This is a genomic window from Streptomyces sp. NPDC029014, from assembly GCF_055564695.1.
In genome coordinates this window covers 1-57295 of the sequence record NZ_JBVHVT010000001.1, presented here as the reverse complement: position 1 = coordinate 57295, position 57295 = coordinate 1, and the positions used below count along the sequence as shown (strand labels likewise).

The following is a 57295-nucleotide window of genomic DNA, read 5'->3' as shown; positions in this document are numbered from 1 at the left end:
ACCACAGGGCGTGAGCTATGTTGGAGAAAGAGTGACATGAGAGGGAGGCCCACCGGTGTCATCGGGGCAGCAGGCACGCGCACAGGCAGCTGCGATCACGCCGAGCGGGCAGTCGCCCGACCAGGAACGGGCTCCGGGCGACCGGGTCCGCGGGCTGTTCGACGGCCACCGCCTCTCGCCGGGCCAACGGCGCATCGCCCAGTACCTCATCGACCACCTGACCGAGGCCGCGTTCCTGTCGATCACCGAGCTGGCGGAGCGGGTGGGGGTGAGCCAGCCGTCGGTGACGCGTTTCGCCACCGCCCTCGGGTTCAGCGGCTACCCGGCCCTGCGCGACGTCCTGCAGCCGATGGCGCTGAGCGCGGTCGCGGGCTCGCCGGAGAGCCGTGAGCAGTACCGCCGCAACGAGCTGCAGGCGGCCGTGGACGCCGAGATCGAGAACCTGGAGAACGTGCGGCGGCTCCTCGCCGACACCAACCAGCTGCTGGACGTCGGCCGCGAGCTGGCCCGCTCGGTGCCGCTGACGGTGCTCGGCCTGAGGATCTCCGTGTCGCTGGCGGAGTACTTCGCGTACGCGGCGCGCCGCATCCACCCCGACGTCCGGTTGGTCACGCGGGGCGGCAGCGTGGCGTACGACGCCCTGCTGCAGTCCCGGGAGGCCGGCGGGACCTGGGCGCTGGCGTTCGCGATGCCGCGGCACGCGAAGGAGACGCTGTCGGCGCTGCGGGCGGCCCGGACCGCCGGGCTGAAGATCGCGCTGATCACGGACACCACGCTGGGGCCGCTGGTCGACGAGGCGGACGTGGCGCTGACCGCCGGTACCGGGGCGCGGCTGGTGTTCGACTCGTACGCGGCGCCCGGCGTGCTGTCGGCGGCGCTGCTCCAGGCGATGGCGGACGCGGACCCGGAGCGGACGCAGGCACGTCTGGAAGGTTACGAACAGGTGGCCGACCAACACGGCTTCTTCCTTTAGGGCGGATTTCGTCCGTTTTGGTCGTTCATTTTCATGCCGTCGAGCCGTATGTAATTTTTCATTCTCTTGTTTACTCGACGGTATATATGTTTACTGAGCAGCGCGCCGGATCCGTCAGACGCGCCAAGGAGAGCGACCCCTAACGCTCTCCCGGAACGGATACCCGGGCGGGACGACTCCTCCTCACGCCCCGCTCGGGTGCCGATCCCGGCAGCGGATCCACCAGAGCGCTTGTGGCGGCCCCCGGTCAACCCCTGGGCCGGGGCCGCCGCCCACCTACGTCTCGATCAGCTCCACACCCTTCGGAAGCGACGTATGCGCCAGACGCTCTCCCCCGCTCTCAGCCCGGACTGGCCGTGCCAGGTCAAGGCTCCCGGGACGCACGACTGGGAACGCACGGCCATGCGCTGGCTGCGGGACCTGCTCCCGGCCCGCTACGGCGCCTACTCGACGCTCACCCGCAGCCCCGTCCTGCTCTCCCGGCACGCGCAGCTCCAGTTGCAGCACGAGATGCGCGCCGTCCGGGTCGCCCTGGAGACCAGCCGCGCCGAGCTTCCCTCGATGGGCGTGCCCGAGATCCACATCGAGAGCTCCATCCGGATGTACGCCGTCGAACTCCAGCAGCTGGGCCGGCTGTCCCGGGCCGTCCGGCTGGTCGGCGACGCCCTGCGCGTCACACCCAGTTGACCTGCGCGCGGGTCAGCAGCGGGTCGTCCACCATCTCCCACAGCGGGACCGCCCAGTTGCCGAAGCCGTAGCGGCCTCCGTAGTGCAGGCCGAGGACGCGGTGGTCGGCCAGGTCGAAGACCGGGGAGCCGCTGTTCCCGCCGAGGGTGGAACAGTCGTGGTTCACCGTCAGCCGCTCGCGGACCAGTTTGGTCGTGGTGCCGGGCTGGAGCCGTTTGACGTTGTACACGTCCATGAAAATCCGGCGCATGGCCTCCGGCTCGTTGCGCCGGCTGTCCTCCGCCGGGTAGCCCACGACGTACACCGGCCGGCCGGGGATGTCGGCGGGCGGATCGGCGGCCACCGCCAGCGGGGTGGCCGGCGCCCGGTCGTCGCCGTCGGTGTCCACGCGCAGCAGCGCCAGGTCCACGTCGGGGTGGATCCCGATGACCTCGGTGACCTCGAACTCCAGCGAGGCGTCCCCCGGGACTGCGGCCAGTTCCTCGGCCAGGTCGAGGCGGGCGGCCATCCCCGGGCGGAAGGACCACGCGGCGCCGTCCTCGCGGGCGAACTCGTCGGCCACGTGGCGGTTGGTCATCACCACGTCGGGGCCGACGAGGAAGGCGGTGCCCACCCACTCCAGGCGCGGGTGCCCGACGACGTCCACCCGGCCCACCCGGGCGATCGAGTTGCGGATGCCGTCCCGGTGGCCGTCGAGCACCGCCCAGTCGCCCGGCTGCGACGGGAAGTCCTGCCCCTGGACGAGGATGGCGGGCCGGCCTTCGAGGAGGACGATCGCCTCCACGCCGAAGTACTCGTCCTCGTCGATCTCGTCGGCGCGGCCCGCGGCGAGCTTCTCCAGCCCCCGGGCACCGGCCTCCAGCACCCTCGCCCGCTCCCGCAGCGCGCAACCGCCGATCTCCGCGGCCGGCGCCCGCCCCGCGGGCACGTCCTCGGCGGACTCCAGGACCTCCGCCTCCGCCTCCCGGGCCGCCGCCAGGCCCTGGCGGACCCGCTCGGCCACCGCGCGCAGGTCCCCGAAGACCTGCTCGGCACCGGTCGCCACCGGTGACCGTCCGCTCATCTCACACCTCCGGTCCGCTCTGCCCCGCCGAGTGCCGCCTGCGCCGCCGCGATCTCGGCGTGGACCGCCGGGCTGTGCTCCGCCAGGTGGCGCAGGACGCTGCTCATCTGGGTTCCGACGTTGACGAACGCCGTGCTCTTGCCCTGGTAGACGACGTCGTCGACGCGCCGGGCCCCGCGGTGCAGCGCGACGACCTTCCAGTCGTCGGTGAGGACCGGGGAGCCGGAGGAGCCGCCGCGGGTGTCGGTGAAGTAGCGGACGTCCTCGTCGTTCGTCTCGAAGACCAGGTTGTTGCGCAGGGCGATCCGCTTCGGCTGGCCTCCGGGGTGCTGGATGATGTTGACCGCGACGGGCTCCCCCGGTACGACCACCAGCGGCTCGGTGGCCACCCGCAGGGCGGGCCGCTCCGTCTCGCCGGCGAGCCGCAGGACCGCGTAGTCCAGGCCCGCGTCCGAGGCGAGCAGGGCTTGTGCGGCCACCTCCTCGGTCTCCGTCTCGTCGGCACCGTAGTCGAAGCGGGACCGGGAGTTCCTGGCCTGGAGCTCCAGGTCCGCCGGGTCCACGGGGGCCTGGCCGGCGGCCGTGCGGGTGCGGGCGGTCACCACGTGGTGGTTGGTGACCAGCAGGCCGGGGGCGATCAGCCAGCCCGTTCCCGAGTGCGGGTAGCCGTTCGGCTGGAGCGGGGCGCCGCCCTGGAACGGGGACACCTTGATGCGGGCCACCGAGAGGGCCGCGAGGACACCGCCGGGGAGGAACTCGTAGGGCAGGGTGTCGTCCGTGGAGACGACCTCCTCCTTGGTCTCCGCGGCCTGCGGGGGCGCCGGCACGTCGGGTTCACCCGACGAGTCGCGCACCACCTCGTCGAGGGCGCGCTGGAACACGGCCCGGGGGCCCGCCTGGACGGTCTGGGCGACGGCGTTGCGCAGCCATGTCTCCAGGGGGACGGTTCCGTCCACCAACCGCTCCACCTGGTTCATCTGGTCCAGGTCCGACTGCACCTGCATGGCGGGGGCCGCCAGCATCGGCAGCACCGCCCGGTACCGGGGCATGATGCCGCTGAAGAGCAGGGGCCGGACCGTCGGATCGGCCAAGCCCGCTTCCAGGGCGGCCTCTGACAGCTTGAAGACCTCGTCCGAGGTGAGGTAGGCGTCGCTCATACCGGCTCAGGCCGCTCGGGGGCCGTTCCTTTCCGCTGAGGTCGGCGGGGTGTCGGGCGGACCGGGGGTCACGGGCACGGGGGCCGTCGGACCGGAGTCGCCGTCCTCCCCGGAACCACCGTCCCCGGAATCACCGTCCCCGGAACCGCCGTCTTCGCCGGATGTGCCGGCGGCCATCGCGGCCGCCACCGCGCGGGCGAGTTCACCGCTGGGGTCCCGCAGCACCAGCAGGCGCCGGGCGACCTCGTCGAGGGAGCCGCGCGCGCGGGCCTCGCGCAGGCTCCCGGCCGTGCTCAGGTGCGCGGCGCCCTCGGGGTCGGCGGCGTTGCGGAGGATCTCCCTCACCGCCGGGCCCAGCTCGGGGTGCCGGGACACCGCCCCGCCGATCCCCTCCGCGAGAACGTCCACGACGCCGTCGGCGTCCGGCAGGCCCACGACCCGCAGGACCCGGTCCAAAGCCGCCGGGTGCCGCCCGCCCACCGTGGCGGCGACGGTCCGGACCACGACGGGCCGGCCGGCCAGCGCCCTGTCGGTCGGCTCCTGCAACCGCAGCACCAGCCCGTCCTCGATCTGGGCGGTGCGCCCGGGGGAAGGGGCGACCCTGGCCCGGTCGCACTGGGCGCTCATCGCGTCGAACTCCTTGCCGAGTGCGGCCGCGATGGCCTCCGCCTCGGCGTAGTCGTGTTCGGCCTCCTGCAGGTCCCCGTCCTCCTCGGCGAGGCGCCCGGAGGCCTGCAGCAGTTCGAGCTGGGCGTCGGCGTCGCGGGCCTCCTCGGCGAGGTCGGCGGCGTCCTCGGCGACGGCCCTCGCCTCCTTGAGCCGCCCGCTGCGCTCCAGGGTGGTGACGAGGAGCGGGTACAGGCGGCTGCCCGGGGTCCAGGGGCGGTGCTCCGCGAGCCTGGCCGCGGCCTGCTCGGTCAGGCCCTGCGTGAGCAGGTCCTCGACCTCCTGGGCGGTGATCCCCTCCCAGTCCTCCGGGTCCGCGCCGCGCAGCACCCCCTCGGGGGTGTGGCCGCCGAGGTGCCGGCTCAGGAACGCGGCCGAGCGCGGCGCCATGTCCTCGACCGCATCGTCGAGGTGGCGTTCGACGCCGTCCTCCCACCGCTCTTCCACGGCACGCGGGTCCTCGCCCAGGCGCAGCCGGTGGTAGATCTCCTCGGCGCGCGCCGCCGGCCCCTCGCGGGCCGCGTAGTACGCCACGGCGCGCTGCCCGACCCTGCGCATGAGGTCGGTGCGGGCGCTGTCCGTCTGCCGCAGCATGATGGTGCGCAGGTCGGAGCGGTGCCGCAGGGCGCCGGCGCCGGCCGGCTCCATCAGGTCGAGCCGGGCCAGCCCGCCGTACAGGCGGCGTGCCTCCGCGGCGGAGTCCACCGTGAGCCCGCAGGGCTCGGCGAGGACCTCCCGGATCAGTTCGGGGGTGACCGTCCGCAGGGCCAGGCCCGCCTGCGCGAGGGCGCGCACGTCGGCCTTGGGGATGCGGTTCAGGATGCGTCCGTACAGCGCGCCCTGGACGATCGTCCGGTCGACGTTGCGGTAGAAGCCCCGGCGCGCGGCGGGCAGGCCCTCCAGGTCGTCCAGGCTGTGCATCAGGTCGCCCAGCGAGCCGGACTGCTGCTCCGCGACGGCCGCGTGCGCCGCCAGTTTCAGGCTGAGCGGGTGCCCGCCGACCCGCTCGGCCAGGGCGCGGGCCATCGCCGGGTCGGCGATGCCGCAGGACGTCAGGAGTTCCACCGCGGCCTCCGGTTCGAGCTCGCCGAGGGCGATGACGCGCGGTTCGGCGGCGCGTGCCGGGTGGTTGACGGAGGCCCGGCCCGCGACGATCCAGCGCAGCCGCGGGTACGCCTGTTGCAGGGCCGCCCACATGGCCCAGAGCCGGCCGAGGACCGGGTTCGCCCGGTACTGGGCCGCCTCGAAGGAGTCGACGGCGATCACCAGGGGCGGGCCGGGGGTGCCTGCCGGGGCGCCGACGGCCTGTTGGACGAGCTCGGCGCCCTTGCGGATCAGGGCGGTCTCGCGTTCCCTCGCCAGTGTGTTGAACCGCTCGGCCGAGGCGCGCCCGGCTCCCGAGCGGGTGGTGGACAGCTGGTTCAGCTCGTCGACGGTGTTCTGCTCCTCCCGCTGGGTGCGGGCCGTCTTCTCGCACTCTCCGGCCAGCGCGTCGAACGCGGCGCGGTGGTCGGGGTACTGGATGCCCAGCTGCCGGGCCGCCTCCGCGATCAGGGAGGCCGGCTCGTGGACCGAGAGGGTGGGCCGTTCGAAGTCGATGTAGGCGAAGGGGAAACCGCCCGGGACGTCGTCGCGGATGTCCAGGAGGAACGTGGCGAGCAGGGTGCTCTTGCCGATGCCGGCGAGCCCGTGGATCAGCAGCGGGGGCTGCTCGACGGGCCCGCCCGTGTCGTCGAGTGCGTACGCCCGCAGTTCCTCCAGCTCGGCGGCCCGGCCGCAGAACGGGTTCTGCACGAGGTACCGGAGCGGCTGGAGCAGGCGGGCCCGTTCCAGCCGCAGCTGCACCTGCCCGGGGTCCGGGACGCCGGCCGCGTCCGGGACCAGCGACAGCCACAGGGCGGCCTGGAGGATGTCGGCGAGCACGTCGGCGTCCTCGGTGGCCGCGCCGTCCCCGGTGGCCGCGCCGTCCCCAGGGTCCCCGCCGTCCCCGGTGTCCGGCGACGGCCGCGCCGACGGGTCGCCCGACAGGTGGGCGAGGGCGATCCGTTCCGGTCCGGGCCCCTCGGGGACCTGGTCCAGGTTGGCCTCCAGGGCGCGGCGGGCCGCCTCGGGGCCGGCCAGGCCCCGCAGCGCCGTCTCGCGGACCTCCTCCTTCAGGGCCCAACGGGGTTCGGGGTGCGGGGTCAGGACCATGCAGTCCTGCACGAGCGCCAGGCCCGCCCCGCCGGTCGACGCCTCCTCGCCCGGCAGCCGCAGCTTCGCCGGGTCGAAGCCGGTGAGCAGGCAGGCGGCCTCCCGGTAGGCGCGCCTGGTGTCCGTCACGGGCGCCGGCTGCTGCGGGCCCGGCCCCGGGAGCAGTCGTTGGTGCAGCAGGGCGGCGAAGTCCTCGCCGGGCCTCAGGGAGCGGTGGGTGCGGACGGTGGTCTCGGCTGCCTCGCACAGTCGGCGCATGTAGCTGTTCTCCCCGGGCGCTTTCGCGGCCTCGAGGACCGCCGCGACGGACAACTGCACCAGGGCGTCGAGCTCGCCTTCGTCGCCCGATACGGGCGGGTCCGCGTAGAACTGCCGGAAGAACGCCTCGACCTCGCTGGGGCCGGCGGTGCGCGCCGTGTCCTGACACACGTTCTTGCGGACGTCGTACGGCAGCTGGGGCATCGTCGGCCCGTAGCCGAGCAGCACGACGCGGGGAACGGTTTCGTCGGCCCCGGGGGCGGAGTCGAAGATGGCCTGGGCCAACCGGCCGATGCAGTCCCAGACGTCGGAGTTGGCGTCGAGCCGGTCGCAGTCGTCGAGGACGAACCACAGCCGCTCCGGCACCACCGTGGCGCGGGCGACGACCTCGTGGACCGCTTCCTCCATCCAGGACTGTGGATCGTTCAACTGTGGCGTGTTCAACGGCGGTACGGGATACCGGCGGTCCACGACGAACCCGGCGAGCCGCCGGATCACCTGTTCGGCGGTCGACGTCTGCGACAGGGTGATGCGCACGGGGCGGAAACCGCAGTGCTGGCCGAGGTACCGGATGAGGTTGTACGTGTACGAGCGGCCGCTGTCGGGCTCCCCGTCGACGGCCAGCACGGTCATGTCGGGGTCGGCGAGGAACTCCCTCAGCCGTTCCCGCAGGTCCTCGCGGTCGACGAACACCTCGGCGCCGCTCCTGAGCAGGACGGCGAGGAAGGGGTCCTGGTCCGAGACGTGGACCCGCCGGTCCTCCTCCAGCCTCGCCAGGAACTCCTCGACCTTCTCGACGGCCGGGAGGGGGACCATTTCGGCGCGTGTGAGCAGGACTCCCAGCAGGAAGACCTGCGAATCGATGGTCGCCCGCGAGGCGCGGACGAGGTTCTCCGCGTTCACCTGGGCCACCGGGGTCAGTTCCAGGGAGCCGACGAACTTCTCGGAGAACCCGCACCCGGTCAGCCGGTTGTGGGGGTCCGTGGTGTCGAGGAGGTGGTCCCGCACCCAGTCGGTGACCAGGGTCCAATCCGTGTCCCTGAGCGGCATACCGCACCTACCAGGCTGCCCGCAGGGGGCAGCAGACGGATCGACTGGTTCTGGTGATACCTGTCATGTTTTCACCCCGTCTGTTACGTGGCAAGGCCGCCGAACAGCGCACGGACGGGCTCCCGGACCGGACCGGTCGCGAGGTACTCGCGGGCTCCGTGGTGGTTGCCGCTGGTGTTGAGGACCAGGTGGTCCGAGACGAGGTGCACCGGGGCGTACTCGGGGCGCAGCGTGTGGTCCAGCGCCACCAGGTCCCGCAGGTCCGAGGCGTTGCGCCACAGGGCGACCCCGTCGGGGACCGCGGGCGGCCCGGCCAGCACGTCCTGGACCTCAGTGATCGCGAGCGGCGAGCCGATGGTCACGAACAGGTCGACGCCGCGCGGTGCCTCGGTGAGGACCTCGTACGCGGCGATGCTGCCGAGGCTGTGCCCGACGACGACCAGCTGGCCGCCGGCTCCGGCGCCCTCGCGCGCCTGGTCGAGGGCCTGCCGGACCACGTCGCGGATGGCCGGTCCGGCGCCGCCGAAGAAGTAGGCGTGGACGTCCTTGAAGGTGTGCTCGACCAGCAGCCGGAACAGTCGGGTGCGGGCGGACGCGGGCAGCGGGAACGCCTCCTGCCCACCCGCGGCTCCGACGGGCGGGCCGCCGTCCTCGGCGAGCGCCTCGGCGAGGTAGCCCATGTCCCGCAGCCAGCCGGCCAGCGGCTCGTCCGGGCCCACCGCGGCCCCGGCACCTGCCCCGGCGGCCGTCCCTGCCCCGGCTCCGGCTCCGGTGGCCGCTGCGCCCTCTTCGGTAGCGCCGGCCCGCACCACGGTGCCGGCGCGCACCTCGGCGAGGGTCCGCGCCACGAACTCCTCGGTCGGTTCCACGGCCGGGGCCGCCGGCCCCCGGGTCTCCTCGACGGGTACGGCGCCGCCGTCCAGGGGGTCGGCCCGCCCGTCGGGCAGCGGGTCCGGATGGAGCAGCGGCGCCCAGTAGGCCATGCGCGAGGCACTGCCCATGTCGACGCCGAAGAGCGCCCTGTCCCACTGGGACTTGAGCAGCTCCTCGCGCGGTTTGTTCCCGTTGCCGTGGACGTAGACGATCCGGGGTTCCATTGCGCCTCCCGCGCCGCAGCACGGATGCCGGTCACCGCCAGTATTGGCCGGTCAACGGCAGGCCGCCAGTCGGTCCCGGCCGTTGCTCCGCTTGACAACCGGCCGGTCAACTCACACGGCGGCAGGCCCCGGTGCCATCGGGCGCGGTCGCGGCCCCGGCGGGTCACGCATTCGGCCGCCGGGGGCCGCCCGCCCGGGTCAGCCCCGATCGGGCGTCGCTGCGGGCCGCGGGGTTCGGTCGCCGCCCTGCCGCGGAACGCATCCCCGAGGAATCCCCATCCCCGCCCCGAGGAGGACCTCATGGCCACCGGTCTGTCCATCCACGTCGGACTCAACCAGGTCGACCCCGCCAAGTACAACGGCTGGGACGGACAGCTCACGGCGTGCGAGAACGACGCCCGCGACATGGCGGAGCTGGCCCGCGCGGCCGGCTTCCAGGACACGGTGCTGCTCACCGAGCAGGGCACCGTCGGGAACATCACCACCGAGCTGCGCAAGGCCGCCCGGAAGCTCCAGGACGGCGACATCCTGCTGTTCACCTACTCCGGGCACGGTGGCCAGATGCCCGACACCGAGGGCGACGAAGCGGACGAGCTCGACGAGACCCTGGTGTTCTACGACCGCGAGTTCCTCGACGACGAGCTGAAGCGCGAGTTCCGCCGCTTCTCCCCCGGGGTCCGCATCTTCTCCCTGCTCGACTGCTGCCACAGCGGCACCGCCACGGAGGTCCCGGGCGCCGCCAACGGGAACGGCGGGGCGGCGCCCCGGGTCATGCCCGTACTGCGCCAGCAGCAGGTGTTCGAGCAGAACAAGGAGTTCTACCAGAACCTCCAGCGCGAGTTGCGGAAGGAGGGCAACGGGGCGGCACACGGCAGCGTGCTCATCTCCGCCTGCCAGGACGACCAGGTCGCGATGGACGGCAGCGCGAACGGCGCGTTCACCGGGGCCCTGCTGCGCGTGTGGGACGAGGGCGCCTTCAACGGGGCCTACCAGGACTTCCACCACAGCATCAAGGACCGGCTGCCGCGCTCGCAGGTGCCCAACTTCCACACGACCGGCAGCCCGGGGGCCGATTTCCTCGCACAGAAGCCCTTCACCGTCTGAGCCGGCCGACCGTACGGGCGCCGTCCCCGTGGGGCGAGGAGCACCGGCCCGCTCCGGGCGGGCCGCGCCGGCACTACCCTGCACACGGACGCGGCCCTGCGCCGACCGCACCGGCTCCTGACGCCGCCCCTGACGAAAGGCTCCCCTGACGAAAGGCTCCCCGCATGAGAATCCTCACCGTCGGCGCCGGCGCCGTGGGCGGCTGGTTCGGCGCCCGACTCGACCGGGCCGGACACGACGTCACCTTCCTCGTGCGGCCACCGCGGGCCGCGGTCCTGCGCGCCCGCGGGCTGCGGGTGACCGGGCTCGGCGAGGAGATAACCCTGGAACCGCGGTTGGTGACCGCCGACGAGCTGGCGCAGACGTACGACCTCGTCCTGCTGTCGGTGAAGTCCACGGCCCTCGACCGGGCGGCCAAGGACCTCGCCCCGGCGGTCGGCCCGCGGACCACGGTCCTGCCCCTGCTCAACGGCATGGCCCATCTCGACCGGCTCGGGGACCTCTTCGGCCGCAGGGCGGTCCTCGGCGGCGTCGCCAAGGTGGTCACCACCCTCGGCGAGCACGGCGACGTCGTCCGCCTGGCGCCGCCGAGCGCGATCCTGACCGGCGAGCTCGACGGCGCCCCCTCGGGCCGGGTGGACGCCGTACGCGCCCTGCTGACCGGGGCGGGCATCGACAGCCCCGACACCCCTGACATCACCGCCGCCATGTGGCACAAGTGGGTCTTCATCACCACCCTCGGCGCCTCCACCTGTCTGATGCGCGCAGCCGTCGGCGAGTTCACCGCCGTCCCCGGCGGGCCCGAGCTGGCCGGGGCCCTGCTCGCCGAGGCCGCGGCCGTGTCGGCGGCGGCCGGGTACCCCGTACCGGCCGCCGAACTCGACTTCACCACGCAGACGGTGACCACGCCCGGGTCGCGGCTCACCCCGTCCATGTACCGGGACGTGCTCGCCGGCCGGCCCACCGAGGTCGAGCACGTCCTCGGCGACCTGGTGGCCCGCGCACGGACCCTGGGCGTGCCCACCCCGCTGCTGGACCTGGCCACCCTCAACCTGCGGGTGCACCAGCACCGCACGGCCCGGCCGGCACGGCAGGAGACCGGCGGGTGACCTTCCGTCCGGCCCGTCGTTGAACAGGGCGGTCAAGCGAAGTGCACCCGCGCAGTCCCGGGCCCCCGCGGGGGTCCGGGACTTCGTGCTGTCCGGGGCAGCGGTGCGGATCCGCAGGTCCGTGCGGGCCGTGCGCTCGGCCACTCGGGTGACAAGGGATAACCCCGGGGCCGGTCGACAGTTGATCAGCTCGTCCCGCCGGGGGCACCCACCATGTGACAGTGCGACAGAAGGATCCTCCCCATGCTCAAGAAGCTCATGGCCACCACCGCGGTCACCGCCTCCGTGCTGGCCGCCGGCGCCGCGGTAGCCTCCCCGGCGATGGCGATCGGCAACGACAACGGCATCAACACCGTCAACGGCAACGACTCGCAGCAGATCTACGGCAACCAGAAGACCGAGGGCGCTTTGAGCCCGCAGCTCGGCCTGGTCCAGGGCACCCTGAACAAGCCCTGCATCGGCCTGCCGGTCAAGGTCAACGCCCAGTCGCTGCTGGCGCTCCTCGCCAACGTCGGCGTCCAGGACATCAACGTCGCGTCCAACCCGATGAACCAGCAGTGCACCGAGAACTCCACCCAGGCCAAGGGCGACGAGACCCTCTCGCACGTCCTGGACAACATCCCGGTCCTCTCCGGCAACCTCTCCGCCGGCAGCTGATCCCCGCGGCGCGACCGCGGACACCCCGCACCGCAACCGCGCCGCACCACAGCGCCGAGCAACGCGCCACGACAGGGCCCGTACGCCACCCCCGCGTACGGGCCCTGTCCGCAGCCCGGCAAAGCTTCTGGTCTAGACCTTGACAGGTTCAGACCATTTCGCTTGAGTGACGGAACGCGCCGCCCCACCGGCGCGATTCCCCCCACTCAAGGAGCAGTTGCGTGATACGTCGCCTTCGCCGCCGCACCCTCGCCCTGGCCTCGGCGGCCGCCGCCGCCCTCGGCCTCGCGGCCGCCCTCCCCGCCGCCCCCGCCAGCGCCTCCCCCGCCGCCGCGACCGCCGCGGCCTGCGCCGCTCCGTGGTCCTCCTCGACCGTCTACACCGGCGGAACGAACACTTCCCATGCGGGCCGCAACTGGCGGGCCAAGTGGTGGACCCAGGGCGAGACCCCGGGCAGCACCGGCGAGTGGGGCGTCTGGTCCGACCTCGGCGCCTGCGGCACCGACGGCGGCACCGACCCGGGCAACCCGTCCGGATTCGTGGTCTCCGAAGGCCAGTTCCAGCAGATGTTCCCGAACCGGAACCCCTTCTACACGTACGGCGGGTTGGTGGCGGCGCTGTCCGCGTACCCCGCCTTCGCCGGTACCGGGGACGACAGCACCCGCAAGCGCGAGGCGGCCGCCTTCCTCGCCAACGTCTCGCACGAGACGGGCGGCCTCGTCCACATCGTCGAGCAGAACACCGCCAACTACCCCCACTACTGCGACGCGAGCCGGCCGTACGGCTGCCCGGCCGGACAGGCCGCCTACTACGGACGCGGCCCCATCCAGCTGAGCTGGAACTTCAACTACAAGGCCGCCGGCGACGCCCTCGGCATCAACCTGCTCGCCAACCCCTACCTGGTGGAGCAGGATCCGGCCGTCGCCATGAAGACGGCGCTGTGGTACTGGAACACCCAGAACGGCCCCGGCACGATGACCGCCCACGCGGCGATGGTGAACGGCGCCGGCTTCGGCGAGACGATCCGCTCCATCAACGGGGCCCTGGAGTGCAACGGCGGCAACCCCGCCCAGGTCCAGAGCCGGGTGAACGCCTACCGGAGCTTCACCGCACTGCTGGGCGTCACCCCGGGCGAGCGCCTGACCTGCTGACGGTCGGACTCAGCGGATCCGCAGGGCGGTCGCCAGCTGGGCCCGGGAGCGCACCTCCAGCTTCTGGTAGATCCGGGTCAGCCGGGCCTCGACGGTCTTGACGCTGACGAACAGCTTGGCGGCCGCCTCCTGGTTGCTGGCCCCCTCGGCCACCAGCAGCGCCAGCCGGGCCTCCGCCCCGGTCAGCGCGGCCAGCGCCACGGCCGGCCCCGCCTCGGCGGGCACCGGCTCCCGCCCCTCGCCGGCCAGCTCCGCCCACGGCTTCGCCCCGGCCCGCGCGAACACCTCGGCGGCCGTACGGAGCGCGGTGCGGGCGGGGGCCCGGCGCCGGCGACGGCGCTCCACCCGGGCGAGGGCGAGCAGCGTACGGCCGTGCTCCACGGGCAGCCCGAGGCCGTCGAAGCGGGCGGCGGTGTCCCGGAGCAGTTCCACCGCCGCGGCGGCGTCGCCGTGCGCGGACAGGACGAGCCCGCGGGCCCGGTCGAGGGCGGCGAGCACCGGGGCGCGGTCGAGGGCGGCGGCGACCGCCCGGACCTCGTCGATCAGCTCCGCGGCCGCGTCGGGCGCGTCGGCGGCGACGAGGGCCTCGGCCAGTTCCCCGTGCCAGCGCAGGACGGACGGGTCGACGACCTGCTGGGCGGCTTCGAGTTCGGCGACCCGGCGCAGGGTGGCGACGGCCTTCGCGGCCTCTCCCGTCGCGAGCTCGACCAGGCCGAGCGCGTACAGGCTGCGCGAGAGGAACACCTGGTCGTGCTCCTCCTCCGAGGCCTGGATGCCGCGGCGGGCGTATCCGGCCGCGCGGGCGAAACCGCCGCCCAGGGCCTCGGCCATCGCGGCCACGTACCAGGCGGGGCCGGGCGAGAGGCCCGCCTCGATGGTGAGCTCCAGAGCGCGGCGGGCGTGCGCGGAGGCGACCCTGCAGCGGCCGCGGCGCTGTTCGACCTCGGTGAGGCTGCGCAGCACCTCGAAGACATCCTCGGCGGAGCCGGTCCGTTGGACGGCGGGCAGCAGGACGAGCAGCTGGCGGCGGGCGTCGTCGAGCCGGTCGTCGAACAGGGCGTGCCGGACGGCCAGGTACTGCGGCGCGTTGCGCATGCCGAGGGGCACCTCGGGCGCCGGCAGGGCGAGGGCTTCGGCCAGGATGTCCTCGGCGTCCTGGTCGCCGAGGATGCGGCCCATGCGGGCCCGGACGGTGAGGGCCATGGCCTCGGCGGTGGTGTCGCCGCCCAGGGCGGCCAGCCGACCGGCCTCGGCGGCGGCGTCGCGGGAGCGGACGGGGTCGCCGTCGCTGAGGTTGTGCTTCCAGGCGACCCGGAGTTGGACGGCGGCCTGCAGGGCGGGGTCGCCCTCGGCCTCGTCCATGGCGTGGGCGAAGGTCTCGTCGAGGGTGCCCAGTGCCTGGCCGGCGGCGTCGATGACGGCCAGCCGGGAGCGGACCCGGTCGGAGGGGGAGGCGTCCCGGGCGAGCACGGCCCGGGTGGCGCGGCGGGCGAGGTCGGCGCGGCCGGCCCAGCCGGCGTCCTCGGCGGCGGCGACGAGGCGGGCCAGTTCGTCCCCGGGCCGGTCGGAGGGGGTCCGTTCGGCGGCGAGCAGGCCGAGCTCGGCGGCGAGGGCGCGCTGGCCGCGTCGCCGGCAGACGGCCGCGGCCCGGGTGATCTCGGCGGCGAGCCACTCGTCGGGGGCGTCCACGGCGAGCGCCCGGTGGCGTACGGCCTGGACGGGGTCGTCGACGGCGGCGGCGAGCGCGGCGTGTCCGGCGGCGCGCTCGGGCCAGCCGGCGTCGGCTGCGAGGGCCATGGGCAGGGCGCCGGCGGTGAAGGCGACCGTGCCGTCCTCCCCCACGGTGACGAGCGCGGCCCGTTCGGCCTCGGCGAGCTCGGCCTCGGCGTCGGGTCGGCCGGCGCGGCGCAGCAGGGCTGTGGTGGGGCGGGCGGCGAGGGCGGCGAGCAGCAGGGTGCGGCGGGCTTCGGCGGGTGCCTCGGCGAGGAGCCGGCGGGCGACGTCGCGGGCCTGGCCGGACAGGGGCAGGGTGTCGGCGTGGTGGGCGCCGCCGTCGCGGTTGCCGGCGGCTTCGGCGAGGGAGCGGCCGAGGGCGAGGGCGAGGCGGGGGTTGCCGCCGCTGGCCTGGTGGACGCGGCCGGCGATGCGGGCGGGCAGGCCGTGGCGGACGAGGAGTTCGGCCACTTCGTCGGCGCCGAGCGGGGGGATGCGCACCGCGGGGGTGGCGGGGCCGCTCAGGGGCTCGGCGACCGGGGTGCCGCCCTGGACGCACTCGGCGGCGAGGACCCGGACCCCGGGTGGGGTCAGGCGCAGGGCGAAGCGGAGCAGGTCGACGGTCTCCGGGTCGAGCCACTGCGCGTTGTCGAGGACGAGGAGGACGGGGCTGCGTTCGGCGAGGGTGCGCAGCACCTCGACGACGGCGAGGCGGAGCGCGACGTGGTCGCGGCCGGCGCGCGGGGTGTCCGCCTCGCGGCGCAGCAGGGCGATGGCGGTGCGCTGGGGTCCGGAGAGCCGTTCCAGGGCGGCGCCCGGGACGGAGGCGAGGAGGGCGGCGGCGGAGGCCTCGGGGATCCACCGGTCGGCGGCTTCGGGGGCGAGGGTGAGCACGGTCTCGCGGCGGGCCACGGCGGCGGCCGCGACGGCGGCGGCCAGCTCGGTCTTGCCCGCGCCGGTGGGTCCGGTGATCAGGGCGCGCCCGTGCGCGGTCAGGGCGTGTTCGACCGCCTTGACCAGTTCACCGTGTCCGACCGTCGTGTCGGCCCGCCCCGTCGGCGCCACCACGCACAGCCACCCGCCTTTCGCTCCCCTGTGGCTTTCCTGTGAGAGGCGAGAATACGAGGTCGGGTGCCGTGTCGACACGGATTGTGACGCAGAATTCATCGAGTAGCGACAAAGCCCTGCGGAGCGACCGGACCCGGGGGTTCGGCCGCTCCGCAGGGTTACGCAATCCGGACTTGTCGGTACGGACTGGTGGTCTCTCAGAACACGAGGTTCCAGGAGTCGATGAAGCCGGTGTCGCCGGCGGCGTTGTCGTTGACCCGGAGCTTCCAGGTGCCGTTCGCGACCTCGGAGGAGGCGTTCACGGTGTACTGCTGGTTGATGTTGGCGGTGCCGCCACCAGCGCGGTTGTGCAGGGTGTAGACGGAGCCGTCGGGGGCGACCAGGTCGACCTTCAGGTCACCGATGTAGCTGTGCTTGATGTCGACGCCCACCTTGAGGGTGGCCGGGGCGTTGCCGGCGACGCCGCTGACGGTGATCGGGCTCTCCACGGTCGCGTTGTCGCTGATCGTGTAGTTGATGGTGTTCTCGAGGGCCGGGGTGGTCGGCGTCGAGGTCACGGCGTTGACGGTGGCGGCGGCGTCCGCGAGGCCGCTGCCGCAGCCGCCGGTGCAGGTACCGGCCAGCGGGCGGGCGTTGGCCTTGATGGCCGTCTCGACCTGCGCCGGCGTCAGCGAGGGCTTGGCGGAGACCACGAGCGCGGCGAGGCCCGCGATGTGCGGGGCGGCCATGCTGGTGCCCTGGTAGGGCTTGTAGTTCTCGGCGCCGGGGGTGGTGGTGCCCGCGTTCAGCGTGGAGAGGATGCCGTTCTCGGGGGTGGTGATGGTGCCGGGCGTGTCGGTGGCGCGGCGGGTCTCACCGCCCGGGGCGGAGACGTCGACCTTCGCTCCGTAGTTGGAGTAGAAGGAGCGGTCGCCGGTGCGGTTGCTGGCGGCCACGGTGATGACGTTGTTGCAGCTGGCGGGCGAGAAGCCGGCCGCGTCCGCGTTGCTGTTGCCGGCGGCCACGACGACGGTGGTGCCGCGGGAGACGGCCGCGTTGATCGCGTTCTGGTAGCTGGTGGTGCAGGCGCCGGAGCCGCCGAGGCTCATGTTGATGACCTTGGCCGGGGTGGCGTTGGCCGGGACGCCCGCGACGGTGCCGCCGGAGGCCCAGGTGATGGCGTCGACGATGTCCGAGGTGGTGCCGCCGCACTTGCCGAGGACGCGGACGGGCTGGATCTTCGCGTTGTACGCGATGCCCGCGACGCCCTTGGCGTTGTGGGTGGCCGCGGCGATGGTGCCCGCCACGTGGGTGCCGTGCCAGGAGGAGTCGCTGGCCTTGGAACCGACGCCGCACTCGCCGGCGCCGCTCCAGTCGCCCTGGTCGGCCGGGTTGTTGTCGCGGCCGTTGCCGTCGCGGGCGGCGGTGGAGTCGCTGATGAAGTCGTAACCGGCGACGATGTTCGGGGCGACGTCGGAGTGCGCCACGTAGCCCGTGTCGATCACGGCGACGGTGACGCCGGAGCCGGTGGTCTTGTCCCAGGCCGCAGGAACGTTCATGCCGGCGGTGGGCTCGAAGAGGTCCCACTGCTTCGCGTACTCGGTGTCGTTCGGGAGGGCCATCGCGTAGGCGCGGCTGTCCGTCTCGACGTAGGCGACATCCGGGTCGTTGCGGAACTGGGCCATCAGGTCGGCCGCGTCCTTCGGGGCGGTGGCCCCGCCGAGGCTGACGAGCGCGGCACCGGTGCCGAGGCGGCGGTCGAAGCTGGCCTTCTTGCCGGCCTTCTTGCCCTTGGCGGCGGCGTCGTCCGCGGCGGCCTTGTTGGAGCTGGCCTCGGAGGCGGTCGACTTGTAGCCGACGATCAGGTTCTCGACCGGCGCGGCGGCCGGGGCGGCGGGCGCGCCGGGGGCCGGGAGGGCCGCGGCGGCGGAGGGCGCCGGCGCGGGTCCCGCGCCGGGCAGGGCCACGGAAGCGGTGGCGGAGCCGGCCAGCAGGGTGACGGATATCGCCGCCACGGATATCAGCCTGCGTCGCGTTGAGTGCACGGTGTTCCCTTTCGCGGGCCGTTTCCGGGCAGGCCGGAGCGGCCGGTCGGGCTGTGTGGGAGGTGTGGGTCGGCGACTACGGGGCCGGGGCGGGCTGGTCAGTTCCGCACCGGCCACCGCTGCTCGCCGCGTTGCCCCGGCCGCATCGGCGGGGCGGGGGCAACGGCGGTGCGGGCGATCGACCCTGCCGCACGGCTTCGCACCATGTGGGGTTGGGGCGGGGGCCTTTCGGGGGGAAGATCGCCGGTGGGCAGACAGTAGGCAACGCGGGGATGAACGCGATACGGGGAAAACCCTTGTCCACCCCCTGTCGACCCGTCGGTACCCTAGTGCACGGGGTGCAGCCTGCGGAAATAGGTCCAGCTGGTCTCGTTCGGCGCGGACCATTCCTCCGGTGCGCGGGCGAACTCGGGGTGGTGGGCCGCGATGTACGCCCGGGTCCGCTCGGGCACCTCCTCGTACCCGTCGAGCTTGCGCCCCCGGCAGTGGAAGGTGAGTCCGCCGGACCGCTGCCCCTGTGCCATCCAGGGCAGCCAGGGGGACATCCGCATCCAGGACATGGTGCACGGGACGCTGGGGGCGTCGGTGGTGAGCACCGTCTCCGGGGCGAAGAACTGGAAGAGCTCCAGGGCCCGGTAGGTGTCGCCGGCGGAGTGGCGGGGGTAGTCGGCGACGGGCAGCGGCGAGGGGTAGGCGAGCGGGATCTCCAGGCTGAAGCAGACCTGGTCGCCGAGCCGGGTGAGCGGGATCGGGAAGGGGCGCAGCTGGAGGTTGGCGGGGTCGTTCCAGACGTGTACGACCTGGTTCCCCTCCCATTCGTCCAGGATGTCCCGTGTGTTGGGGTCCAGGTAGAACGCGGCTTCCCTGGTGAGGAGCCGGTACCCGCCGCCCTCCTCGTCCGCCAACAGCCGGGTGACGCCCAGGCCCTCGAAGCCGAACAGGTGGCGGTAGGGCTCGTCCGGGGCCCAGGAGTGGACGTCCCCGGACCAGTGGAAGACCACTTCGGCGCCGTCGAGCGAGGCGCGGGTGCGGGCGAAGGCGTGCAGGAGCTCAGCCGGTGTCATCCGGGTACTGTGCGCGGCCCTGCGCGGCCCGGGCAAGGGGGCGCGGCGCCGTCGTCCGGCCGACATGCGGATGGCAGGTTGACGCTGCGGCAGGCAGCGGCGACCGTACCCCGCATGGTGAAAAGGAATGAGCGCCACCTCCTCGCGCTGCTGGTCTGCCTGGTGCTGGGCGCCGGGCTGCTCGCGGCCGTCCTGGGCGCCTCGCACCTCGCAGGCCCCCAGCGGGCCGCCGCGGACGGCGCGGGCGACTCCGTGGACCTGCAGGAGGTGCCGCCCGCGCCGGCCGAGCCGGCACCGGTCGGGCCGGACGCCTCGACGGGCACGGTGACGGTGGACTGCGGGCGCAACGAGGAGCGCCACTACAACGAGGACAACCTGGTGGTCTCCCCGGGCCTGCACGGCGGCGCGCACCACACCCACGCGTACGTGGGGAACCTGTCCGCCGACGCGCGGTCGACCGATGCCGCGCTGGCCGCCGCCGCGACCAGCTGCCGCGGCGGCGACCGGTCCACGTACTACTGGCCGGTCCTGCGCCGCACGGACCGGCCGGGCACGCGCCCGTACGAGCGGACCGCGGGCCACGGCAACGCGGGCGAGGTCCTGACCGAGGCCTCGGTGTCGGTGGAGTTCCACGGGAACGCGGCGAGCAAGGTCGTGCCGATGCCGCGCTTCCTGCGCGCGGTGACCGGCGACGCCGTGGCCCTCACCGCGCGCAGCGACGCCGACGTCCGGGCCCGGTGGGGCTGTTCCGGCCTGCCCGACCGGTCCACCACCCACTACCCGCGCTGCCCGGAGGGCAACCGGGTGACCCGTACGCTCGCCTTCCCCAGCTGCTGGAACGGGCTCGACGGGGACAGCCCGAACCACCGCTCGCACCTGGTCTTCCCCGCCGCGAACGGCGTGTGCCCCAAGGACACCTTCCCGGTGCCGCAACTGCGCATCCGGCTGGCCTACGACGTGGCGCCGGGAACGCCCCTCGCCGTCGACTCCTTCCCCGAGCAGCGGCACAGCCCGCGGACCGACCACGCCATGTTCGTCAACGCGATGACGGACGCGCAGATGGCCGCAGTCGTGGACTGCCTCAACGAGGGCCGCGCCTGCCGCACCTGAGGCTCCGCCGGCTGTGGCGCAGCTCACATGAACCGCCCGCCGTCGCACCGCGTGTTCTGACCGCACGACTCGGCGAGGAAGACGGAGAGAAGGTGCGATGGCCGGACCACTGTGGCCCCGTACGCGGCGGGGCTCGACCGACGAGGCCTTGATCAGGTCGGTCTACGAGGAGCACGGCCATGCCCTGCTGGCGTACGCCACCCGCCTGACCGGGGACCGGGCGACCGCCGAGGACGTCGTCCAGGAGACCCTCATCAGGGCCTGGCGGCACTCGGAGGCGCTGGTCAACGGAAAGGGATCGGTGCGGGGCTGGCTGCTCACGGTCGCCCGCAACATCATCACCGACCGCTACCGGGCCAAGGCCGCCCGCCCGCAGGAGGTGTCCGGCGAGACCGCCGCACCCCCGGTCGAGGTGGACCACGCCGACTCGGTCGTGGACACCATGACCGTGCTCGGCGCGCTCGACCAGCTGTCCCCGGAACACCGGGACGTGTTGAAGGAGTTGTACTACCGGCAACTCAGTGTGGCCGAGGCGGCCGACAGCCTCGGCATCCCGGCCGGTACGGTCAAATCACGCTCGCACTACGCACTCAAGGCATTGCGCGAGGTGTTCAGGCAAAACGGTGCCAAGGAGGGCAATCGAATGGGCAGGCCGCCCCAGCAGCCCGCCGGATTGCGGCAGGTGGTGGCATGAACCGGCAGCAATACGAGCACGAGGTGGAACTCCTCGGCCCGTACGTTCTCGGCGTCCTGGACCCGGGGGACGTCAGCCGGGTCGAGGCGCACCTGAGCGGCTGTGTGCGCTGCCGGGAGGAGGTGGCCGCATTGCGTGAGATGGAAGCGGCGCTGGGCGAGGTGCCCCCGGAGGCGTTCCTCGACGGACCGCCGCCGGGCGGCGACCTGATGCTCCAGCGCACGCTGCGGCAGGTGCGCGCAGAGGCGGCCGCCGACCGGCGCCGCCGGCTGGGGCTGGCCGGACTGGCCGCGGCCGCCTCGCTGGCCGCGGTGTTCTGGGCCGGGGCCCAGTTGGGCGGCTCCGACAGCCAGGTCGTCGCCCAGCCGCCCGGGCCGGGAACGGGGATCACGGCGGCGCCGTCCCCGCCGCCGGCCGGGACCCGGGTCGCCTCCGCGACCGATGCGGGGACCGGGGCGCGGATGACCGTCCAGGTCACCCCCGCCGCGAAGTGGGTGCGGGTGCACGCCGCCGTGACCGGGGTGCCGCCCGGCGAGCGGTGCCGGCTGGTCGTGGTGTCGCGGGACGGCAAGCGGAGCACCGCCGGCACCTGGATCGTCGGCAGCCGGGCGGGCGGCGAGGCGAAGGGCGCCGCGCTGGACGGTTCGGCGTGGGTGGACCCCGCGGACGTCAAGGAGGTGCTGGTGGAGAACGAGGCGGGGAAGATGTTCGTCTCGGTACCGGTGCCTGCGGCCGCCTGAGCCGTCGCCGCCTCCCCCCGGGGGAGTCCGGCCCGCCGACGCGGGCCGGGCTCCCCCGCCCCCGTTTTCAGGGGGGAGCCGACCGGGGTCATGCGGGCTGCCGGCCGGCCGTGGCTGATCGCGCGGTTCCCCGCGCCCCTGGCTGGGCGGCCGGCGTGCCGGGGATTCCCCGCACCCCCGGCGGAGGGGCCGAAATGTGCACATGGCCGCGGACCGGACCGATCGTCACATTGCGGTCCATGACATCCTGTGGCGTCACAGCTCGCCGGACGTAATCGGCGGACGTCCGGCGACTACAGGGTGGGGAAGGTCCATGAGGCTCTGCTTCCTGGTGGAGGAGCACTACCGCCACGACGGCATGCCCAACGAGGTGATCCGACAGCTGACGGCGTGGGGCCACCAGGTGGACGTCGTACGGCCCGGCGGCTCGCTGCTGCGCATGACCGAGCTGGTGGACGCCGGAACGCACGACGCCTGGGTGCTCAAGACGGTGTCCGGCGGACCGGGCCTCACCCTGCTGGAAGCCGCCGCGGCGGCCGGGACCACCACCGTCAACGACGCCCGGTCCATCCGCGGCGTACGGGACAAGGCGCTGGCCGCGGCCATCGGACGCGCCGGGGGCCTGCCGATGCCGCAGACGTACGCGGTGGCCCGGCCGGACCTGCTGCGGGAGATACCCGCGGCGCAGTACCCGCTGGTCGTCAAGCCGGCCGACGGCAGCTCCGGCCGCGGGGTGCACCTGGTGCCGTCGCCGGAGCAGTTGGAGGCGCTGCTGCCCGCGCTGGCGGCCGAGGGCATGCTGATCGCCCAGCCGTACGTGCCGAACGCCGGCACCGACGTGAAGGTGTACGCGGTCGGCGGCGAGCTGTTCGCCACGGAGCGCTGCTCCCCGTTGCACCCGGATCCGGCGGTGCGGGAACGGCGGATCCCCCTGTCCGCGGAGGTCGCGGGGATCGCCGCGCAGGTGGGCGAGGTCTACGGGCTGGACCTGTACGGGGTGGACGTGCTGCTCGGCCCGGACGGGCCGGTGGTGGTCGACGTGAACGACTTCCCGAGCTTCCGCCAGGTCCCCGACGCAGCGGCCCGGGTGGCCCGTGCGGTGCTCGGCCTGGCCTCGCGGACCGGCGGAGCGGCGGCGACCGCGCCCGTGGCCACCGTGTGCCGGCCCCAGCCGTGGGCGGTGCCCGTGTCGATCCCGGTGCCGGCGGCGCGGGCGGGCGAGGCCGCGCTGTGAGGATCTGCCTGATCACACCGGAGCCGGACCATCCGCTGCTGGCGGCTGCGGCCGGCGTGCTGCGCGCCGCCGGACACGGGGTGGAATCGCTGGATCCGGGGGCGGGGCCGGGGGCGGGGTCAGGGTCCCCGGCCCAGGCCTCCCCGGCCGATGTGTACCTGCTGAAGTCGCGGACGCCGCAGGCGCTCGCCCTGGCGCGGGAACTGGAGTGGAGGGGCGCGCCGGTGGTCAACTCCGCGGCGGCGACCGCGCTCTGCCAGGACCGTACGGCGATGGCGGAGCTGGCCGTACGGGCGGGACTGCCGTTCGCGGCGACCCGCACCCACGACTCCCTCGGGGTCTGGGCGGCCTCGGGCGACCCGCTGCCGGGCGGTCCCGTGGTCGTCAAGAGCCGGCACAGCCGCCGGCACGACCTGGTCGCCCGGGTCGACGACACGGCCCGGCTGCGGGAACTCGCGGTGCGGTGGCCGCAGGAGCCGGTCGTGGTCCAGGACTTCGCGCCGAACAGCGGCTGGGACCACAAGCTGTGGGCCGTCGGCGGCCGCGTGTTCGCCGCGCTGCGCCGCTCCGAGCTCAGCCCGGAGGGCCGCGGTGCGACACTGCCGCTGGCCCTCGGTGAACTCCCGGACGGCTGGGAGGAGCTGGTGCGGCGGGTCGGCGAGGTGTTCGCGCTGGACGTGTACGGCGTGGACGTCATCGACACCGGGGGCGGTGCGCCGCTGGTCGTCGACGTGAACGCCTTCCCCGGCATCCGCGGCCAGGACGGTGCCGCCGAGTCCCTCGCCGGGCTGGCCCTCTCCCGCGCCGCCGCCCACCGCGGCTGAGCCCGCCGGGCCCGGCCCCCGGGAGGCGGAATCGGCGGTGTCGGGGCGTGTCGGCGGGGCGGGGCGGCCGCGGGGAGCCGAGGATCGGCGGATGGGCGTCGTCGTGCCGGTCCTCTTCGCGCTGTTCGCGGCGCTCAGCAACGCCCTGGCCACCGTGCTGCAGCGGCGGGCGGCGCTGACGGTGCCGCAGAGCCAGGGGTTCCGGCCGGGGCTGATCCTCGACCTGCTGCGGCGGCCCGTGTGGGTCGTCGGCATCCTGGCCGTGATCGCGGCCGGGGCGGGTCAGGCCGCGGCGCTCGCGACCGGCGCACTGGCGCTCGTACAGCCGCTGTTCGTACTGGAGCTGCCGTTCGCGCTGCTGATCGCCTCGCTGGTGGTGCGCCAGCGCCTGCCGGGCGCACTGTGGGCGGCCGTGGCGGCGGTGGTGACCGGGCTCGGGCTGGCGCTGGCCGCGGCCGCGCCCACCGGGAACCTCACGCACGTCCCGCTCGACCGGTGGCTGCCCGCCCTCGCGGCGTGCGCGGGGGCCGCGCTGGCGCTGGCGCTCGCCGGGCTGCGCCGGCCCGCGGGGCGGGCCCGGGCGGGCTGCCTGGGCGCGGCCACCGCCGTCTGCTACGCGCTCACGGCGGCCCTGATGAAGGATTCGGTGCCGCTGCTCGCGGAGGGCGGGATCACCGCCTTCCTGACCGCCTGGCAGACGTACGCCTTCGCGGTGAGCGGCATGGGCGCACTGCTGCTCCTCGAACACGCCATGCAGGGCGGCCCGCTGGTCGCCTCGCAGCCCGCGCTGACGCTCGGCGACGCCACGTGCAGCATCACACTGGGGGTCGTCCTGTACGACGAGCAGTTGCGATCGGGGTGGTGGATCCTCCCCCAGCTGTTGGGGGTGGCCCTGATCTGCGCGGGGGTCCTCGCGCTCGCCCGGGCCGGGGTGGGCGGGCCCTGACCGCGCCTGCTCCCGGGCGCCGACTCGTACGCCTCGCACATATCAGGGTTGACTACGACTTCGTCATCCCCCACGACGTGGCCGAGACGGCAACCGCCCAACACAACTGGCGCTTCTGCGCGAAGTGCTACGACATGTTCTACTACGGCTTCTCGGACAACGGCCACTGCCCCGCCGGCGGCGCCCACAGCCGGCAGACCAACAGGCCCGACTACGACTTCGTCCTCCCGCACGCCTAGGAGTGTCCTGAAGATCTTGAAATCGCGCCCGACTTGCGCCGCTTTAGGGCGATCGACATTTGCTGGCAATCCAGGGTGAGCCGGGCGGTCAGAGCAAGATCTTCAGCGGACTCCTAGGGCCCGTGTGATGGCGTGAGCGGTCGGCGGCGCGGTATCCGCGTTCCGAGGCGGGGGTCCCGGGCGACGGCCGCGGCGTCGGTGGCGGGTCTGCGCCGGCGGCTCGGGGCGTGCAGGCGGGGCTGGCGCCGGCCGCCGCCGGGGCCACGGTCCTGCCGATGGGCCGGGTCATCGGCTGGGAGCCGGAGGTGCTGCCACGGGACGGCCGCGCACGGGTACCTCGCGGCGATGGGTTCGGCGCCGGGGCCCGGGGCGACGATCGTCCGGCCTCGGGAGTTCCGACGCGCCCTGGGCTACGATCTGGCGCGCGATCCGATCGCATCGAACGAACGAACTTTTCCCAGGGGGTGGGTGGTGGGTGTGACGTCCCGCAGGACTGCCGCGGCGCGCGCCGTGACCGGCGTACTGGCGGCCGCACTGCTGGCGGGCGGTTGCTCCGGCGGCGCGGGCGAGGAGCCCGCCCCGGACCGGCCCACGGGCACGGCGACGGCCCCGGCTCCGCCGTCCGCCCCGGCCTCGCCGTCGGCGACCGCTCCGGACCCGTCGGCGACCGCTCCGGACCCGTCGGCGTCGCCCGCCCCGGCGGCAGGGGCGACGCCGGCCGACGTACCGGATCCGACGCAAACCCCCGGCCCGCGGCCCAAGTCGAGCACCCGGCCGGGAACCCCGCAGATCCCGCAGAACCCCAATCGGGGCCCCAATCCGCCGCCGGCCCCGACGCACACGTTGGTGCCGGAATGGAGCCCGCCCCCGTTCGACCCGGGGGCCACGTACTCGATCCCGCCCCTGCCCAGGTGATCCGGCGCGCCCGCCGGGTCAGGCGGTGCCCGCCGGCGGCCCGGCCGGCGCGTCGGGTACCGCGGGCGCGCCGGGTGCAGCAGGTACGTCGGGTGCAGCAGGTACGTCGGATGCGTCGGCCGGGCGGCGCCGGAGGCAGATGAAGGTTCCGGTGCCCACCGCCACGAGCACCGCCCCCAGCGCCAGCATCCAGGCCGGGAATCCGCCGACCATGAGCAGCTCGTCGTGGTAGACGGCCCGCCGGTACGGGGTGTCGGAGGCGGCGGCGCGCAGTTCGTGGTCGCCCGAGATGCGCCCGGGTTCCGGGAACTCCTGGTCGATCGCGGTGAGGAAGGCCTCCCGGCCGCCCGTGAGGGGGGCGAGCCCGTCCGTCCCGGCGACCTTGCCCGCGAACGTGACCTTCGGTGCGGAGCCGCCGATCGGGGAGGCGGGCTCCATCCGGTGGTCGGCCAGGACGTACAGGCCCAGCGACTGGGGGGTCTTCGCCATCCGGGACAGCCGCATCGGGTAGACGAGCCGCTGGCTGTCGAAGCGGATCCGCAGCGGGTCGAGGACGCCGTACAGGACGCTGCCCTGCTTGCGGGGGGCGAGGCGCACCGCGACGTACTCCCACTTCTGGTCCACGTACGGCTTGACCTCGGTGGCGAGGGTGTCGGGCATGGTGAAGCCGTTGGACTCCAGCCACTGTCGCAGGGCGTCCGGGTCGGTGGCGGTCAGGCGGGCGACGTCGAAGTCGCCGAGCTGTTCGCGGCCGACGACGCCGACCGGCGCCCCGGCGCCGGGCGACGGCGCCTCCGCGGCCCCGTCGCGGGAGCCGGTGGAGAACGGCCAGTCCCCGGAGTCGGGGAGGAAGTGGTACCGGGCCTTGAACTCGGGCCGGGTCAGCCAGTCGAGCTCGTGGAACAGTTCCCCGTCGCCCAGCTCCACCGTCGCCCGCGTCGGCACCGGCATGATCCAGGCCGCGCGCCGGGCGTTCCCGCCGACGGTGAACCGCATCACGATGTCCTCGGTCCGGCCGTCCCAGTGCACGACGGAGGTTTCGCGCGAGACGCCGATGCGGGTGGAGCCGTCGGGGACCATCGCCCCGCAGCCGCACGCGTACGCGGGGCCGATCAGCGATCCCAGCTGGGTCGCGAGCAGGAGCAGGAGCAGTGCTGCGATTCGGTTTCTCATCCACACGGGGTCTCAGACGACCGGCCGTGTGATCCGGTTCCGGCCAGGTGTACGCCTCCCGGAGGCCTCCCGTACACCTCCCGTGGGCCTTCCGCGGGCGTACGGGACGGCACTGGGCAGGGGCCCCTGTCCGGCGCGTGGGAAGCATCTCCATACTGCTCCCATGAGAGGGAAGGAAGACAAGCCGCGCAGCAGCCCGCTGGTGCCGGACCTGGTCGCGGCGGAGATCACCCGGCACGACTGGGAATCGATCGTCTGCGGCTGCGGGCGCAGCGCCGGGCACCTGGTGGACCAGCTGTGGGACGCGGCGGAGGGGCATCCGTCGGCCTACCGTGCGCTGGAGGGGCACGCGTTCCAGGCGGGGCAGCTGCGGCCGCCCGCCCCTGCGGTGTGCGGGGTGCTGATGGCCGTGTGGTCCGCGGGGCCGCCGCGGCTGGCGACCCGGGAGGCCCTGTTGTGGACGCTGCTGGCGCTGGTGAGCACGGAGGACGACGGGTCCCCGTACGAGGCCGGGTTGTACGGGCAGTGCGCGGCGTACATCCGGACGAACGTGGGCTCGTTGCGCCTGGAGGCGGTGACCCGCCCGGACACGGTGTCGGCGGCCTACGTGGACGGCATCCTGGAACTCCTCGGCCTGGCCGCCTGACGGCCGCGCCGGCCCGGCTCCGTCCGCCCGGGGGCCGGACGGCGCGGCACCCCCGGCCGCGCGCGCCCGCGTACGGGGACGGGCACGGCCGGGGGTGCTCGGGGTGTCAGACCAGGCAGTCCCGGAGGACGTCCAGGGTGACGTCCTCCAGGGAGCGCGCGAACGAACGCGCCGGGGAGGCCGCGACGTCCAGCAGGGAGGGGACGACGAGGACGCTGCATCCCGCCGCCTCGGCGGAGGCGGCCCCGTCCGGGGAGTCCTCCACGGCCACGCAGGCCTCCGGTGCGGCGCCCAGTCGTGCGGCGGCCGCCCGGTAGGGCTCCGGGTGGGGCTTGGTCCGCGGGGTGTCGTCGGCGGACAGCGTGAACGCGAACGGGACTCCGGAGAGCGCGCCCCCGACCACCGAGTCGACCACCGACCGCGGGGAGGCGCTGACCAGGGCGAAGGGCACGCCCTGCGCGGCGAGTTCGGTCAGCAGCCGGCCGGCGCCCGGCCGCAGCGGCGCACCGGCCGCGACCCGGCGGAAGAACCGCTCGGTCAGGTCGGCGGCGACCCGGTCCCGGTCCGGGTCTCCCCCGCCCGAGACGCGGACCAGGTGGGCGGCGGTGTCCTCGACGGCCCGGCCGACGACCTCGGGGGCGTCGGCGTCGGCCAGCGTGTGGCCGAGGCCGGCGGCGACCTCCGCGGTGACGTCCCACCACAGGACCTCGGTGTCGACGAGGGTGCCGTCCATGTCGAACAGGACGGCGGCGAGGGCGCTCACGCGGCCGCCCGGGCCACGACCAGGACGGGCCGCTCGACCAGGCCGACGGAGGCCCGCGCCCCCGGAACCAGCGCGCCCGCGTCGCGCGACGGCAGGTCGGCCTTGACCGGGGCGGAGCCGGGCAGGTCGAGGTGGACGCGGGTCACCGCGCCGAAGAAGGAGGCGGAGACCACGGTGGCGGTGCCCTCCGGGTCGGCGGTGACGGTGACGTTCTCGGGCCGCACCAGCACCTCCACCTCCCGGGTGCCCTCCGGGGCGGGGCCGTCGACGGGTAGCCGGGAGCCGGCCACCTCCACGAGCCCGGAGTCGGTGAGCCGGCCGGGCAGCCGGTTCATGGTGCCGACGAACTCGGCGACGAAGGCGGTGGCTGGACGCTCGTACAGCTCGGCGGGGGCCGCGCACTGCTCCAGCCGCCCGGCGTTGAGGACGGCGACGCGGTCGGCCATCGACAGCGCCTCCTCCTGGTCGTGCGTGACGAACACGGTGGTGATGCCGAGGGAGAGCTGGAGCCTGCGGATCTCGTCGCGCAGGTTGGCCCGGACCTTGGCGTCGAGGGCGGACAGCGGCTCGTCGAGCAGCAGCACGCGCGGGCGCAGCGCCAGGGCGCGGGCGAGGGCGACGCGCTGCTGCTGGCCGCCCGACATCTGGTGCGGGTAGCGGTCCCCGTGGTCGGGCAGGCCGACCAGGTCGAGGAGCTCGGCGGCGCGCTCGCGGCGCTCGGCCGCGCCGGCCTTGCGGACGCGCAGGCCGAAGGCGACGTTGTCGCGGGCGTTGAGGTTCGGGAAGAGGCTGTACGACTGGAAGACCATGCCGGTCTCGCGGCGGTTGGCCGGGACGCGGGTGATGTCCTCGCCGTCGATCAGCACCTCGCCGGAGTCGGGCTGCTCGAAGCCGGCGACCACGCGCAGGGCGGTGGTCTTGCCGCAGCCCGACGGGCCGAGCAGGGCCAGGAGTTCACCGGGCTCCACGGTGAGGTCGAGCCCGTCGAGGGCGGTGGTGGAGCCGAACGCCCGCCGCAGGCCGCGGAACTCGACGCGCGCGCCCGCGGTGCCCGCGCCGTCCGCGCCGGCCCCGGAGGCTGCGGCGGCCGCCGGCTCGTCGGGCTTCCTGGCCGGGGGGAGGGTGGTGGACATGTCGGTCAGGACTCCTTGCGGGAGATGGCGAGGGCGGGGGAGGGCGTCCGGGACCACGCCCGGGAGCGGGTGCGGGGCTCGGCGGACGCCGCGGGGGTGTCGGTCCCGGCCCGCGAGAGGGCGAGCAGCAGCAGCAAGGTGACGAGGAGGCTGAGGATGGAGACGGCGACCGACATCCGGGCCTGGGACCCGGAGATGGAGACGATCCACACGGCGAAGGGGCGGAAGCCCAGCAGGGACGCGATGGTGAACTCGCCCAGCACCAGGGCCAGGGTGAGGAAGGCGGCGCCGGCCAGCGAGGTCCGCAGGTTCGGCAGCAGCACGCGCAGCACAACGTACGGCCAGCTCGCTCCGCAGCTGCGGGCGGCCTCGACCAGCGTCGGGACGTCGACGGCGCGCAGGCCGGCGTCGAGCGAGCGGTGGACGAACGGCAGGGCCAGCACCGTGTAGGCGAGGACCAGGACGAACGGGAACGACGGGTTCTGCACGGCGATGAACGTCTGGTACAGCGGGGTCCGCGACAGGTGGTCGGGGCCCCAGCGCAGCACCGTGGTGATGCCGGTGACCAGGGCGATCGGCGGGACCACCAGCGGCAGCGTGCAGACGACCTCGACGAGCGGCCGCAGCTTCGGGGAGCCGAGCCGTACGGCGATCAGTGCGGGCACGGCGAGCAGCAGGGACAGCACGATGGTCGCGGCGGCCAGGCCGAGGGAGAGCAGCAGGCTCTCGGTGAAGCCCTCGGCGGAGAGCAGCCGGGTGTACGCCTCGAAGTCGACGCCCTGCCCGGGGACGTGCACGGTGAACACGAACGAGGCCAGCAGCGGGAGCAGGAAGTACGCGCCCGCGAGGACGAGCACGGCTCCGCGCCAGATGCGGGGTTTCATCGCAGCCATCGGGCGCTCCGTCGCTGAAGGGGCAGGTGGACCGCCATGACGAGGGCGGCGATCAGGATCATGTCGAGGCCGAGGGCGAGCGCCACGTTCTCCTGGCCGGTCAGCACGTTCCCGGACAGCGCGTCCGCGATCTTGAGGGTGACGAGCGGTACGGAGCCGCCGACGAGCGCGGCGGCCGTGGCGTGCGCGGCGAAGGCGGTGCCGAAGAGCAGCACGAACCCGCCGAGGAGGGAGGGGGCGAGCACGGGCAGGCCGACGTGCCGCCAGAACTGCCAGGTGGTGGCCCCGTTGTTGCGGGCCGCCTCCCGCCACTGCGGACGCAGCCCGTCCAGTGCGGGTACGGTCACCAGCACCATCAGCGGGATCAGGAAGTACAGGTAGACCACGGTCAGGCCGGTGAAGGAGTACAGGTCCCAGCCGAGCGCGGTGAGGTCGGCGAGCTGGGTGACCACGCCGGAGATGCCGACGGTGGCGATGAACGCGAACGCGAGGGGCACGCCGCCGAAGTTGGCGAGGACCCCGGAGGCCGTCAGCGTCACGCTGCGCAGGGCGCGCGAGCGGGCGGTGACGACGGCCTGGGCGATCAGGACCCCGAACAGTGCGCCGAGCAGCGCGGTCAGCGCGGAGAGCTGCACGCTGCCGGTGAGGGAACCGAGGTAGGGGCCCTGGAGGGAGCGGGCGAGGTGCTCTCCGGTGAGGCGGGTGGCGCCACTGGCCGGTTCGGTGCTGGTGACGGCACCGAAGGCGATCGCGCCGAGCGGGAGGCCGAAGCAGATCCCGGTGAAGGCGAGGAGCGGGAGGGCGGCGAGCCAGGTGCGGGGGCCGCGCCGCCGGCGGCGGGCAGTGCTGCCGCCGGCGGTCGTCCGCTCCGGGTGGGAGGCGGTGGTGGAAGCGGGCATCAGGAGAGGGCCTTGTCCCACTTCTCGGCGAGGGTGGCCTTGGCCTTGTCCAGTTCCTCGGAGGCCGGGAAGGACGGGGTGCCCTGGGTCTGCGGGAGCTTGGCGGCGGCGTCCTTGTCGGCGGTGCCGTCCTGGGTCATGGCGGGGAGCAGGACCGGGCGGGCGTGGCCCTTCAGCCACAGGTTCTGGCCCTCGGTGCTGTAGAGGAACTCCATCCACAGGCGGGCGGCCGCCGGGTTCGGGGCCTCCTTGTTGATGGCCTGGGAGTAGTACTGGGCGTAGACGCCGTCGGAGGGGACGACGACCTTCCAGTCGATGCCCTTGCCCTTGAACTGCTCGGCGTAGCCGGCGTTGAGGTAGTCCCAGTCGATGGAGATGGGTGTCTCGCCCTTCTCGACGGTGGCCGGGGTGGACTCGACGGGGATGAGGTTGCCGCTCCTGCGGAGCTGCCCGAAGAAGTCGATGCCGGGCTGGATGTCGGCGAAGGAGCCCTTGTTGGCGAGGGCGGCCGCGTAGACGCCGCCGAAGGCCGAACCGGACTTGGTGGGATTGCCGTTGAGGGCGACCTTGCCCTTGTACTCGGGCTTCAGGAGGTCGGCGAAGGTCTGCGGGCACGCGGCGATCTTCGCGGCGTCGCAGCCGATGGAGACGTAGCCGCCGTAGTCGTTGTACCAGCGGCCGTCGGCGTCCTTCTGGCCGGCGGGGATCTTGTCCCAGGCGGTGACCTTGTACGGGGCGAACAGGTTCTCGGCGGCGCCGCTGCGGGCGAAGGCGATGCCGAGGTCCAGCACGTCGGGGGCGCGCTTCTGGCCCTTGCGGGACTTGACCGCGGCGATCTCGTCGGAGCTGGAGGCGTCCGGGTTCTCGCTGTTGACCTTGATCTTGTACTTGGCCTCGAAGGCCTTGATGATCTCGCCGTAGTCCGCCCAGTCCGGCGGCAGCGCGATCACGTTGAGCTGCCCCTCCTTCTGCGCGGCGGCGACGAGGGCCTCCATGCCCCCGAAGTCGGCCACGGAGGTGGCGGCGCCCGGCTGAGCCTTGGTCTTGCCGTCGGCCGAGGCGCCGGCGGTCTGGTCGGGGGCGGCGCCGCACGCGGCGAGCGAGGTCAGCGCGGCGGCGGCGAGCAGGGCGGCGGCACCGCGGCGGACGGCAGCGGAGGAACTGAGCACGGTCTCTCCTGGAGACTGAGGCCTGGGCGGGGGTTCACTTGTCTGAACAAGTCGGCTCCAGTTCGCCCTGCCCCACTGGACGGACGGTGAACGGAGCACGACCCTCCGGGCACGACTCGACGAAGAGACGAGATTGACCGAAAGAAGTCGTGACACGTAGGCCGGCGACTGCTCCCGTGCTTAGGCTGATCGTGGAAGCTGACGGTGGAACACGACGCCAGGGGAACGACCGGAACAGGGGGAGCGCTGCGTGGACACGAGAAGGGTTGCGGGCACGGTCCGGTATCTGGAGATCGCCGAAGCGCTGCGCACGGCGATCCTGTCCGGCGACTACCCGATCGGCGCCCAACTCCCCTCGGAGAGCGACCTGGCCGCGCACTGGTCCGCCTCGCGCGGAACCGTCCGGCAGGCCGTCGCCACCCTCGCCGCCGAAGGGCTCATCGGGTCCCGGCAGGGCGCCCGCCGGATCGTGCTGCGCCACGAGCGCCGGCACAGCTTCGGCGAGCTGAACAGCTTCGCCCAGTGGGCGCAGGGACTCGGTCAGGAGGTCACCAGCCGTTTCCTGGACCGCACCCGCCGCCCGGCCACCGCCGAGGAGGCGGAGCGGCTGGCGCTCGCCCCGGGCACCGAGATCCTGGCGGTCCTGCGGCTGCGACTGCTGGACGGCCGGCCCACCATGGTCGAGCGGACCGCGTACGCCGACTGGGTCGCGGCCGCCGTCGAGGCGATGCCGGACGACTGCCGCTCCGTCATGGACGGCCTGGCCGCGGACTCCGGGGTCGCCGCCCACTACGGCGAGCACCTCATCGACGCCCTGCCGGCCGGCACCGAGGACGCCCGCCTGCTGGGGATCCGCCGCGGGAGCCCGCTGCTGCGCCAGCGGCACGTCTCGGCCACCCGGACGGGACGCCCCATCGAATGGTCCGACGACCGCTACCGGTCGGGCAGCGTCACCTTCAGCGTGAGCAACTCGGCGCAGACGGCGCCCCTGGAGCGCCGGACGGGCGACCTGTGAGCGCTGGCACAACCGGCGCCGTGGCCCAGGGTTGCAGCCCCGCAGCTGCTCCAAGACCGGGTAGATACCGGGATTCCACAGCAGTCGGGTGCAGGACTGCTCACCCCCTCGAGGCGGGACTCCGTGGCCGCCCCGCCTTTACATCGTGCGCCAGACCGTCCAGACGGAGAGCGGCGACAGCGATCCTTCAACGGCCTCCAGTTGAGCGCTCCATTCCTGCAACTCCATGTTCTGGGCCAGCACCACGGCTGGTGCAATTCCCCATCGCAAGATCGGAACAGCACCTGCAGCAGCCAGTCGACCGACCGCCGAGCGCACCGGTCCGGGCACCCGTCCGTCCGACCGGAGCCACATGGCCCCTTCCAGTACGGCGACATCGGGAATGGCAGTTCTCCACTCCCCGAGCAGTCTCAGGATGCGCCGGGCGTACGGGTCGGCTCCGGCGGCGTAGCAAGCGTAGGCTCGCGCCAGTGTCAGCACCATGTCGGGCTCCCAAGCCTTGGCCGCGCTGAGGAGGTCTTTGGGAGCGCGCGAGCCCAAGCGGCCCAGGGCTACGAGCTCATCCCATTCCGGAGAGGGCGCGGTCGAAAGTGGCTCTGCCCGGACTACTTCTTCCCGTACGTCGAGCGCGAGAGGAAGGAAGGGGTGGAGCGGGAGGGTCAAGCCGGTGTCAGGCAGGGATGCATAGGCTCCCCAGGTGGGCTCGGCCGACTGCACTGCCAGCATCCATTGGTCCGGGCTTTCTGCGGCCTGCGCGGATACTTCGTCCTGGATGCATCCATGAACCACTGCTCGCCGCGGGCGCGAGCCGAGTCCCAAGACCGAGTATCCCGGAATCCCTTCCCACAGGCAGGTCGGTATCTCCACCCTCAGCGGGACGGCCCCGTGCCCGACGGTGCCCGGCAGTTGCACGCTCCTCGTGAGGCCGTCGAATACTTCTACGACAGTCGACCAAGAACCCCAGGGTAGATCGATCCTCACCTCGACGTAGCCAGGGGCGACGTCGACCCGCGGGTTCTCCATGATTTGCCGCAGAGAGCCTGTCGCCTGACCCACAGTAACGCTGGGAATGTCCACCAGCGGCCCGGCTAGTTGCCCGGGACCGCCATCCGGTAGAACTATTGAAATCGCACTTCTCGGCGCTTGAGGAGATCCGTGAATCACCGCCGATACACCTTTCGATGTTCCGGTGGCGAAGGATGTGGCAACACCCGAAGCTAGCTCCATGAGGCGCTGCCGGTCGTCGTATTTTCCGAAAAATAGAAGACCTCCTATCTCCGGTGCGACATGAACCTTGACTGGTAGATCCGCCAGGGTCGATTTAGCGTAGACATTGAGATCTTGAAGCGGAGAGAAGGTTACCTCACCTGCGGAATCTACACTTCCGACGAACACCCATGTACGGTCATCACCGTCCGCCTCCGATCTGTGGACAACATCGAGTCGCTGGAGTTCGGCAGGGCCGAGGCCACCGCCTGTCGGCCTCAGACTCCCCGAACCCGCCCTGCCCCGCAGCCGGGATGGCGATCGTAGGTTGAAAGTGATCTCGCTGTCCGTGTCGTCGATCCGCACGCGACGTTCGGCCGGTTTAATTCTGCGTGAATTGTCTTTCAATTGGCATATCACGCTCAAGTTCGTACCGTGAGGAAATCTGTTCTCGAAGGGAACATGAATCGCCTTGCTGGGGGGCACAGGAGCCTCTCGCCGCCAGTATGGTGCATCCTCCACCTGTACGTGAATGGCCCCTACTTCTTTCACCGCCGAGGCCGGCTTTACACCTATGGACAGTCGCGCCGCCGGAGCCGGCGGCAGGTGGAGAGGCGGCACCCTTCGCGCCGTACCGGCGCCGTACACCTCAATCCCAGGGTGTTGGTTGATTCGAGGCCCTTTTTCCCATGCGGCCGCCGCGACCTCGGGGCCGACGATCTCGGTGACTGCCGTGCGCAAGTCAATACTGACCTCACCGCTGTCGAAATCCAAGTGGAGGACACGCGCAGGAGGGTTTTGCGTATCAATCACAGGGAGCAGGTTCTTGAGGAATACACCTCGGCCTTCTATCTCGACCGCCCGCTCCCCCTGTTGACAGGCAAAGCAGAAGGCCAGCGTGTTCTCCTGCCTAGCATTGAACCCCTCTACCCCGGTATGCATCCCGGCTCGAATTCGGGATCGGAGGCTTTCGCTGTACGGCAAATTCTGACATCCATCCACAACGAGCAACTGTTCCGGGAATTTCATAGAGCGGAACAACTCGATGTATTGCTCGATACCGAGATTCGACATCGCTCTCATTGAGGCTTCCCTGGTGACGAACAGCCTCTTCGTGGAAGGCTCATATAGGCCGTGTCCAGACAGGAAGACGAAGAGATGACTGCCAGTCTTCTCGCGAAGCAGGGCCACAGAATCCCATATGCGATACTCGCTCGCATCACACCACGGGATCCCCTCTCCAAGCGATTCGAGGAAGGACAGACTGGATGACGTCGGCTGAGCATGCAGAAGGATATGACCAGCTGGAACCCCGGCTCTCCGCAGCCAGGCCACCGCTTCGCACGCATCTCTCACTGCACCGGTCAGATTCTGTATTTTGGGGTCGTCGTATGAATCGATCCCCACGACCAGAGCCCAACTGTCTGCATACGTGTTCGTCATGGCCAACGCTCGCCGATCAATCTGTAAGTTCGCTCGTGGGACCAGTAGGCACTATGTGATTCCGGGAACGGCACTCCGGCGTCCACCTCCTCGTCGTACACGCCGTTCGCCTGGTCGAAAACGGGCGCCGCACAGAAGGACAGAAGATCCGCCCGGTTATAGATGTTGAGCCACGGCATGAAGGGCTTCACTGAGCCGCCGGGTCGCAGCGACTCCAGAGCGTCCAGTAGATACAAATAGGAAGCCTGCGAACCCGCCGTAACCAGCAGGTCAACATGCGGAGCGCTCTCACCGGACATGAGATCCACCATGGCGATCCCGCCGAGGCTGTGACCCACCACAACGACAGGCCCTTCCGAAGGCGCCGCAGAGATGGCGTCGGAAAGGTACTTCCGGACCGCCTCACCCCGGCGTATATAGAAGGCCACATCACGGATAAAGTCAGAAAACGGGTCCATTAGCTTGGCCCGGTTCTCCCTTGCCGCGGCACTGCCGACGCGTAGCGCCAGTGGCCCGACGGTCTTCCAGAGCGCTCGTGTAACGATCCCCCTACTCGGAGCACCGGACAAAGCGACGCCGACAGCGGAGACCAACCGCGTTCGCTCGTCCCCGGAGACCGCAATCGGCGACAGCCGCGAAGGGGAAGTCATCCTCTGGTCGCGGAGGATCCAGGCCACAACCGATCGGGAAACACATTCCAGCAGCTCCTGGTCCGCGGCATCACCCACGGATTGAGCGGCGCCGATCAGCGCCTCGGATTCACGCACCGACGCACCGGCCGAGCGAAGCTCTTCCTGCGCCACTCCGGCCTGTCGCATCACCTCCGCGGCCACGTCAAGCCCGTCCAGCCTCTGCTGCAGGTCGACTTCCGCAGGTTGACCGCCAATCACGGGCTCCATCAGCTGCGGAGGTGCAGCGGCAAGGATGCGCAGTTCCAGCAGTGGATCGTCAAGGAGCAGCCCCCAGGATGCCGGGGCGCTCTCGCCGTCCTCCTGCCCACCGTCGACCACCGCCGAGCGAGTGCGTGCACCCGGTGCAGGCAGAACTGGTGTCACATCGAGGTCGGGAGGCCCGATCTCACGGCCCCAAGGAGGTCCGCATACGCACTCCCCGCGGATGCCCAGCCACCTTGATGCACCAGAACGCACCCGCTCCAGAGTGGGCTCAAGCCCTTCACGGACACCTGTGCCATGCACGAATATCATTGAGCCTTCCATTACCGCTCCTGAGCGTCGCAAGAATTCCGAAGGGTTCTACCCCACCACCGGTTCACGGCCTACTCGTTCGACACGCGGCATCAGACAAGACCCTTCCAGTTTGCGGCCTACGCAACTTCTTGTCCATGGCCTGCAAGCCTTCTGATCATCCGTCGACCCGACTCGGATCTGCGATGCACATGGAAGGGGGCGACAGACGGGAGCGGGCATCGTAAAGTTGAAACCCCTGCAAAGATGTTCAATGCCAGGAGATGTGAAGGTTGTGGAACGCGGCACTTTTGCATTGGAAATAGCAGGCAGCAGCAGCGGATACTCGGTCAGGGTGGAGTCCGGAGCGCGGCATCCCGTAGCACACGATGTTCCGTTGAACACAGAAACCATCAGAGAGCGATCCGCGGCGCTTCAGATCGGATTTCGCCCAGCGCCGACGAAAGATAGATCTCTGCAGGGCACCTTCACCATGCGGGGACTGCCCGCTCAGGAGATCGGCGATGAGCTCTTCGGCGCGCTCTTCCCCAGCAACATTCATCGGCTTTACTCGGAACAGCGGAGACAAGCAGCCGCCCGAGGGGAAAAGTTGCGAATCCTCCTTCGAATGAACGACCCCGAACTGGCGGTACTGCCTTGGGAGTTGCTCCACAGTCGAGAATTCGGGTACCTCTGCCTCGAGGACGAGGTCGTGCGCTGCGTCGCCCTCCCCCGCCCCCTGGGGCCGCTGTCGGTGCAACCTCCGCTCCGGGTGACGGCCTTGGCCTCCGTGCCGCCCTTCGCGAGGCCCTTGGACCTGGAGAGCGAGCAACGCAACCTGAAGCGGAGTCTCGGACAGCTCACCAAAGGTGGCATCGCGCAACTTCGTTGGCGCAACGTGCGGAACTGGACCAAGATGCAGGACGAGTTCACTTCGGCCTCCGGCGGCTGCCACGTCCTTCACTACCTCGGACACGGCGAATTCGACACCTCGGTAGGGGCGGGCGCGCTCGTCTTCGGTGACGAGCGCGGCCGTAAACGGCTCATCCACGGCGATGCCATGGGGCAGGCCATCGGGCAAACAGACCCGCAGCCGCAGCTCGTTGTTCTGAACGGGTGCGAAACGGCGAAGGGGAGCCACGAGGAGCTCTTCTCCAGTGTGGCAACAGAGCTGCTCCGGTTCGTCCCGGCTATCGTCGCCATGCAGTTCATAGTGTCCGACACAGCGGCAATCACCTTCTCCCGCTACTTCTACCAGGCGCTCGTGGGCCTCGGCCGTCCGATCGATGTGGCGGTGCACCAGGGAAGAATCGCGATGTTGCTGGGGAACGACGAAAGCCTCGAGTGGGCGACACCCGTGCTCTACGTGCGCGATGACAAGGATCCCCGACTGTTCGACGTTGAGCGGTTGGTGCCACAGCATGAGAGGACGGTCGAGGGTGTGCGGCTCGACGAAGAGCGACTGATCGCAAACAAAGCATCCAAGGACACGTCCATCAGCGGAAATCCCGTGCTGATCCAGAGGAGACAGGAAGGGGGGCCTGCCAGCGAATCAGGATCTCACACACCCAGTGACTTTGAACTGGTCTTCCCCGGACCTCGGAGCGGGCTCATCTACATGCATCGCAAGAATGACACGTACGGCGTCCCCTGGGGTGCTCCCTGCCTGATCGAGCCGGATCTGGGAAAGGTCGACGCAGTGGGCATGGTGGAGAGCAAGCTCGGTGAGGGTCACAGCAGCCTTGAAGTCGTGGCCAGGACCGGTGAGGAGTTGCGTTTTTTGTGGAACGACAGCAATCAGAAGAACAATTGGAATCTGTCACCGGTACCGATCGCCGGTAGAGCCGCCGGTAATCCGGTCCTCATCCAGACGAAGCGCGGTCACCCCGGCGATTTCCTGCTGACGTGCCCTGCGGAGGGCGGAGGCCTGATGTTCCTGCGTCGTCGAAATGACATGGGTGGCTACCCGTGGAGCACACCTTATGTCTTCGCCACGGCCCTGGGAGAAGTTGCCGCAGTCGGGATGATCGAGCGTGATTTGGCCGATGGTCGGATCAGTCTGGAAGTCGTTGCCAGGAAGGGGGACAGGTTGAGGTTCCTCTGGAACGAGACCTTGGATCCGACCGACTGGCACGAAGCGGCGAGCACCATCGCGGTTGGCGCGACGGGAAATCCGGTCCTGATCCAGGATCGGATGGAGCCCGGCGACCTGCTGCTGGTGTCCCCTGCCGCTGGCGGCGGGTTGATGTTCTTGCGCCGCAGGAGCAAGGTCGCTGATCAGCCGTGGAGCGAGCCTTACTTGATAGCGCAGGAGCTGGACTTCACCGCGGTGACCATGATCCAGAGCACTTTCGGCGGGGTAAGCGGGAATCCGGGGGCCAATCTGGAACTCATCGCCCGTGTGGGTGACTCATTGGAATTCTTCTGGAAGGGGCCGGGGCCGGAGTCCTGGAATCACCTCGCCTTCGGCCCCCGGCACCCGCTGGTGGAGTGGGCCGGATCCCCAGCGCCTCCGACTCCTTGACCGGCGCTTCCCCTCCCATCTGGGCCTGTCGCGTCTAAGAAGGGCGGGGCTCGCAGCCTCCCAGGGAATCGACGGCGCCAGCGGCCTCCACAACATCTGCTTGGTCGACAACAGAGCACCAGCCCCCAGCAGGATGCGGTCTGAGGTCGTGCTCTCCGCCACAAACACCGCTCCCGTCTGTACGGATACTTCCCCGGAGGCCGGCGGCACGACACCGGTCCGAAGCCGAACGGCCTCGTGACACATGGCGAATCCCCCAGATGCGCGGGCCTGTTCGGGTCGATCGTGGACCGCTCGACCCCCGCGCAGCGGGAGATGCTGCGGGTCAGGCTGGCGGGGCGATGCGGCCGTCGCGCAACTCCACTACGTGATCGGCGAGTTCGATCAGGACCGGGTCGTGGGTGGCGACGACGACGGTGACGCCCTCGCTGCGGACCACCGCGCGCAGCAGCTGCATGATCGAGCGGCCGGTCTCGGAGTCGAGCTGGCCGGTCGGCTCGTCCGCGATGATCAGCGCCGGCTCGTTGGCCAGGGCGCGTGCCACGGCGACCCGCTGCTGCTGGCCGCCGGAGAGCTCGCCGGGCCGCTGTTCGGTGTGCTCGGCGAGGCCGACCAGGGCGAGCAGGGTGCGGGCGCGCTCCTCGCGCTCCTTCGCCGGCAGGCCCCGCATCCGCATCGGGATGCCGACGTTCTCGGCCGCGGTCAGGACGGGGATCAGGCCGAAGGACTGGAACACGAAGCCGATCCGGTCGCGGCGCAGCGCGAGCAGGCCCGCCTCGTCGAGGTCGGCGAGGTCGGTGCCGTCGACGGTGACGGTGCCGCCCGTCGGCGCGTCCAGGCCGCCGACCAGGTTCAGCAAGGTGGTCTTGCCGGAGCCGGAGCGGCCCTTGAGGGCGGTCAGGGTGCCGCGCGCGACCTCGAAGGAGGCCCCGCGCAGGGCGTGTACGGCGCGTTCTCCGCTGCCGAAGGTGCGGTGGACGTCGTCCACGACGACCATGGCCGGCGCCGTGACCGTGACCGTGGTGGTGGCCGTGGCTTGTGCGGCCTCTGCGGCCTCTGCGGCGGCAGTGGCTGCACCCCGCGCGGCAGGCGGCACCACCGGTTCCGGTTGCTGATGCTCAGTCATGTTGCCTGCTCCCCCTGCGAATTCGGTCCGCGAGCGCTTCCGCGAGTCATGTCCGGATCGCCCGCCCTCCGAATTTGTTCATCCGTCACCTAGTTCACGCAAGTCCCTTCCGTGCCACGACCAGATCTGACAACATCATCCGCTATCCGGACCCAATGGTCCGGAACGGGGGAGGAACACAGCACATGCTCGGCTTCGTCGTGCGCCGGCTGCGCGGGCGACTGCCGCTCGCCGCCGCCGTGCTGCTGACCGTACTGATCGCCACCACGGTGCTGACCGCACTGACCTCGTTCACGCGCGGCGTGGGCGACGCCGGATTGCGCCAGGCCCTGGCGGGTCCGGACCGCGTCCGGACCACCGTCCTCGTCACCGGCGGACACCCCTCGTCCGCCCGCGGGAAGGACGACGCCGCCGTGCGCACCTTCGGCGGCGCGCTGTTCGGCCGGCTCCCGGTCGACGTCGAGAGCGCGGCGCGCAGTCGCGCGTACGGGCTCCCGCGCGCGCACGACCAGGGCACCGAGGCGGCCCTGACCCTGCTGGCCTCCCTCGACCGCGGGCGGGCCGTCCTGGTCGCCGGGCAGTGGCCCGGAGCCGTTGCCGCGCCCGGCGGGCCGGTGCCGGTCGCCGTACCCCAGCAGGCGCTGGCGCGGCTCGGGCTCACCGCGGAGTCGCTGCCGGGCGAGGTGCGCCTGGACGACCGCTACGGCGGCGCCCCGCTCACGGTGCGGGTCACCGGCGTCTACCGGGCGGCCGACCGGAACGCCGCCTACTGGCGGCTCGACCCGTTCGGCGGGCGCGAGGTCCAGGCCGGCACCTTCACCTCGTACGGCCCGCTGCTCGTCGACGACAGCGCCTTCACCGCCGGCGGCCTCGTCCAGGACGGCCGCGCCTGGCTGCTCACCCCTGACTTCACGGACGTCCGCACCGCCGAGACGGAGGCCCTCGCCGCCCGTGCCGCGGACACCGCGGCCCGCCTCAAGAGCTCCGCGGAGCTGACGGCCACCACCGAACTGCAGGAGTTCCTGGGCGAGCTGGAGTCCGGGCGGCGCGTGGCCCGCTCGGCCGTCCTCATCGGCGCGCTCCAGCTCGCCGTCCTCGCCGCGGCCGCCCTGCTGCTCGTCGCCCGCCTGCTCACCGACCGGCAGGAGGGCGAGCGGGTCCTGCTGCTGGCCCGCGGGGCGTCCCGCGGGCGGCTCGCCGTCCTCGGCCTGGCCGAGTCGCTGCTGATCACCCTGCCGGCCGCGGTCCTGGCCCCGCTGCTCACCCCTCCGCTGCTGCGACTGTTCGGCGGGTTCGGCCCGCTGGCCCGGGTTCCGTTCGACACCGACGGGGACCCCCGGCTGCTGTGGCCGGCCGCGGCCGGCTGCGCCCTGGCCTGCCTGCTGCTGATCACCCTGCCGGCCGTGCTCCGCGGGACCGCGGCAGCCGCGCTGCGCCGGGCCGGACGCCGGCAGGCGATCGTCGCCGGCGCCGCCCGCTCCGGAGCCGACCTGGCGCTGCTGGCCCTCGCCGTCCTCGCCTACCGGCAGGTCGCCCGGTACGGCGGCGACGACCCCTCGGCGGCGGGCGGGGCGGCGGCCGCCGGCGGCGGGGCAGCGGCGGGCGGCCGCCCGGGCGTCGACCTCCTGCTGGTCGCAGCTCCCACCCTGGCCCTGTGCGCCGGCACCCTGCTGGTGCTGCGGCTGCTGCCGTTCGCGGCGCGCCTCGGCGGGCGGATCGCCGCCCGGGGCCGCGGGCTCGGCCCGGCGCTCGTCGGCTGGCAGCTGGCCCGCAGGCCCGGCCGGGCCACCGGCCCCGTCCTGCTGCTCGTCCTCGCCGTGGCCAGCGGGGTGTTGGCCGTCGGGCAGCACACCGCCTGGACCGCGTCCCAGCGCGACCAGGCCGAGTTCACCACCGCCGGCGGGCTGCGGATCTCCGGGGGCGGGCTCGCCCCGATGGGCCAGGGCGGCCGGTACGCGGCCCTGCCCGACGGCGACCGGATCATGCCGGTGGTCCGCAACCCGCAGCAACTGCCCGGCGGACGGACGGCGCACCTGCTCGCCCTGGACGCCGCCACGGCCGCGGCACACGTCCCGCTGCGCTCCGACCTGCGCGGCGGCCGCCCGGTGCGCGAGCTGTTCGCCCCGCTGGCCGCCGCCGCGCCCGCCACCGGCGGCATCCCCCTGCCGGGGCAGCCCCGCCGCATCGACCTGGACGTCGCGCTGCGCGCACCCGGCGACAGCGGGAACCCTGGGCTCGGGCTGCTGCTCCGCGACCGGTTCGGGCTGACCCACCGCACCCCGATGGTCCAGCTGCCGCCCGGAGACGGGGCCACCGTGTCGGTGGACCTCGGGACGCTGACCGGGGCGCCGCTCGGATCCGCCGCGACGCCGCTGAGCATCGTGGGGGTCGTGGTGTCGTACGTTCCCGCGGGCGACCGCAGCGGCTTCGGTGCGGGCGAAGGGCCCGTCGTCGGCGGCGAGTTGGCGGTGCGCGGCCTCGCCGTCTCCGACAGCCGCGACGGGCCTGCCGTCCCCGTCCCCGCTCCCACTCCGCCGCCGGGCGCCGCCGCGGACGGCTCCGGCTGGACGCTGACCGCCCCCGTGCTCCCCGGCACCACGGCCGACCGGAAGCCGGCCGGGGAACTGCTGCCCGCCGACGGCGACGGCTCCGCCTGGGTGCGGCTGCGCTACCGGGGCGGCTTCGACGCCTCGGGCGGGGTACAGCTGGCGCTCGCCCCGCCCGGAGTGCGGCCCGTGCCCGAAATACCCGGGGTCGCCACCCGCGCGTACCTCGCCGGGGTGGGGGCGGCCGTCGGTGACCTCGTCCCCGTCCCGCTGGGGCCGGTCACCGTGCCGGTACGGGTCACCGCCGCCGTCGGCTCCCTCCCCGTGGCCGGCGACACGGCCCTCGCCGTCGACCTCGGCTCCCTGGGGCGCCTGCTCGCCGGGTCCGGGGCGCGGGAGCTGCCCGCCCCCGCCGAGTGGTGGCTGCCGGCCGCCTCCCCCGGCGACCCCGCCCCGGCCCGGGCCGCCGCCGCACTGCGATCCGGATCGGGGGCGCAGCACGTGGTGGTGCGCGAGGAGGTGGCCGCCCGGCTGCTCCGGGACCCGCTGAGCGCGGGCCCGCAGGCCGCACTGGCCGCCCTCGCGGCGGTCGGCGCGGTGCTCGCGGCGATCGGCTTCGCCGCGGCCGGCGCTGCCGCCGGCCGGGACCGGGCCCGGGAGTTCGGCGTACTGCTCGCCCTGGGGGCGTCCCGGCGGAAGCTGGCCCGGACCGCTGCCGCCGAGGGATTCCTGCTGGTGGGGCTGGGCAGCGCGGTCGGGGTCGGGCTGGGCGCCGCCCTCGTCCACCTGGTCGTACCGCTGGTGGTGCTGACGCCCGCGGGGCGGCGGCCGGTCCCCGAGGTGCTGGTCGGCCTGCCGGCCGGCACCACCCTGCTGCTGGTGGCCGCCGTCGCCGCGGCCCCGCTGCTGTCGGTCGTGCTCGCAAGCCGGGGCCGGGGCGGCAGTGCGGCCGCCCGGCTGCGCCACGTGGAGGAGGAGTCGTGACCAGGGACGCAGCGGACCCGCAGGACCACCCGACCGACGGCGCACCCCCCGCCCCGGGTCCACAGGACACCACCGCCGACCGGTCCCCCGCCCACGCGCAGCCGGACGCAGCCGCGCGGCTGATCGAGGGAACGCGGACCGGCGACAGCACGCGGACGAGCGAAGGGATCCGGCCGGACGACAGCACGCGGACGACCGACAAGCGGCCGAGCGACACAACGCGGCCGGCCGCCGCAGCCGCGCGAACGGACGCCGCAGCCGCGCGAGCGGACGACGGGACGCCGTCGGGCGACACCGCGCGGCCGGGCGACGGAACCCGGGCCGGCGACGGCACTCGGACGGCCAGCAGCAGGCGGACGGACCGGCCACCGTCGGGCGACGGCACTCGGCCGGCCCACGGGTCGCGGGCCGACGGCGGGGTGCGCACCGGCGCCCCCGTCGGGGCCGTCGGGGCCGGGCGGGCCGTGGGGCGGGAGGTCCGGCCCGCGCGCTGGGTGGCGACGCGGCTGCGGGCGGCACCGCTCGGCGTGCTGCTCGCCGCCGCCCTCGCCTTCACCGCCGTCCTCCTCGCAGCAGCCCTGCCGCGGGCCCTGGACCGCGGCGCCGACCATGCGCTGCGCGCCTTCCTCCACGACCGCGGGCCCGGCCCGACGAGCCTGCTCGCCACCTCCAACACCCAGCTCGGGCCGCAGACCCCCGAGGCCCTGGACGCGGCCCTCGTGACGCTCCTCCAGCGGACCGGGCCGGTCTTCCGCGTCGCCCCGACCGGGCCGGTCCACGGCACCCGGGCGGTCCGGGCGCGCAGCCTCGCCAACCCCGAGCTGGCCCGCCCCGAAGGCGTGTCGCCCAAGCTCAACCTGCTCCACCTGCGGCAGCCCGCCGCGCACGCCCGGCTGGTCGCGGGGCACTGGCCCTCCGGCGGCAGCCCCGAGGGGCCGGTGCCGGTGGCGCTGTCCCAGCAGGCGGCCGACACCCTGAACGTCCGCCTCGGTACGGTGCTCGAAGGCACGCCCGACCTCTCCGGCCACCCGCTCACGGCCGAGGTGGTCGGCCTGTACGCGGCCCACGACGAGGACGACGCGTACTGGACCGAACTGCCCTGCCTCACCCGCGCCTGCGCGAACCTCACCCCGGACACGCTCCCCAAGAAGTTCTGGCAGACGGCCGCCCTCGTCGGACCCGACGGCATCGGCCGGCTCGGCCCCTGGGGCGAGGGCTCCGAGGACTTCTGGCGGATCCCCGTGGACACGGCCGTCCTGCGGGCCGACCAACTGGCCGCCGTCAAGAAGGAGGTGGCCTCGTACACGGTCGGGCGGACCGCCTCCGAGCTGGCGCGCGCCACCGGCAGGGACGACCTGCGCATCACCTCCCGGCTGCCGCAGCTGTTCACGCAGGCCGAGGCCCGCCAGCAGGCGGCCGCGCCGCTCGCCGCGATCGGCCCGGCCGGGGTCGCCGGGGTGGCCGTCGTGGTGTTCTGTCTGGCGGGGGCGCTCGCCGCCGACCGCAGGCAGGCCGAGCTGCGGCTGCTCCTGGCCCGCGGCGGCTCCCGCACCGGCATCGTCGGCCGGTTGCTCGGCGAGGGCGCCGTCACCGTCGTGCCCGCGGCCGTGGCGGCCACCGCCCTGGCCGTCCTGCTGCTGCCGACGCCGCGGTGGGCGGGCACCCTGCTCGCCGCCGCGGCCGCCACGCTCCTGGCCCTGCTGGCCTTTCCGGTCCGGGCGGCCGTCCTGCTGGCCCCGCCCCGCCCACCGGCCCCGCGGCGCCGGCTCGTCGCCGAGCTGCTGGTCCTCGCCGCGACCGCCGCGGCTACGTACGAGGTCCGCCGGCGCGGGATCGCCCCCGCCGGGCAGGGCACCGACCCCCTGCTGGTCGCCGCTCCGCTGCTGCTCGCCCTGTCCGGCGGACTGCTGCTCGCCCGGCTCCAGCCCGCCGCCGTCGGGGTGCTGGCCCGGACGGCCGGGCGCGGGCGCGGGCTGGTCGGCTTCCTCGGCCTGGCCCGCGCCGCCCGTGGCGCCGGGGGCCGGACCCGGCCCTCCGCGCTGCCGCTGATCGCGCTGCTGCTGGCGGTCACCACCGGGGGCTTCGGGGCCACCGTGCTGGACGCGGTGGATTCCGCCCGGGTGCGGGCGGCCCGGCTGGCCGTCGGCGGCGACGTGCAGATCTCCGCGCCCGCGGGCTCCGCCGTCCCGGAGGCGATGTCCCGGGCCGCCGCCGCGCTGCCCGGCGTACGGACGGCGGTGGAGGTGTGGACCGACGACGACGCCTTCGTGTTCGGTACCGCGCAGGGCTCCACCCAGGTCACCGTGGTCCTCGCCGACCCGGTCCGGTACGCGGAACTGGCCCGGACCGTCGGGCGCGGCCGCTTCGACCCGGCCCTCCTGGCCCCGCCCTCCCCGGGAGCGGGCGCGGGCGGGGGCGGCGCGGGCTCCGCCGACGCCCCGGTGCCGGCGCTGTTCAGCAGTGCGCTGGCCCGGCTGGCGCCGCCCGGCGGCGACTCCTTCCGGCTGCACCTGAACTCCGGCGGGGAGCTGCGGATCCGGGGCGCCGCCGTGGTCGACGGCACCCCGGCGAGGCCGGACGGCGGCGGGGCCGTGGTCGTCCTGCCGGCCGGGCAGGCCACCGCGGCCCTGCCCCGCAACCCCCGCCCCGACCGCTGGTACGCCACCGGCACGGTCGATGCGGACCGGCTGCGGGCGCTCGTCCGGGACACCGCGCCGGCCGGGCAGGCCGACGGGTTCCAGGTGGCGACCAGCGCCGCCGTCGCCTCCGGGCTCGGGCAGGACCCGCTGCAGCGCTCGGCGGGCCGGCTGTTCTGGGGCTCCCTGGCCGGGGCCGTCGGCTTCGCGCTGCTGGCGGTGCTGCTGACCCTGGTGCGGGCCGCCCCCGAACGGGCCGCGGTACTGGCCCGGCTGCGCACGATGGGCCTGCGCCCCCGGCAGGGCGTGGGGCTGATCCTGGTCGAGGCGCTGCCGCAGGCAGTCGGCGCGACCGTCGGCGGTGCCGTCGCGGGACTGGCCTGCGTGGCCCTGCTGGGGCCGGCCGTGGACCTGTCGACCCTGGTCGGGGCGCCGGTGCCGACGGGGCTGCGGCCGACGGTGCTGCCGGTGCTGTCGCAGGCGTCGGGGCTGGCCGCGCTGGTGGCCCTGGCGGTGCTCGTCGAGGCAGCGGTGTCCGGACGGCGACAGATCACCACCGAGTTGAGAGCGGGAGACCAGCGTTGAACACCGACCAGCCGACCTACGAAGAGCTGCGGCAGCGGGCCCTGGCGGCCTCCGGGCCGCGGGGCCCGGAGGCCGGCACGGCCATCGCCTGCGACCGGCTCGTGCGCATCTTCAGCACCGACGGGGTCGAGGTGCAGGCGCTGCAAGGTCTGGAACTGACCGTGGCCCGCGGTGATCTGGTGGCGCTGGTCGGAGCCTCCGGCAGCGGCAAGTCGACCCTGTTGAACATCCTGGCCGGGCTGGACGTCCCGACGGCCGGCACGGCCACCGTCGACGGGTACGACCTGCTGGAGATGTCCGCGAAGGACCGGCTGCGCTACCGCCGGGAGGCCGTGGGCTTCGTCTGGCAGCAGACGGCCCGCAACCTGCTGCCGTTCCTGACGGCAGCCCAGAACATCGGCCTGCCCCTCCAGTTGGCGGGCCGCTCCCGGGGCGGGTCCCGGCGGCGGGCGGCCCGGGTGGCCGAACTCCTCGACGCCCTGGGCATCGGCGACCTGGCGGGACGGCGGCCCGCCGAGCTCTCCGGGGGCCAGCAGCAGCGGGTCGCGATCGCGGTCGCCATGGCCAACGATCCGGCGGTGCTCCTGGCCGACGAGCCCACCGGCGAGCTCGACTCCGAGACCGGGTCCGCGGTCTTCGAGGCGCTGCGGACGGTGAACCGCGAGCTCGGCGTCACCGTGGTCGTCGTCACGCACGACCCGCTCGTCGCGGGCGAGGTCCGCCGTACGGTCGCGATCCGCGACGGCCGGACGAGCAGCGAGGTCCTGCGGCGCACGGTGACGGACGAGCACGGCGCCGAATCGGTCAGCGAACGCGAGTACGTGATGCTGGACCGCACCGGCCGCGTGCAGCTGCCCCGGAAGTTCCTGGAGGCGCTGGGCATGGAGCACCGCGTGGCCGTCGACCTGGCCGCCGACCACATCGCCGTGCATCCCGACGACGCGTCCTGAGGGCCCCGCCCGCCCCGGGAGCGGTGCGGGCGGGCCTCGCGGCCCGCTCGGCCGCCCGTCACTTCCGCAGCCCGGGTGTCGTTAGGGGCCACGGGGTTGACTCTGGGGGGCGAAGGGATGAAGGAATGCGGCAGTTTCCTCTGGAGATGCACGGCATGGCACCCGGCCGGGTCGTCGAATGGCGGTTGCGGTCCACGGCGGCGGGGCCCGAGCCGGCCGCGGAGGGGGCGGGCAGGAGGGCCTCGTTCAACCAGGACAAGCACTTCACGGTCGCCGAGCAGAGCCGGGGGGCCGACGACCCCGTCGCGTCCTGGATCGCGGTCACGTTCGAGGTCGCGGGGGCCCTGGACGAGCCGGCCATGACCCGGGCCCTGCTGGCCTTCGTACGGCGCCACGAGGTGCTGCGCTGCGAGTTCCGGCGGCTCGCCGGCGAGCTGGCGTGCGAGCCGATCGCCCCGGACGAACTCGCCCTGTCCACGGTCCCCGTGGCGGCCTTCGACAGCACGCAGGCGCTGGTCGGCTTCCTGTCGGAGCGGTTCAAGCGGAGCATCGACACGCTCTCCTGGCCCCTGTTCACGATGGGCGCCGTCCTGCGCGGGGACTCCGCGACCGTGTACCTGGCCTTCGACCACATCGTCTGCGACGGCCTGTCCATGCCGATCGTGGTGCAGCAGGTGCTGGACGCGTACGAGGCCCTGATGCGCGGCGAGGAGGTGGGCGACGGGCCGGAGCCGAGCTACCTCGACTTCGCCGAGGAGCAGCGCCGCCGCTACGCGTCCTTCACCGACGACGACGAACGCCTGGGCTACTGGAAGGAGTTCGTGGCGCGCGGCGGCGGGGAGTTCTTCCCCCGGTTCCCCCTCGACCTCGGGGTGGAGCCGGACCGGATGTACCCGATCGTCAACGAGGCCTCGCCGCTGCTGGACGCCGGCGAGACCGAGGTGTTCGAGAAGGCCTGCCGGGCCGTGGACGGCAAGGCGTTCATGGGGGTGCTGGCCGCGATGGCCGTCTGCCTGCGCGAGGCGGGCGGGCCCGGGGTGTACCGGGGGTTCATGCCGGTGAGCGAACGCGGTCGGGAGGGGTGGGAGCGGTCGGTGGGCTGGTTCGTCAACACGATGCCCATCGAGTTCGACGCCTCGCCCGGCCGGGACTTCGCCCAGGTGATGGCCGGGGTGCGGGGCGCGTTCGGGGAGATGATGGGCCATCTCGACGTACCGTTCGTGCGGGCGTGGCAGTTGCTGGCACCGGTGGAGTTCGCCGCCCGCTCGTGGCCGTACCCGGTGAACTTCTTCTCGTACATCGACACCCGCAAGTGCCCGGGCGCCGAGCGGCACGAGGACTGGCGGCCCGCCTCGCACGTGTGGTCGGCGCGGGCCAACGGCGTCTGCTCCTGGTTCCAGCGGGACGCGTACGGGCTGCACATGAACTCGATCTACGTGGACACCCCGGCGGCCCGCCGGACCATGGCCGGGTTCCAGGAGGCGCTGCGGCGCACGGTCCGGGAGATCGCCCGGCACGGCTCCTTCGGGCGGCCGCTCGGCCTGGCCGCGCCCCGCGGGCCGGTGGGCGCGGCACTCGGCGTGAGCGGGTCCGGGCGCGCCCACCCCTGACGGGGTCCGGGCCGCCGCGCCCCTCCCCCGCCCGCTGCCTCCGGCTCCCGCCGCGCTCGGGCTCAGGGGTGGTGGGCGGCGGCCCGGCGCAGCAGCAGGTCCCGTTCGCGGGCGTTGCCGGTGAGGGAGGCGGCGCGTTCGAACTCGGCGCAGGCCTCCTCGCGCCGGCCGAGCCGCTCCAGCAGGTCGCCCCGGACGCTGGGCAGCAGGTGGTAGCCGCGCAGCGCGGGGTCCTGCGCCAGGGCGTCGACGAGCGGGAGCGCCGCCCCGGGCCCGTCGGCCATCGAGACGGCGACGGCCCGGTTGAGTTCCACCACCGGGGAGGGGGTCAGCTCGGCAAGCCGCCCGTAGAGGGTGGCGATGGCCGCCCAGTCGGTGTCCTCGTAGCGGACCGCGCGGGCGTGGCAGCCGGCGATCGCGGCCTGCAGGGAGTACGGGCCGCTGCCGGCCCGGGACAGGGCCTCGACGCCGCGGCGGATGAGCAGCCGGTTCCATCTGGCCCGGTTCTGGTCGGCGAGGAGGACGGGCTCGCCGCCGGGGCCGGTGCGGGTGGCGGTCCGGGAGGCCTGGAACTCCAGGAGCGCCGCGAGTCCGTGGACCTCGGGCTCGTCGGGCATGAGGGCGGACAGGAGGCGGGCGAGGCGCAGGGCGTCCTCGCAGAGGGCGGGGCGGAGCAGATCGTCGCCGGCGGTGGCCGCGTACCCCTCGTTGAAGACCAGGTAGATCACTTCGAGGACCGAGGCGAGCCGCTGTTCCCGATCGGCGCCGTACGGCACCTCGAAGGGGACGCCGGCCTTGGCCAGGGCCCGCTTGGCGCGGACGATGCGCTGGGCGACGGTCGACTCGGAGGTGAGGAAGGCGCGGGTGATCTCCCGGGTGGTCAGCCCGCCCATGAGGCGCAGGGTGAGGGCGACCCGGGCGTCGGCGGCGAGCACGGGGTGGCAGGCGGTGAAGATCAGCCGCAGCAGGTCGTCGTCGATGTCGTCGGGCTCGGCCGGCTCGGGGGGCGGCGGCACGTCGTCGAGGGTGCGGCCGACCTCGGCGAGCTTGCGGGCGTAGGTCTCCTTGCGGCGGACGAGGTCGATGGCGCGGTGTCTGGCGGTGGTGGTCAGCCAGGCGCCCGGGTTGGCGGGGACGCCCGCCGCGGGCCACTGTTCCAGGGCGGCGACGAGGGCGTCCTGGGCGAGCTCCTCGGCGATGCCGACGTCGTGCACGATGCGCGCGACGACGGCGATGATCCGCGCCGATTCGATCCTGAACACCGTCTCGACCGCCTGGGCCGTGTCCGTTCCCGTCACGGCCACCCATCAGAGCAGCCGTGGCGGGCCGGGGCAAACAGGACGGCCCCGACCCGGGCCCGGCGGCGGTTCCGCCGGCCGGCGGCCGGCGGCCCGGTCAGCCCTCGTCGATCTGGCGGACCTCCAGGCCGACCGTCCACTCCACGGGGTGGACCTCCAGGAACCGCTTGGCCCACTCCATCGCTTCGGCCATGTCCTTGGCCTGGAGGAGGGCGTAACCGCCGACGACCTCCTTGGTCTCGGTGAACGGGCCGTCCGTGTAGCTCAGCTTGCCGCCGGACCAGGTGACCCGGGTGGCCTCGGCGGTGGGACGCAGCCCGGCGGTGTCCAGCATGACGCCGGCCTTGGTGATCTCCTCCAGGAGCGCGGCCATGCGCTGCTCGAACTCCGGGGGGAACTCGGTGTCGGCGGGGAGGTTCTGCTCGTCGATGCGGACCAGCGAAAGGAAGCGCGGCATGGTGACTCCTCGATCGGAAGGGCGGGGGCTGTCCCCGCCTCTCACCCCTGCGTCGAACCGGAGGAGGCGGAATCGACACCCGCGGAGGTTCTTCTTCGAGATTTTCTCCGGACCGGGTGCGGCGGGCCGGTCGGCGGCACGACCGCTGCGCGTGTCGGGCGGGGCGCGAGCGCGGTCAGCGGCTGTCGCCCGACCAGTCCCAATGGCCGGGGTCGGACGCGCGGCGGCGGTAGTGGGACCGGCCGCCGGCCCCGTAGCGGCCTATCTCCGTGGGAAGGGCGGCCTCCTCGGCCAGCCGGCCGGGGCTCCAGCCCGTGACGTCGAGGAGCAGCCCGTCGAGGGGGCCGCCCACGAGCTCGCCGTAGCTGCGGCCGGGGCGCGGGCCCGGGTCGGGATCGTCGTGGTCGGCGCCGTACACCCGGCGGCGGAGCATCCTGTCGTCCATGCCGCCAGCTTCACAGGCACCACTGACAATGCGGTGCCCATCTGGCCGAAACGGGTATGGGTGGGATAGGTGCCTGGGGCATGTAATGGGTCCAGGCGAACACCGGAACTACGGACTGCGCTTACGAGGTGCTGCATGTCAGAGACCGTGGCCTTCCCCCAGGACCGAACCTGCCCCTACCACCCGCCCACCGCCTACGATCCGCTGCGCGCGAGTCGGCCGCTGTCCCGCGTGACCCTTTTCGACGGCCGGTCCGTGTGGGTGGTCACCGGACACGCCGAGGCGCGGGCCCTGCTGTCCGACGGCCGGCTCTCCGCCGACCGCCGGAACGCCGCGTTCCCGGCCCCCACCCCGCGGTTCAAGGGGCTTCAGGACCGCCGCACCGCGCTGCTCGGCGTGGACGACCCGGTGCACAACGTCCAGCGCAGGATGCTCATCCCGAGCTTCACCCTGAAGCGGACGGCGGCCCTGCGGCCCCGTATCCAGGAGACCGTGGACCGGCTGATCGACGACATGGTCGCCCGCGGCCCCGGGGCCGAGCTCGTCGGCGCCTTCGCCCTGCCCGTGCCGTCGATGGTGATCTGTTCGCTGCTCGGGGTCCCGTACGAGGACCACGAGTTCTTCGAGGGGCAGTCGCGGCGGCTGCTGCGCGGGCCGGACATCGCCGACGTGGAGGACGCCCGCACCCGCATCAACGCCTATCTGGCCGATCTGATCGAGCACAAGCGGTCGGTCCGCGGGGACGGCCTCCTGGACGAGCTGGTCGAGCGGCGCCTGGAGACGGGCGAGACCGACGTCGACGAGCTGGTCTCGCTGGCCGCGATCCTGCTGATCGCGGGGCACGAGACCACCGCGAACATGATCTCTCTGGGCACCTTCACCCTGCTGCGGCACCCGGAGCAGCTGGCCGAGCTGCGCGCCGACCCGTCGCTGCTCTCGGCCGCCGTGGAGGAGCTGATGCGGTTCCTGTCGATCGCGGACGGCATGCTGCGGGTGGCCACGCAGGACATCGAGATCGGCGGGGTGACGGTCCGGGCGGACGACGGGGTGGTCTTCTCCACCTCCGTCATCAACCGGGACGAGGCCGCGTTCGCGGAGCCCGACGTGCTCGACTGGCACCGCCCCGCCCGGCACCACGTTGCCTTCGGCTTCGGCGTCCACCAGTGCCTGGGGCAGAACCTGGCCCGCGCCGAGATGGAGATCGCGCTGGGCACCCTCTTCGCGCGACTGCCCGGGCTGCGCCTGGCGGCCGAGCCGGACCGGATCCCGTTCAAACCCGGCGACACCATCCAGGGCATGGTCGAGCTCCCGGTGACGTGGTGAGCGGGGTGCCGCCGCGGCGCACCACCGTCGGCATCGACACCTCCGTCTGCATCGGCGCGGGCCAGTGCGCCCTGACCGCTCCGGACGTGTTCACCCAGGACGACGACGGATTCGGCCAGGTCCTGCCCGGGCGGGAGGACGGCCACGGCAGCCCCCTGCTGCGCGAGGCGGTCCGGGCCTGCCCGGTCTCGGCGGTCGTCCTGCGCGAGGACGGCGAGGACAGCGAGGACGGCGAACACGGCGGGGACTGACGGCGGCGGATACGCCGGGACGACGATCCGTGGAACGCACCGAGCCCCGCCGAGTGGGTCGGCGGGGCTCGTGGCCTGTGACGTCGGCCCCCACGTGAAGCGGGGTCGGTCGGAGGTCAGTCGAGGGGCATCACGTTCTCGGCCTGCGGGCCCTTGGGGCCCTGGACGACGTCGTACTGAACCTTCTGGTTCTCCTCCAGCGCCCGGAAGCCGGACGTCTGGATCGCGGAGTAGTGGACGAACACGTCCGGGCCGCTGTCGTCCTGCTGGATGAAGCCGAACCCCTTCTCCGAGTTGAACCACTTCACAATGCCTGTAGCCATCGGTCCTGATCCTTCTCAACGTTCCACGCGGGCAGCACGTACGGTGCCGCCGTCCCGATCCTGCCCACCCGCCCCCCGGATCACACCCCCGTGCGGCCAACCGGGGACCCGTCGAACACCTGCCCGCCCCGGCGCGGCCGGGGCGGGTTCACCCGGAGGCTTCGGCGCCACCGTCGGCGGCGGCGGGCGACAGCGCGGTGGCGCCCGCGGGCCGGAGCGCCGGGGCCGCCGCCGCGGCGCGCCGCCCCCCGCTCATGCGGCAGCCCAGGCAGTCGGCGTGCCCCGTGCGGGCGACGTCGTCGCGGATCCGCCAGTCCCGCGCGGAGGCGGGCCGGGGGCCGCTCGGCTTGCCCCAGCCCGCGAGGTGCAGCAGCCAGGTGACGACCGCGGCCACGACGACCAGGCCCAGGCCGAGCCAGATGCCGGGCGTCCAGCCCGTGCAGAAGGCCGCACCTGCGGCCGCGGAACCGAGTACGGCCAGCGCGGTGCCGGTCCAGCCGGCGACCGTGTGTCCGAGGTCGACGTCTCCGTGCGCGCTCATGGTTCTCCCGAAGTAGGCTCAAGACAGGAAGGCTTACCTCGCGAGCTAAACATCTGACCAAGGAAGTATCTCGCGAGCTAAGTAACTTAGATGCTAAGGAGTCTTTGCGTGCAGGGCAAGACCCGCCCCCCGGCCACGGCCGGGGAGGCGATCTCCCGTATGGACCACTACGTCGCCCTCGGCCTGATCGGCCAGCAGGAGGTGGCGCAGCTGCTGGGGCTCAACGTCACCGACCTCACCTGCCTCGGGCACATCCTGGGCGCCGGGGACGAGCCGCTCTCGGCCGGCGACCTGGCCTCGCTGGCCAACCTCACCACCGGCGCGGTGACCGGCGTCCTCAACCGGCTGGAGCGCGCGGGGTACGCGAAGCGGCAGCCCGACCCGACCGACCGGCGCCGGGTCCGGGTGGTGGCCGATCCGGTGGCGACCCGGCGGGTGGTGGAGGCGTACGAGCCCTTCTACGCCCGGCTCGCCGCCCTGTTCGACGAGTATTCCCCCGACGAGGTCGCCGTCATCGCCGACTGGTTCACCCGCGCGGCCGCCGAGGCGCGGGCGCACCTGGACCGCCTGCGGTCCGGCGTGCTGGCCCCGGCCGGCCCCGGGAGCCCCGGATCCCCCGGCGGATCCGCCGGCCGCGAAGAGCCCGCGGACCCGTCGGACCCCGCAGACCCCTCGGCCCCCGGGCGCCTGCAGCCGCCGATGATAAAATTCCCCTTTTCGTGTCCCACGGAAGGCTCTGCATGAGGAACCCGTCCCCCTACGGGCGTTTCGGCGTCAGGCCCGCCGCCAAGGCAGCCCGGGCGACCCCGAAGGGCGGTGCCGGAACGGGCGCCGGCAGCACCGCCGGCAAGACGCCCCGCACCCCCGCCCTGCAGGGTGAGTTCGCCGTGCCCGAGCCCGACACCCCGGCCCTGCCGCCCGTGGAGTCGTTCGCCGAGCTCGACCTGCCCGCCGAGCTGCTGCGGACGATGGCCGAGTCCGGGGTGGAGAAGCCGTTCCCCATCCAGGCCGCCGCCCTGCCCAACGCGCTGGCCGGCCGGGACGTCCTCGGCCGGGGACGGACCGGCTCCGGCAAGACGCTTGCCTTCGGCCTGGCCGTCCTCGCGCGCACCGCGGGCCGGAAGGCGGACCCGAAGCGGCCGCTGGCCCTGGTCCTCGTACCGACGCGCGAGCTGGCGCAGCAGGTGACCGAGGCCCTCGCCCCGTACGCGCAGGCCCTCGGGCTGCGGATGTCCACGGTCGTCGGCGGGCTGTCGATCGGCCGGCAGGTGAGCGCGCTGCGCACCGGCTCCGAGGTCGTGGTGGCCACCCCCGGCCGGCTGAGCGACCTGGTGGGGCGGCGCGACGTGCACCTGGACCGGGTGCGGATCACGGTGCTCGACGAGGCCGACCAGATGTGCGACATGGGCTTCATGCCGCAGGTCACCGAGATCCTGGACCTGGTGCACGCCGACGGGCAGCGGATGCTGTTCTCGGCCACCCTGGACCGCAACGTCGACCAACTGGTGCGGACGTACCTGAAGGACCCGGTCTCCCACTCCGTGGACCCGTCGGCGGCCACGGTGACCACGATGGACCACCACGTCCTGCACATCCACTCCGCCGACAAGGTCACCGCGGCGACCGAGATCGCGGCCCGCGAGGGCCGGGTGCTGATGTTCCTGGACACCAAGCACGGCGTGGACCAGTTCGTGAAGCACCTGCGGGCCATGGGCGTACGGGCGGAAGGGCTGCACAGCGGCAAGTCGCAGCCGCAGCGCACCCGGACCCTCGCCCAGTTCAAGGAAGGGACGATCACGGTCCTCGTCGCGACGAACGTCGCCGCGCGCGGCATCCACATCGACGACCTCGACCTGGTCGTGAACGTGGACCCGCCGGCCGACCACAAGGACTACCTGCACCGCGGCGGCCGTACGGCCCGGGCGGGCGAGTCCGGCAAGGTCGTCACCCTGGTCACCCCGAACCAGCGGCGGGACGTCGTCCGGCTGATGGCGGACGCGCGGATCCGGCCGACCATCACCCAGGTCCGCTCCGGCGAGGCCGCACTGAGCCGGATCACCGGTGCCAAGGCCCCCTCCGGGGTGCCGCTGTCCGGCGCCGCGCCGACCGACGCGAAGGGCCGCCCGTCCGGCTCGGAGCTCGGCTTCCGCGGCATCGGCAGCCGGCCGGGCCGCCCGGGCAAGGGCAAGGAGTCCCGCAAGACGGCGGAGGCCAAGGCGCTCGCCGAGGCGCGCCGCGCGGCCCGCGTCCGCCGCGGCCGCTGACGCCCCCGACGCGGGCGCAGGCAAGGCGTAGGCGTAGGCGTAGGCGTACGGGACGACGAAGACGAGCGGGTGCGGGGGGCTCCCCGAGGGCCGCACCCCCCCGCGGCCCCCCGGGCGGTATTTTGGGGTTGGGGGTGGCGACACCCACGCCCCACCCTCGACCCCCCCCCAC

The 57295-nt window shown here is 73.2% G+C and carries 45 protein-coding genes; 24 read left to right on the top strand and 21 right to left on the bottom strand.

The genetic code is table 11. From position 1 onward, the window contains the following. The first annotated feature begins 55 nt into the window (after positions 1-55). Together ACZ4VL_RS00225 and ACZ4VL_RS00220 are read left to right on the top strand one after the other, a co-directional pair. Positions 56-973, top strand: a complete 918-nt coding sequence (locus ACZ4VL_RS00225) for a MurR/RpiR family transcriptional regulator (protein ID WP_468193648.1) — start codon at positions 56-58, stop codon at positions 971-973. Between the two features lie 315 nt (positions 974-1288). Next, a complete protein-coding gene (locus tag ACZ4VL_RS00220) occupies positions 1289-1660 on the top strand; it encodes a hypothetical protein (RefSeq protein ID WP_361086258.1) in 372 nt (123 codons plus the stop codon). Here the strand turns inward: ACZ4VL_RS00220 and ACZ4VL_RS00215 are convergent. The 4 genes from ACZ4VL_RS00215 to ACZ4VL_RS00200 all read right to left on the bottom strand — a co-directional run bounded on the left by ACZ4VL_RS00215 (position 1647) and on the right by ACZ4VL_RS00200 (position 9144). Continuing rightward, positions 1647-2723: a trypsin-like serine peptidase gene (locus tag ACZ4VL_RS00215; RefSeq protein ID WP_468193646.1), complete on the bottom strand. Its 1077-nt coding sequence runs from the start codon at positions 2721-2723 to the stop codon at positions 1647-1649. The two genes, ACZ4VL_RS00220 and ACZ4VL_RS00215, sit on opposite strands and share 14 nt — an antisense overlap. Further along, positions 2720-3880: a trypsin-like peptidase domain-containing protein gene (locus ACZ4VL_RS00210; RefSeq protein WP_468193644.1), complete on the bottom strand. Its 1161-nt coding sequence runs from the start codon at positions 3878-3880 to the stop codon at positions 2720-2722. Before ACZ4VL_RS00210 ends, ACZ4VL_RS00215 begins: the two co-directional genes overlap by 4 nt. A 6-nt stretch (positions 3881-3886) precedes the next feature. Then, on the bottom strand, positions 3887-8047 hold the full coding sequence (locus ACZ4VL_RS00205) for an AAA family ATPase (RefSeq protein WP_468193642.1): 4161 nt from the start codon (positions 8045-8047) through the stop codon (positions 3887-3889). 83 nt (positions 8048-8130) lie between these two features. After that, complete coding sequence (locus ACZ4VL_RS00200) at positions 8131-9144, bottom strand: lipase family protein (protein ID WP_468193639.1); 1014 nt, start codon at positions 9142-9144, stop codon at positions 8131-8133. A gap of 300 nt (positions 9145-9444) precedes the next feature. Here ACZ4VL_RS00200 and ACZ4VL_RS00195 point away from each other — a divergent pair, with 300 nt between their 5' ends. The 4 genes from ACZ4VL_RS00195 (at position 9445) to ACZ4VL_RS00180 (ending at position 13165) form a co-directional block, all read left to right on the top strand. Further along, complete coding sequence (locus ACZ4VL_RS00195; RefSeq protein ID WP_468193637.1) at positions 9445-10248, top strand: caspase family protein; 804 nt, start codon at positions 9445-9447, stop codon at positions 10246-10248. A gap of 164 nt (positions 10249-10412) precedes the next feature. After that, entirely contained in the window at positions 10413-11357 is a 945-nt protein-coding gene (locus ACZ4VL_RS00190; RefSeq protein WP_468193635.1) for a ketopantoate reductase family protein, read from the top strand. Positions 11358-11600: 243 nt separating this feature from the next. Then, positions 11601-12014: a rodlin gene (locus tag ACZ4VL_RS00185; protein ID WP_468193633.1), complete on the top strand. Its 414-nt coding sequence runs from the start codon at positions 11601-11603 to the stop codon at positions 12012-12014. A 221-nt stretch (positions 12015-12235) separates the two neighbouring features. Further along, a complete protein-coding gene (locus tag ACZ4VL_RS00180) occupies positions 12236-13165 on the top strand; it encodes a glycoside hydrolase family 19 protein (RefSeq protein WP_468193631.1) in 930 nt (309 codons plus the stop codon). 9 nt (positions 13166-13174) lie between these two features. Here the strand turns inward: ACZ4VL_RS00180 and ACZ4VL_RS00175 are convergent, their stop codons facing one another. The 3 genes from ACZ4VL_RS00175 to ACZ4VL_RS00165 all read right to left on the bottom strand — a co-directional run bounded on the left by ACZ4VL_RS00175 (position 13175) and on the right by ACZ4VL_RS00165 (position 19034). Beyond that, entirely contained in the window at positions 13175-15946 is a 2772-nt protein-coding gene (locus ACZ4VL_RS00175) for a helix-turn-helix transcriptional regulator (protein ID WP_468193629.1), read from the bottom strand. Between the two features lie 197 nt (positions 15947-16143). Beyond that, positions 16144-17940: a S8 family peptidase gene (locus tag ACZ4VL_RS00170; protein WP_468193627.1), complete on the bottom strand. Its 1797-nt coding sequence runs from the start codon at positions 17938-17940 to the stop codon at positions 16144-16146. Positions 17941-18296: 356 nt separating this feature from the next. Further along, the gene (locus ACZ4VL_RS00165) at positions 18297-19034 is read right to left on the bottom strand and encodes a DUF1838 family protein (RefSeq protein ID WP_468193625.1); all 738 of its coding nucleotides are present in this window, start codon (positions 19032-19034) and stop codon (positions 18297-18299) included. Positions 19035-19148: 114 nt separating this feature from the next. On the opposite strand from ACZ4VL_RS00165, the gene ACZ4VL_RS00160 reads away from it, so the two are divergent. The 7 genes from ACZ4VL_RS00160 to ACZ4VL_RS00130 all read left to right on the top strand — a co-directional run bounded on the left by ACZ4VL_RS00160 (position 19149) and on the right by ACZ4VL_RS00130 (position 24821). Continuing rightward, on the top strand, positions 19149-20144 hold the full coding sequence (locus tag ACZ4VL_RS00160) for a DUF1996 domain-containing protein (RefSeq protein ID WP_468193622.1): 996 nt from the start codon (positions 19149-19151) through the stop codon (positions 20142-20144). A gap of 97 nt (positions 20145-20241) precedes the next feature. Continuing rightward, a complete protein-coding gene (locus ACZ4VL_RS00155) occupies positions 20242-20838 on the top strand; it encodes a sigma-70 family RNA polymerase sigma factor (RefSeq protein ID WP_468193620.1) in 597 nt (198 codons plus the stop codon). Further along, the gene (locus ACZ4VL_RS00150; protein WP_468193618.1) at positions 20835-21578 is read left to right on the top strand and encodes an anti-sigma factor; all 744 of its coding nucleotides are present in this window, start codon (positions 20835-20837) and stop codon (positions 21576-21578) included. Before ACZ4VL_RS00155 ends, ACZ4VL_RS00150 begins: the two co-directional genes overlap by 4 nt. A 313-nt stretch (positions 21579-21891) precedes the next feature. Further along, the gene (locus tag ACZ4VL_RS00145) at positions 21892-22812 is read left to right on the top strand and encodes an ATP-grasp domain-containing protein (protein WP_468193615.1); all 921 of its coding nucleotides are present in this window, start codon (positions 21892-21894) and stop codon (positions 22810-22812) included. Continuing rightward, on the top strand, positions 22809-23636 hold the full coding sequence (locus ACZ4VL_RS00140; protein ID WP_468193613.1) for an ATP-grasp domain-containing protein: 828 nt from the start codon (positions 22809-22811) through the stop codon (positions 23634-23636). The genes ACZ4VL_RS00145 and ACZ4VL_RS00140 overlap by 4 nt, the downstream gene beginning before the upstream one ends. Positions 23637-23727: 91 nt before the next feature. Continuing rightward, on the top strand, positions 23728-24582 hold the full coding sequence (locus ACZ4VL_RS00135) for a DMT family transporter (RefSeq protein ID WP_468193611.1): 855 nt from the start codon (positions 23728-23730) through the stop codon (positions 24580-24582). Between the two features lie 77 nt (positions 24583-24659). Beyond that, a complete protein-coding gene (locus ACZ4VL_RS00130; RefSeq protein WP_468193609.1) occupies positions 24660-24821 on the top strand; it encodes a hypothetical protein in 162 nt (53 codons plus the stop codon). A gap of 933 nt (positions 24822-25754) precedes the next feature. Here ACZ4VL_RS00130 and ACZ4VL_RS00125 read toward each other — a convergent pair. Beyond that, a complete protein-coding gene (locus ACZ4VL_RS00125; protein ID WP_468193607.1) occupies positions 25755-26909 on the bottom strand; it encodes a DUF2330 domain-containing protein in 1155 nt (384 codons plus the stop codon). Positions 26910-27072: 163 nt separating this feature from the next. Between ACZ4VL_RS00125 and ACZ4VL_RS00120 the strand changes: the two genes are divergently transcribed. Then, complete coding sequence (locus ACZ4VL_RS00120; RefSeq protein WP_468193604.1) at positions 27073-27555, top strand: hypothetical protein; 483 nt, start codon at positions 27073-27075, stop codon at positions 27553-27555. A gap of 106 nt (positions 27556-27661) precedes the next feature. Here ACZ4VL_RS00120 and ACZ4VL_RS00115 read toward each other — a convergent pair whose 3' ends face one another. Genes ACZ4VL_RS00115 through ACZ4VL_RS00095 form a run of 5 tightly spaced genes read right to left on the bottom strand, consistent with a single transcriptional unit; the run spans position 27662 to position 32412 of the window. After that, the gene (locus ACZ4VL_RS00115; protein WP_468193602.1) at positions 27662-28318 is read right to left on the bottom strand and encodes an HAD family hydrolase; all 657 of its coding nucleotides are present in this window, start codon (positions 28316-28318) and stop codon (positions 27662-27664) included. Further along, on the bottom strand, positions 28315-29451 hold the full coding sequence (locus ACZ4VL_RS00110) for an ABC transporter ATP-binding protein (protein WP_468193599.1): 1137 nt from the start codon (positions 29449-29451) through the stop codon (positions 28315-28317). The genes ACZ4VL_RS00115 and ACZ4VL_RS00110 overlap by 4 nt, the downstream gene beginning before the upstream one ends. Before the next feature lie 5 nt (positions 29452-29456). After that, on the bottom strand, positions 29457-30344 hold the full coding sequence (locus tag ACZ4VL_RS00105) for an ABC transporter permease (protein ID WP_468193597.1): 888 nt from the start codon (positions 30342-30344) through the stop codon (positions 29457-29459). Beyond that, positions 30332-31243: an ABC transporter permease gene (locus tag ACZ4VL_RS00100; RefSeq protein ID WP_468193595.1), complete on the bottom strand. Its 912-nt coding sequence runs from the start codon at positions 31241-31243 to the stop codon at positions 30332-30334. The genes ACZ4VL_RS00105 and ACZ4VL_RS00100 overlap by 13 nt, the downstream gene beginning before the upstream one ends. Further along, the gene (locus tag ACZ4VL_RS00095; RefSeq protein WP_468193592.1) at positions 31243-32412 is read right to left on the bottom strand and encodes an ABC transporter substrate-binding protein; all 1170 of its coding nucleotides are present in this window, start codon (positions 32410-32412) and stop codon (positions 31243-31245) included. Before ACZ4VL_RS00095 ends, ACZ4VL_RS00100 begins: the two co-directional genes overlap by 1 nt. A 250-nt stretch (positions 32413-32662) precedes the next feature. On the opposite strand from ACZ4VL_RS00095, the gene ACZ4VL_RS00090 reads away from it, so the two are divergent. After that, complete coding sequence (locus tag ACZ4VL_RS00090) at positions 32663-33427, top strand: GntR family transcriptional regulator (protein ID WP_468193589.1); 765 nt, start codon at positions 32663-32665, stop codon at positions 33425-33427. Between the two features lie 138 nt (positions 33428-33565). Here ACZ4VL_RS00090 and ACZ4VL_RS00085 read toward each other — a convergent pair whose 3' ends face one another. Together ACZ4VL_RS00085 and ACZ4VL_RS00080 are read right to left on the bottom strand one after the other, a co-directional pair. Then, positions 33566-36076 carry a hypothetical protein gene (locus ACZ4VL_RS00085; protein ID WP_468193586.1) on the bottom strand — a complete coding sequence of 837 codons (2511 nt, stop codon included), beginning with the start codon at positions 36074-36076 and terminating at the stop codon, positions 33566-33568. Beyond that, on the bottom strand, positions 36073-37086 hold the full coding sequence (locus ACZ4VL_RS00080) for a hypothetical protein (RefSeq protein ID WP_468193584.1): 1014 nt from the start codon (positions 37084-37086) through the stop codon (positions 36073-36075). The genes ACZ4VL_RS00085 and ACZ4VL_RS00080 overlap by 4 nt, the downstream gene beginning before the upstream one ends. Before the next feature lie 571 nt (positions 37087-37657). Between ACZ4VL_RS00080 and ACZ4VL_RS00075 the strand changes: the two genes are divergently transcribed. Further along, entirely contained in the window at positions 37658-39784 is a 2127-nt protein-coding gene (locus tag ACZ4VL_RS00075) for a CHAT domain-containing protein (RefSeq protein WP_468193581.1), read from the top strand. 325 nt (positions 39785-40109) lie between these two features. On the opposite strand, the gene ACZ4VL_RS00070 is transcribed toward ACZ4VL_RS00075, so the two are convergent. After that, a complete protein-coding gene (locus ACZ4VL_RS00070) occupies positions 40110-40781 on the bottom strand; it encodes an ABC transporter ATP-binding protein (protein ID WP_468194211.1) in 672 nt (223 codons plus the stop codon). 314 nt (positions 40782-41095) lie between these two features. On the opposite strand from ACZ4VL_RS00070, the gene ACZ4VL_RS00065 reads away from it, so the two are divergent. From ACZ4VL_RS00065 to ACZ4VL_RS00050, 4 genes are all read left to right on the top strand, one after another. After that, positions 41096-44440, top strand: coding sequence for an FtsX-like permease family protein (locus tag ACZ4VL_RS00065; RefSeq protein WP_468193578.1), 3345 nt, complete (start codon positions 41096-41098; stop codon positions 44438-44440). Further along, positions 44437-47661 carry a hypothetical protein gene (locus ACZ4VL_RS00060; protein ID WP_468193575.1) on the top strand — a complete coding sequence of 1075 codons (3225 nt, stop codon included), beginning with the start codon at positions 44437-44439 and terminating at the stop codon, positions 47659-47661. The genes ACZ4VL_RS00065 and ACZ4VL_RS00060 overlap by 4 nt, the downstream gene beginning before the upstream one ends. After that, positions 47658-48611 (top strand): ABC transporter ATP-binding protein, encoded by a 954-nt coding sequence (locus ACZ4VL_RS00055; protein WP_468193572.1) that lies wholly within the window; start codon positions 47658-47660, stop codon positions 48609-48611. Before ACZ4VL_RS00060 ends, ACZ4VL_RS00055 begins: the two co-directional genes overlap by 4 nt. 125 nt (positions 48612-48736) lie before the next feature. Next, a complete protein-coding gene (locus ACZ4VL_RS00050; protein ID WP_468193570.1) occupies positions 48737-50221 on the top strand; it encodes a condensation domain-containing protein in 1485 nt (494 codons plus the stop codon). A gap of 62 nt (positions 50222-50283) precedes the next feature. Here the strand turns inward: ACZ4VL_RS00050 and ACZ4VL_RS00045 are convergent, their stop codons facing one another. The 3 genes from ACZ4VL_RS00045 to ACZ4VL_RS00035 all read right to left on the bottom strand — a co-directional run bounded on the left by ACZ4VL_RS00045 (position 50284) and on the right by ACZ4VL_RS00035 (position 52421). Beyond that, complete coding sequence (locus ACZ4VL_RS00045) at positions 50284-51519, bottom strand: RNA polymerase sigma factor (protein WP_468193566.1); 1236 nt, start codon at positions 51517-51519, stop codon at positions 50284-50286. Positions 51520-51616: 97 nt separating this feature from the next. After that, the gene (locus ACZ4VL_RS00040; protein ID WP_468193563.1) at positions 51617-51976 is read right to left on the bottom strand and encodes a YciI family protein; all 360 of its coding nucleotides are present in this window, start codon (positions 51974-51976) and stop codon (positions 51617-51619) included. A 175-nt stretch (positions 51977-52151) separates the two neighbouring features. Beyond that, on the bottom strand, positions 52152-52421 hold the full coding sequence (locus ACZ4VL_RS00035; RefSeq protein ID WP_468193561.1) for a hypothetical protein: 270 nt from the start codon (positions 52419-52421) through the stop codon (positions 52152-52154). Between the two features lie 135 nt (positions 52422-52556). On the opposite strand from ACZ4VL_RS00035, the gene ACZ4VL_RS00030 reads away from it, so the two are divergent. After that, a complete protein-coding gene (locus tag ACZ4VL_RS00030) occupies positions 52557-53744 on the top strand; it encodes a cytochrome P450 (protein WP_468193559.1) in 1188 nt (395 codons plus the stop codon). Then, positions 53741-53995, top strand: a complete 255-nt coding sequence (locus tag ACZ4VL_RS00025; RefSeq protein ID WP_468193557.1) for a ferredoxin — start codon at positions 53741-53743, stop codon at positions 53993-53995. Before ACZ4VL_RS00030 ends, ACZ4VL_RS00025 begins: the two co-directional genes overlap by 4 nt. 116 nt (positions 53996-54111) lie before the next feature. Here the strand turns inward: ACZ4VL_RS00025 and ACZ4VL_RS00020 are convergent, their stop codons facing one another. Continuing rightward, complete coding sequence (locus ACZ4VL_RS00020; RefSeq protein WP_361090420.1) at positions 54112-54318, bottom strand: cold-shock protein; 207 nt, start codon at positions 54316-54318, stop codon at positions 54112-54114. 148 nt (positions 54319-54466) lie between these two features. Further along, the gene (locus ACZ4VL_RS00015) at positions 54467-54859 is read right to left on the bottom strand and encodes an HGxxPAAW family protein (RefSeq protein ID WP_468193554.1); all 393 of its coding nucleotides are present in this window, start codon (positions 54857-54859) and stop codon (positions 54467-54469) included. A gap of 108 nt (positions 54860-54967) precedes the next feature. On the opposite strand from ACZ4VL_RS00015, the gene ACZ4VL_RS00010 reads away from it, so the two are divergent. Together ACZ4VL_RS00010 and ACZ4VL_RS00005 are read left to right on the top strand one after the other, a co-directional pair. Beyond that, a complete protein-coding gene (locus ACZ4VL_RS00010) occupies positions 54968-55603 on the top strand; it encodes a MarR family winged helix-turn-helix transcriptional regulator (RefSeq protein WP_468193552.1) in 636 nt (211 codons plus the stop codon). After that, entirely contained in the window at positions 55600-57123 is a 1524-nt protein-coding gene (locus tag ACZ4VL_RS00005; RefSeq protein ID WP_468193549.1) for a DEAD/DEAH box helicase, read from the top strand. The genes ACZ4VL_RS00010 and ACZ4VL_RS00005 overlap by 4 nt, the downstream gene beginning before the upstream one ends. Positions 57124-57295: the final 172 nt, after the last annotated feature.

Coding starts and splice junctions, on each gene's coding strand:
- ACZ4VL_RS00220 (WP_361086258.1), top strand. CDS start 1,289: ATGCGCCAGACGCTCTCCCCCGCTCTCAGCCCGGACTGGCCGTGCCAG.
- ACZ4VL_RS00215 (WP_468193646.1), bottom strand. CDS start 2,723: ATGAGCGGACGGTCACCGGTGGCGACCGGTGCCGAGCAGGTCTTCGGG.
- ACZ4VL_RS00210 (WP_468193644.1), bottom strand. CDS start 3,880: ATGAGCGACGCCTACCTCACCTCGGACGAGGTCTTCAAGCTGTCAGAG.
- ACZ4VL_RS00205 (WP_468193642.1), bottom strand. CDS start 8,047: ATGCCGCTCAGGGACACGGATTGGACCCTGGTCACCGACTGGGTGCGG.
- ACZ4VL_RS00200 (WP_468193639.1), bottom strand. CDS start 9,144: ATGGAACCCCGGATCGTCTACGTCCACGGCAACGGGAACAAACCGCGC.
- ACZ4VL_RS00195 (WP_468193637.1), top strand. CDS start 9,445: ATGGCCACCGGTCTGTCCATCCACGTCGGACTCAACCAGGTCGACCCC.
- ACZ4VL_RS00190 (WP_468193635.1), top strand. CDS start 10,413: ATGAGAATCCTCACCGTCGGCGCCGGCGCCGTGGGCGGCTGGTTCGGC.
- ACZ4VL_RS00185 (WP_468193633.1), top strand. CDS start 11,601: ATGCTCAAGAAGCTCATGGCCACCACCGCGGTCACCGCCTCCGTGCTG.
- ACZ4VL_RS00165 (WP_468193625.1), bottom strand. CDS start 19,034: ATGACACCGGCTGAGCTCCTGCACGCCTTCGCCCGCACCCGCGCCTCG.
- ACZ4VL_RS00160 (WP_468193622.1), top strand. CDS start 19,149: ATGGTGAAAAGGAATGAGCGCCACCTCCTCGCGCTGCTGGTCTGCCTG.
- ACZ4VL_RS00155 (WP_468193620.1), top strand. CDS start 20,242: ATGGCCGGACCACTGTGGCCCCGTACGCGGCGGGGCTCGACCGACGAG.
- ACZ4VL_RS00150 (WP_468193618.1), top strand. CDS start 20,835: ATGAACCGGCAGCAATACGAGCACGAGGTGGAACTCCTCGGCCCGTAC.
- ACZ4VL_RS00145 (WP_468193615.1), top strand. CDS start 21,892: ATGAGGCTCTGCTTCCTGGTGGAGGAGCACTACCGCCACGACGGCATG.
- ACZ4VL_RS00135 (WP_468193611.1), top strand. CDS start 23,728: ATGGGCGTCGTCGTGCCGGTCCTCTTCGCGCTGTTCGCGGCGCTCAGC.
- ACZ4VL_RS00125 (WP_468193607.1), bottom strand. CDS start 26,909: ATGAGAAACCGAATCGCAGCACTGCTCCTGCTCCTGCTCGCGACCCAG.
- ACZ4VL_RS00120 (WP_468193604.1), top strand. CDS start 27,073: ATGAGAGGGAAGGAAGACAAGCCGCGCAGCAGCCCGCTGGTGCCGGAC.
- ACZ4VL_RS00110 (WP_468193599.1), bottom strand. CDS start 29,451: ATGTCCACCACCCTCCCCCCGGCCAGGAAGCCCGACGAGCCGGCGGCC.
- ACZ4VL_RS00105 (WP_468193597.1), bottom strand. CDS start 30,344: ATGGCTGCGATGAAACCCCGCATCTGGCGCGGAGCCGTGCTCGTCCTC.
- ACZ4VL_RS00100 (WP_468193595.1), bottom strand. CDS start 31,243: ATGCCCGCTTCCACCACCGCCTCCCACCCGGAGCGGACGACCGCCGGC.
- ACZ4VL_RS00085 (WP_468193586.1), bottom strand. CDS start 36,076: ATGACGAACACGTATGCAGACAGTTGGGCTCTGGTCGTGGGGATCGAT.
- ACZ4VL_RS00070 (WP_468194211.1), bottom strand. CDS start 40,781: ATGGTCGTCGTGGACGACGTCCACCGCACCTTCGGCAGCGGAGAACGC.
- ACZ4VL_RS00065 (WP_468193578.1), top strand. CDS start 41,096: ATGCTCGGCTTCGTCGTGCGCCGGCTGCGCGGGCGACTGCCGCTCGCC.
- ACZ4VL_RS00050 (WP_468193570.1), top strand. CDS start 48,737: ATGCGGCAGTTTCCTCTGGAGATGCACGGCATGGCACCCGGCCGGGTC.
- ACZ4VL_RS00040 (WP_468193563.1), bottom strand. CDS start 51,976: ATGCCGCGCTTCCTTTCGCTGGTCCGCATCGACGAGCAGAACCTCCCC.
- ACZ4VL_RS00035 (WP_468193561.1), bottom strand. CDS start 52,421: ATGGACGACAGGATGCTCCGCCGCCGGGTGTACGGCGCCGACCACGAC.
- ACZ4VL_RS00030 (WP_468193559.1), top strand. CDS start 52,557: ATGTCAGAGACCGTGGCCTTCCCCCAGGACCGAACCTGCCCCTACCAC.
- ACZ4VL_RS00020 (WP_361090420.1), bottom strand. CDS start 54,318: ATGGCTACAGGCATTGTGAAGTGGTTCAACTCGGAGAAGGGGTTCGGC.
- ACZ4VL_RS00015 (WP_468193554.1), bottom strand. CDS start 54,859: ATGAGCGCGCACGGAGACGTCGACCTCGGACACACGGTCGCCGGCTGG.
- ACZ4VL_RS00005 (WP_468193549.1), top strand. CDS start 55,600: ATGAGGAACCCGTCCCCCTACGGGCGTTTCGGCGTCAGGCCCGCCGCC.